This window comes from Microseira wollei NIES-4236 (assembly GCF_020521235.1).
Taxonomy (GTDB): domain Bacteria; phylum Cyanobacteriota; class Cyanobacteriia; order Cyanobacteriales; family Aerosakkonemataceae; genus Microseira; species Microseira wollei.
The window spans coordinates 1-45,204 of record NZ_BLAY01000077.1 but is presented as its reverse complement, the minus strand read 5'-3'; the positions used below and the strand labels follow the sequence as shown (position 1 = coordinate 45,204).

At 45.3% G+C, this 45,204-nt stretch carries 42 protein-coding genes and 2 pseudogenes; 22 read left to right on the top strand and 22 right to left on the bottom strand.

Translation table 11 applies throughout. The features are described 5' to 3' along the window. The first annotated feature begins 405 nt into the window (after nt 1-405). The 5 genes from MiSe_RS24055 (at nt 406) to MiSe_RS24035 (ending at nt 6,373) form a co-directional block, all read left to right on the top strand. Nucleotides 406-795, top strand: coding sequence for a Pepco domain-containing protein (locus MiSe_RS24055; protein WP_226585615.1), 390 nt, complete (start codon nt 406-408; stop codon nt 793-795). A gap of 1 nt (nt 796) precedes the next feature. Further along, entirely contained in the window at nt 797-2,101 is a 1,305-nt protein-coding gene (locus MiSe_RS24050) for a GUN4 domain-containing protein (RefSeq protein ID WP_226585613.1), read from the top strand. 140 nt (nt 2,102-2,241) lie between these two features. Then, nucleotides 2,242-4,764: an SPFH domain-containing protein gene (locus MiSe_RS24045; RefSeq protein WP_226585611.1), complete on the top strand. Its 2,523-nt coding sequence runs from the start codon at nt 2,242-2,244 to the stop codon at nt 4,762-4,764. Nucleotides 4,765-5,255: 491 nt separating this feature from the next. Next, on the top strand, nt 5,256-5,816 hold the full coding sequence (locus MiSe_RS24040; RefSeq protein ID WP_226585609.1) for a Uma2 family endonuclease: 561 nt from the start codon (nt 5,256-5,258) through the stop codon (nt 5,814-5,816). A gap of 239 nt (nt 5,817-6,055) precedes the next feature. Next, entirely contained in the window at nt 6,056-6,373 is a 318-nt protein-coding gene (locus tag MiSe_RS24035) for a hypothetical protein (protein ID WP_226585607.1), read from the top strand. Between the two features lie 174 nt (nt 6,374-6,547). Here MiSe_RS24035 and MiSe_RS24030 read toward each other — a convergent pair. Continuing rightward, nucleotides 6,548-6,712: pseudogene (locus MiSe_RS24030) on the bottom strand (metal ABC transporter permease); the annotation flags it as partial. A 76-nt stretch (nt 6,713-6,788) separates the two neighbouring features. On the opposite strand from MiSe_RS24030, the gene MiSe_RS24025 reads away from it, so the two are divergent. Further along, nucleotides 6,789-7,343 (top strand): WD40 repeat domain-containing protein, encoded by a 555-nt coding sequence (locus MiSe_RS24025; protein WP_226585604.1) that lies wholly within the window; start codon nt 6,789-6,791, stop codon nt 7,341-7,343. Between the two features lie 243 nt (nt 7,344-7,586). Here the strand turns inward: MiSe_RS24025 and MiSe_RS24020 are convergent, their stop codons facing one another. Together MiSe_RS24020 and MiSe_RS24015 are read right to left on the bottom strand one after the other, a co-directional pair. Next, a complete protein-coding gene (locus MiSe_RS24020) occupies nt 7,587-8,072 on the bottom strand; it encodes a helix-turn-helix domain-containing protein (protein ID WP_226585602.1) in 486 nt (161 codons plus the stop codon). Nucleotides 8,073-8,076: 4 nt separating this feature from the next. Then, nucleotides 8,077-8,424, bottom strand: coding sequence for a late competence development ComFB family protein (locus MiSe_RS24015; RefSeq protein WP_226585600.1), 348 nt, complete (start codon nt 8,422-8,424; stop codon nt 8,077-8,079). A gap of 804 nt (nt 8,425-9,228) precedes the next feature. Between MiSe_RS24015 and MiSe_RS24005 the strand changes: the two genes are divergently transcribed. Next, on the top strand, nt 9,229-9,801 hold the full coding sequence (locus MiSe_RS24005) for a serine/threonine protein kinase (protein ID WP_226585599.1): 573 nt from the start codon (nt 9,229-9,231) through the stop codon (nt 9,799-9,801). After that, entirely contained in the window at nt 9,773-10,501 is a 729-nt protein-coding gene (locus MiSe_RS24000) for a LamG domain-containing protein (RefSeq protein ID WP_226585598.1), read from the top strand. Before MiSe_RS24005 ends, MiSe_RS24000 begins: the two co-directional genes overlap by 29 nt. On the opposite strand, the gene MiSe_RS23995 is transcribed toward MiSe_RS24000, so the two are convergent. Beyond that, nucleotides 10,498-12,114 carry an NB-ARC domain-containing protein gene (locus MiSe_RS23995; RefSeq protein WP_226585597.1) on the bottom strand — a complete coding sequence of 539 codons (1,617 nt, stop codon included), beginning with the start codon at nt 12,112-12,114 and terminating at the stop codon, nt 10,498-10,500. The two genes, MiSe_RS24000 and MiSe_RS23995, sit on opposite strands and share 4 nt — an antisense overlap. Before the next feature lie 170 nt (nt 12,115-12,284). After that, the gene (locus MiSe_RS23990) at nt 12,285-12,491 is read right to left on the bottom strand and encodes a hypothetical protein (protein WP_226585596.1); all 207 of its coding nucleotides are present in this window, start codon (nt 12,489-12,491) and stop codon (nt 12,285-12,287) included. Here MiSe_RS23990 and MiSe_RS23985 point away from each other — a divergent pair. Beyond that, nucleotides 12,490-13,776 (top strand): family 10 glycosylhydrolase, encoded by a 1,287-nt coding sequence (locus MiSe_RS23985; protein ID WP_226585595.1) that lies wholly within the window; start codon nt 12,490-12,492, stop codon nt 13,774-13,776. The genes MiSe_RS23990 and MiSe_RS23985 overlap by 2 nt on opposite strands. A 246-nt stretch (nt 13,777-14,022) precedes the next feature. Here the strand turns inward: MiSe_RS23985 and MiSe_RS23980 are convergent, their stop codons facing one another. Then, a complete protein-coding gene (locus tag MiSe_RS23980) occupies nt 14,023-16,332 on the bottom strand; it encodes a tetratricopeptide repeat protein (protein ID WP_226585594.1) in 2,310 nt (769 codons plus the stop codon). Nucleotides 16,333-16,563: 231 nt separating this feature from the next. Here MiSe_RS23980 and MiSe_RS23975 point away from each other — a divergent pair, with 231 nt between their 5' ends. From MiSe_RS23975 to MiSe_RS23930, 10 genes and pseudogenes are all read left to right on the top strand, one after another. Then, the gene (locus MiSe_RS23975; RefSeq protein WP_226585592.1) at nt 16,564-17,886 is read left to right on the top strand and encodes an S-layer homology domain-containing protein; all 1,323 of its coding nucleotides are present in this window, start codon (nt 16,564-16,566) and stop codon (nt 17,884-17,886) included. Between the two features lie 297 nt (nt 17,887-18,183). After that, nucleotides 18,184-18,345 (top strand): annotated as a pseudogene (locus MiSe_RS23970) (carbohydrate porin); the annotation flags it as partial. A 308-nt stretch (nt 18,346-18,653) separates the two neighbouring features. Beyond that, entirely contained in the window at nt 18,654-20,120 is a 1,467-nt protein-coding gene (locus MiSe_RS23965; protein WP_226585587.1) for an ABC transporter substrate-binding protein/permease, read from the top strand. Next, nucleotides 20,086-20,835 carry an amino acid ABC transporter ATP-binding protein gene (locus MiSe_RS23960; protein WP_226585585.1) on the top strand — a complete coding sequence of 250 codons (750 nt, stop codon included), beginning with the start codon at nt 20,086-20,088 and terminating at the stop codon, nt 20,833-20,835. The genes MiSe_RS23965 and MiSe_RS23960 overlap by 35 nt, the downstream gene beginning before the upstream one ends. Before the next feature lie 78 nt (nt 20,836-20,913). Next, nucleotides 20,914-26,094 (top strand): PAS domain S-box protein, encoded by a 5,181-nt coding sequence (locus MiSe_RS23955; RefSeq protein WP_226585583.1) that lies wholly within the window; start codon nt 20,914-20,916, stop codon nt 26,092-26,094. 138 nt (nt 26,095-26,232) lie between these two features. After that, nucleotides 26,233-26,403, top strand: coding sequence for a hypothetical protein (locus MiSe_RS23950; RefSeq protein WP_226585581.1), 171 nt, complete (start codon nt 26,233-26,235; stop codon nt 26,401-26,403). A gap of 114 nt (nt 26,404-26,517) precedes the next feature. Further along, entirely contained in the window at nt 26,518-26,769 is a 252-nt protein-coding gene (locus MiSe_RS23945) for a hypothetical protein (protein ID WP_226585579.1), read from the top strand. Between the two features lie 483 nt (nt 26,770-27,252). Further along, nucleotides 27,253-28,290 carry a response regulator gene (locus tag MiSe_RS23940; RefSeq protein WP_226585577.1) on the top strand — a complete coding sequence of 346 codons (1,038 nt, stop codon included), beginning with the start codon at nt 27,253-27,255 and terminating at the stop codon, nt 28,288-28,290. Between the two features lie 6 nt (nt 28,291-28,296). Continuing rightward, entirely contained in the window at nt 28,297-29,064 is a 768-nt protein-coding gene (locus MiSe_RS23935) for a putative bifunctional diguanylate cyclase/phosphodiesterase (RefSeq protein WP_226585575.1), read from the top strand. A 104-nt stretch (nt 29,065-29,168) separates the two neighbouring features. Next, a complete protein-coding gene (locus MiSe_RS23930) occupies nt 29,169-30,221 on the top strand; it encodes a M42 family metallopeptidase (RefSeq protein WP_226585572.1) in 1,053 nt (350 codons plus the stop codon). A gap of 216 nt (nt 30,222-30,437) precedes the next feature. On the opposite strand, the gene MiSe_RS23925 is transcribed toward MiSe_RS23930, so the two are convergent. The 3 genes from MiSe_RS23925 to MiSe_RS23915 are packed head-to-tail and all read right to left on the bottom strand — an operon-like array spanning nt 30,438 to nt 31,223. Further along, nucleotides 30,438-30,656, bottom strand: a complete 219-nt coding sequence (locus MiSe_RS23925; RefSeq protein ID WP_226585570.1) for a helix-turn-helix domain-containing protein — start codon at nt 30,654-30,656, stop codon at nt 30,438-30,440. A gap of 16 nt (nt 30,657-30,672) precedes the next feature. Then, a complete protein-coding gene (locus tag MiSe_RS23920) occupies nt 30,673-30,948 on the bottom strand; it encodes a helix-turn-helix domain-containing protein (RefSeq protein WP_226585568.1) in 276 nt (91 codons plus the stop codon). Then, entirely contained in the window at nt 30,945-31,223 is a 279-nt protein-coding gene (locus MiSe_RS23915; RefSeq protein WP_226585566.1) for a helix-turn-helix transcriptional regulator, read from the bottom strand. Before MiSe_RS23915 ends, MiSe_RS23920 begins: the two co-directional genes overlap by 4 nt. 178 nt (nt 31,224-31,401) lie before the next feature. On the opposite strand from MiSe_RS23915, the gene MiSe_RS23910 reads away from it, so the two are divergent. Continuing rightward, nucleotides 31,402-31,596, top strand: coding sequence for a hypothetical protein (locus MiSe_RS23910; protein ID WP_226585564.1), 195 nt, complete (start codon nt 31,402-31,404; stop codon nt 31,594-31,596). A 145-nt stretch (nt 31,597-31,741) separates the two neighbouring features. Here MiSe_RS23910 and MiSe_RS23905 read toward each other — a convergent pair whose 3' ends face one another. The 12 genes from MiSe_RS23905 to MiSe_RS23850 form a co-directional block, all read right to left on the bottom strand. Continuing rightward, entirely contained in the window at nt 31,742-31,894 is a 153-nt protein-coding gene (locus tag MiSe_RS23905) for a hypothetical protein (RefSeq protein ID WP_226585562.1), read from the bottom strand. Next, complete coding sequence (locus MiSe_RS23900) at nt 31,857-32,129, bottom strand: helix-turn-helix transcriptional regulator (protein WP_226585560.1); 273 nt, start codon at nt 32,127-32,129, stop codon at nt 31,857-31,859. Before MiSe_RS23900 ends, MiSe_RS23905 begins: the two co-directional genes overlap by 38 nt. 169 nt (nt 32,130-32,298) lie before the next feature. Next, nucleotides 32,299-32,766, bottom strand: a complete 468-nt coding sequence (locus MiSe_RS23895; protein WP_226585558.1) for a hypothetical protein — start codon at nt 32,764-32,766, stop codon at nt 32,299-32,301. After that, nucleotides 32,721-34,064 (bottom strand): alpha-amylase, encoded by a 1,344-nt coding sequence (locus MiSe_RS23890; RefSeq protein WP_264196671.1) that lies wholly within the window; start codon nt 34,062-34,064, stop codon nt 32,721-32,723. Before MiSe_RS23890 ends, MiSe_RS23895 begins: the two co-directional genes overlap by 46 nt. 117 nt (nt 34,065-34,181) lie before the next feature. After that, complete coding sequence (locus MiSe_RS23885; RefSeq protein WP_226585557.1) at nt 34,182-34,934, bottom strand: phospholipase C/P1 nuclease family protein; 753 nt, start codon at nt 34,932-34,934, stop codon at nt 34,182-34,184. Nucleotides 34,935-35,069: 135 nt separating this feature from the next. Further along, a complete protein-coding gene (locus MiSe_RS23880; protein ID WP_226585556.1) occupies nt 35,070-36,449 on the bottom strand; it encodes a M14 family metallopeptidase in 1,380 nt (459 codons plus the stop codon). Nucleotides 36,450-36,585: 136 nt separating this feature from the next. Then, on the bottom strand, nt 36,586-37,743 hold the full coding sequence (locus MiSe_RS23875; protein WP_226585555.1) for a DUF3616 domain-containing protein: 1,158 nt from the start codon (nt 37,741-37,743) through the stop codon (nt 36,586-36,588). Nucleotides 37,744-37,802: 59 nt separating this feature from the next. Continuing rightward, the gene (locus MiSe_RS23870) at nt 37,803-38,363 is read right to left on the bottom strand and encodes a DUF8729 domain-containing protein (protein WP_226585554.1); all 561 of its coding nucleotides are present in this window, start codon (nt 38,361-38,363) and stop codon (nt 37,803-37,805) included. 518 nt (nt 38,364-38,881) lie between these two features. After that, nucleotides 38,882-39,259, bottom strand: a complete 378-nt coding sequence (locus tag MiSe_RS23865; RefSeq protein WP_226585553.1) for a hypothetical protein — start codon at nt 39,257-39,259, stop codon at nt 38,882-38,884. A gap of 132 nt (nt 39,260-39,391) precedes the next feature. Continuing rightward, complete coding sequence (locus MiSe_RS23860; RefSeq protein WP_226585552.1) at nt 39,392-40,270, bottom strand: hypothetical protein; 879 nt, start codon at nt 40,268-40,270, stop codon at nt 39,392-39,394. A 36-nt stretch (nt 40,271-40,306) separates the two neighbouring features. Further along, a complete protein-coding gene (locus MiSe_RS23855; protein WP_373872853.1) occupies nt 40,307-40,594 on the bottom strand; it encodes a hypothetical protein in 288 nt (95 codons plus the stop codon). 263 nt (nt 40,595-40,857) lie between these two features. Beyond that, nucleotides 40,858-41,355 (bottom strand): hypothetical protein, encoded by a 498-nt coding sequence (locus MiSe_RS23850; protein WP_226585550.1) that lies wholly within the window; start codon nt 41,353-41,355, stop codon nt 40,858-40,860. A 364-nt stretch (nt 41,356-41,719) separates the two neighbouring features. Between MiSe_RS23850 and MiSe_RS23845 the strand changes: the two genes are divergently transcribed. Beyond that, entirely contained in the window at nt 41,720-43,636 is a 1,917-nt protein-coding gene (locus MiSe_RS23845) for a CHASE2 domain-containing protein (RefSeq protein WP_226585548.1), read from the top strand. A 237-nt stretch (nt 43,637-43,873) separates the two neighbouring features. Continuing rightward, entirely contained in the window at nt 43,874-44,536 is a 663-nt protein-coding gene (locus MiSe_RS23840) for a LuxR C-terminal-related transcriptional regulator (RefSeq protein ID WP_226585546.1), read from the top strand. Nucleotides 44,537-44,566: 30 nt separating this feature from the next. On the opposite strand, the gene MiSe_RS23835 is transcribed toward MiSe_RS23840, so the two are convergent. Further along, nucleotides 44,567-45,204 (bottom strand): zinc ribbon domain-containing protein (locus MiSe_RS23835; RefSeq protein WP_226585543.1); only part of this gene is annotated, 638 nt, incomplete at its 5' end.

Genomic DNA, 45,204 nt, shown 5'->3' with positions numbered 1-45,204 from the left:
AGCCGCTGGTGAATCTGCTCCCGTTGCTTTAACCGCTCCGGTTATCAATGGTTAAGATCTAGGTTGCTAGAACTTTAACGAAAAGCGCTCTCCTTTAGGGGGGCGCTTTTTGTTTTTGGGGTTTTTTAGCGGCGATCGCTCGTTCTAAGTCCAAGATTTTGGATAGAAACCGGGTTTCTGGCGCGAGATCTAGTTCCTTGGCGCAAGATTTTTCAGAGAAACCGGGTTTCTTGGCGTCAGTCCTGACCGTGTTTTATCCAGATTGCTCAATTTGTCGAAAGAAGGGATTTTTAAATTTAATTGTGCGGCGCGATCGCTTTATTTTACTGCCAGGTGAATAATTTTTACCCGGAAATCACTAATAGCTGTGCGTATCATTAAATGCAGTAACTAAAATTGTAAGTTATGATGGGCGAAGAAGACATTATTTGGATAGTTACTAATGAAACTTCTCCGATAGGGGTGACGGACGGGAGAAAAGACGGTACTCCTCTAGGGGGAAGTTGGAGCGATGAGGTAAAGCCGGGAACTGACACAAAAAAGGTAGGGGATGCGGTTCCAGTCAGGGTGCAAAAATTAGAGCAAGAAATGACTCGCTTTCTGCAAGTAGTAGGAAGGCTGTTTCAACGTGCTGAACAGCAAGCGAAAGTTGACTCCCCTGGAATGCAGCTAGACGAAATTGAACTGGTGGTGGAAATTAACGGCGAAGGTGCGGTTAAGTTACTGGGAACTGGCGGAAAAGTTGGCGGAAAGGGTGGAATAACACTCAGGTTCAAGCGCAAAGAAACACAGTGAAATGGGGAAAAACTGGGCAATTACCATTGGCATTAATCAGTACGAATTCCTGCAACCCTTGAACTATGCCAAGCGGGATGCACAGTTAATTCATGATTTTCTCCGCAATGAAGCAGGTTTTGAACGGGTGTTCTTCTTTTGTGATGACTCACCTGATTTTAATGGTATTTCAACACGTCCCCGCCGTGCTAACCTGCTGAAATTTTTGCGGGAGTTCTTTGAACACCCCCGCATGGAACGAGGGGATAACTTTTGGTTTTTCTTTAGCGGTCACGGGATGCGCCATGCTGACCGTGATTATCTCATGCCTGCCGATGGCGATCCAGGGGATGTAGAAAATACCGCAATTACTATCAACTACATCACAGAACGTTTGCGACGCTGTTGTGCTGATAATGTAGTCCTAATTTTAGATGCTTGTCGTAACCAAGGTATAAAAGCAGGTGAAGGAATTAGAGGACAAACGGCTGAAGAAGCACGTCAGACCGGAGTTATTAGCTTTTTTTCCTGTAGTCCTAATCAATACTCTTATGAAATTGAGGAATTAAAGCAAGGTGCTTTTACTCACGTACTGCTGAACAGTTTACGTAACATAGGACAAGGCGCCACGGTTAAGCAGTTGAATGACCATCTTAGTCGAGTCACTGAACTGGTTCGTCAATACAAGAATGCTCAGCAAACACCTTACGTTATTGCTGAACCTATAAATAAATCCCAGCAGATTTTGATACGGGGAGACGGGACTTCAGAGGATATCACCACTCAGAATGATGCTGACTGCTCCCATCAAAGACTAGGAGGAGGAAAGGGCGCAAAATCTGAATCTCCTCCACTCTATGAATCCAGTGAAGAGCCGCAAGTAGACTACGCCAAACTGCGGAATTTGCTGATAGCAGGCAATTGGAAAGAAGCAGATAATGAAACCTATCAATTGATACTGCGAGTGCTTGGTCGAGAACAGGAGGGTTGGTGCAGACAAGAAGATATATCAAAATTACCTTGCTCCGTTGTTCGCAAAATTGACCAGTTCTGGGTAGAGCATAGCAACGATAAGTTTGGTTTCAGGGTACAGCAGCAAATTTGGCGTAACATTCGCGGTCAAGCAGACAAGTTCGATGTATATAAATTGGCTGAGCGTATTGGCTGGCGACGGAATAATAAGTGGTTAAAATACGATGAATTTACATTTAGCTTAGATGCTAAAGAAGGACACCTGCCGTCATTTGGATACGGTAATCATCTGTGGCACGATTGGAAATCAAGTTTTGACAATTTTTTCCCTCGCGTAAGTGCAGAAAAATTTTAATTTCAGTCAGGGAGCAGCTACTTAGGTAATCTCAAAGAATTAGAAAAAAGATTACCAGCTTGCGGTAATTACTAGGGTGTATCGCTAAAACTAGGTTGGTCAGTCAATCCCCACAAGTAAAATACACCCTGTTTGGAATTATGATTGGATTCGTTAAGATTGCTGAAGATAAAGTTGGCATTGTCGAAAAGAAATGGGGAGGCCCTCGCCCTTCCCGACTGATTGCCCTGAATGGGGAAGTAGGTTTCCAGGCAGATATTCTCCGTCCCGGATTACATCCTTCGTATTTGAATGATACCATTCATCAGGTGCCGGTAACTAAGATTGCCGATGACGAAATTGGGCTAGTAGAAGCCAATGATGGTGAACCCCTAGAACCAGGAAAAATGTTTGGTAAGGTGGTTGATTGCGACAACTTCCAGAATGCCCGTAAATTTCTGGAGAACGGTGGTCAGAGGGGACAGCAGCTGGCAATTTTGACTGCTGGCACTTACTGGATTAACACCAAACTCTTTACTATTCGTAAGCAGTCAGTAATTCATATTTCTGCAAACGAAATTGGGCTAGTAGAAGCCAATGATGGTATTCCCCTACCACCAGGAAAAATGTTTGGTAAGGTAGTTGCTTGCAACAACTTCGAGGATGCCCATGAATTTATAAAAAACGGTGGTGAGAGGGGTCAGCAGCTGGCAATTTTGACTGCTGGCACTTACTGGATTAACACCAATCTGTTTACTATTCGTAAGCAGTCAGTAATTGATATTTATCCGGACGAAATTGGGCTAGTAGAAGCCAATGATGGTATTCCCCTACCACCAGGACGCATGTTTGGTAAGGTAGTTGATTGCAAGAACTTCCAGGATGCGGCGGCATTTCTGAACAACGGTGGCGAGAGCGGTCAGCAACTAACAATCCTGACTGCTGGCAATTACCAGATTAACACCAATCTGTTTACTATTCGTAAGCAGCGAGTAATCAATGTTCCTCAAGGAGAAATTGCGCTTGTCATTGCCAATGATGGTGCTAACCTGCCAGAAGGACAAATCTTGGGTAAAGTTGTTGATTGCAACAATTTTCAGGATGCGGCGGCATTTATAAATGAGGGTGGTCAGAAAGGAAAGCAGCGAGCAATCTTGACTGCTGGCACTTACCAAATTAACACCGATCTGTTCACGGTGATTACTGCTGCCAATGCTGCCCAGCATGGCATGAACCCTAATCATTTACGGGTGTATACAGTGGATGCAGACAAGATTGGTATTGTCACAACTTTTGATGGGGCCGCAATTGCACCAGGTGAAATTGCAGGTCCAATCATCCAGGGACATGACAACTTCCAAAACCCACAGAAATTTATTGAGCGAGGTGGATGTAAAGGTTTGCAACAGGAAGTTGTGCCATCAGGTTCTTGGCATTTGAATCCCTGGTTTGTCAAGGTTGAGCAAGTGCCATTAACTACTATTGAGGTGGGAACTGTTGGAGTTGTCATCTCCCACGTCGGGAACAATCCTGAGAACAATGCTAGTCATGAACCTGTTGAAAATGGATATAGAGGTATTTGCAAGCAGCCACTCTATCCTGGTAAGTATCCCATCAACACAAAAGTGAAGGATGTGGTCATCGTCCCAACTCATCAAATTACCCTCGACTGGTCAAACAAACAAAAGCCGCCAACCAACTATGATGCCAATCTTAATGCTTTGAACCTTCGTTCCAAGGATGGATTTGCCTTTGATATTGAGGTGGCGCAGGTTATTAGTATAGCTGGAGAAAATGCTCCCAGGATGATTTCTTGTGTTGGTTCCCCAGGGAGCGGTGTTTGGGAGCCAACGGTTGGCGATGGCTCTACCTCCATAAACGCCCTCAAATTTACCTCCATCAAAAATCTGGTAACCAGGGTATTAGAACCGATGGTTGGTAATCACTTCCGGAATTCTGCTCAAAATTATGAAGCGATAGACTTTCTGAAAAATCGCAGCGATCGCCAAAGAGAAGCTATAGATCATATTAAATCAGCACTGAGTAGTTATGGTGTTGAAGCTGTTGACACGTTGATTGGTGAAATTGATCTGCCTGATGAACTGGAGAAGATTCTCACCGATCGCAAAATCGCCGAGGAGAAGCTCAAAACTTATCAAGCAGAACAAGTGGCTGAAGAAGAACATCAAAAACTTATGTATGCTAAGCACCAGACAGAAACACAGAAAGATGTGGCTATAGCTGAAGCGAATGTGAAAATTGCCGAAAAGGAGGCTGAGGCATCTGTTCAGAAGGCAAAAGCGGAAGCCCAAGCACTCCGAATTAAGGGAGAAGCCGATGCATTTGTAACTCAAGCAATAGTTAATTTTATTGGTTCTGATAATTACACAAAGTTAGAGATAGCCACGAGAGCAGCCGAGAACCAATTACCAGTTGTACCGGGGGCAAATGCAACTATTTTTGTGGATAGCCAAGGTGGTATTCCAACCTCAGTCAGCGATATGTCAGCATTACAGTTTACTGCTTACATGGATACTGCACTGAAAAATAAAGCAAGGCTGTCCGAGTTACCAAAACCCCAACCTGCTGCACTTCCTCAAAGTCACATTGTCTGTCCTAATTGCCAGACTAAAAATCCATTAGATCACAATTTCTGCTTTAAATGCGGTATTCAACTACACTAATTAATCGAATATAGGGTTTTGTAATTTACCGTGCTTTTCCATAAGTATTGCATCAGCCGGGGCGGGTTTATAGAGTTGGTCTGTTAGCATCAGAAATTGGCAGGTATTACCCGCCCCTACGCAACCTGAAAATATATACAACCGATGTCAGCACAGATGAGATTAAATTGTGCGATCGCTAGTTTATAGCTAAAAGCGCTCCCAATTGGGGGCACTTTTTGTTTTTGGGGGTTTTTTAGCGACGATCTGAGAAACCGGGTTTCTTGCTGCGATCGCTAGGTTGAAGAAACCGGGTTTTTCCAAAAAAACCCGGTTTCTGTGCAGAAGTGCTATACCTACAGCAACGCAAGGGATTTTGTTAGCGATCAGCAACAAGAAACCGGGTTTTGCCAAAAAACCCGGTTTCTGTGCGAAAGTTATAGCTACAATAAAAGCACTCTCCTTGTGGAGAGGCTTTTTACTTGGCAATTTTTAGCAGGGGGCGCAAATTCATGCTCCAAACAAAAAAACAACTCACTCTGGAAGAATTTCTGGCACTACCAGAAGGCGATGTGACTTACGAATTGGTGGATGGTGAGGTAATACCAAAAATGTCACCCAAAAAATTTCATTCTCGGCTTACTAGGGTACTACTTCAGTTGTTGGATGAATGGTGTGCCAGACGAGGTGAGGTTTGTCCAGAATTAGCGATTAAATTAACTAGAAGAGGTCGAGACTGGGTACCAAGCCCCGATCTTCTGTACATTTCTGCCGCTCGGTTTCCGTCAGACTGGGAGGAAGATGGAGCCTGTTCTGTTCCGCCAGAATTAGTTATCGAAATTATTTCACCGGGACAAACTTTTGGGCAATTAGCTGCTAAAGCGAGGGATTATTTGGATGCGGGAGTGTTGCGAGTTTGGGTGGTGGATAGTCAAGCGAGAAGCATTACGGTTTTTTATCCAGATGCGCCGCCGCCGACTTATATGGGAGATACGCTATTAGTTGATTCTCTGTTTGAGGGTTTGGAAATTACGGCACAGCAGGTTTTTCAATTAGCAAGAATACCAGGTTGAAGCAACTGGGTTAGAACTTACGCAAGGGCGTTCCTATCATCTTTGTTTCTTGGTGCGATCGCGTAGCTAGGGGTGTGCATATCGCTTGTTGCAAGTCGAAGATTTTTCCTAGAAACCCAGTTTCTTGGCGTCAGTCCTGGCGAGGATAACTTGGGTTAGAATCGGCTGGCATCATCTCGGTTAGAATAGAAACATTTCTGCGGCTAGTTAGTCATTACATAAAAACGAAGGTGCGAACTATGAACAAAATTAAGTTGCTGTTGCTTGCTTGCTCTTGGATCTTGGGCGCTATGCTGATTTTGGCACATCCTGCCCATGCCGCGATACGCCTGACGGCACGCTGCGCGATCGCACGCCCACTAACAGTCCAACTTTTATCCACGCCAGCTATCCAAACTATCCCAGTATCCTTTGGCAAAAAACATGGGGAAAATTCCCCAGCGATGTTAACCGCCAAAGACGAAATTAATTCTATCCATCAATCTGGTTGCGGTTGTGCTACCTGCCAAAATGGTTTCGAGCAACTGCAAGGTCGCTTTCCCCAACCCAATTTTTAGATTTTGGATTTTAGATTTTAGATTTAATATCATGTGCGATAGCATCGTACTTGCATATTTAATGGTGTTGTAGGGGCGGGTTTTACCAACCATTCAGTGGAACCAAGAAATATTTCGTTAAACCCGCCCCGTCCGTGGGATGCCCTTCTCGTTCCGACTGGAACGAGAATAATTTTATTTAATTTTTAATTTATTCAGCAGTCGCACAATTCTCACAGAATTATGGGCGACTTCGGGTCGCGTCAAAATTCCTTGAGAAGGGCTAAACAGCAGGGTTAAGATAAATAAGACCGAAACAACTAACACAATTGCTGCCCCTGATGGCACGTTTAAGTAGTAGCAATCGGTAGCAAGAGAAGCGCAGGTTAAAGTTATCGCCGTTGCTGGAAATCAAGGAATTAAAATTTGGAATGCTTTGGACTGGGATGAAGATCCGGAAATTTTAGAAGTAGCTGCTGCTAGTTTAGCGATCGCATGGTCAAACGAGGGCAAATACATCGCCTCCGCCAACTTAGATCGCACCCTCACAGTTTGGGAATGGGGTAACCCCAGTCCCTGGTTAATGCGCGGTTTTCCAGGTAAATTACACAATTTATCTTGGTCAAATATCAACGCGCAATTGGGAGTTCCCCTGCTAGCTTCATCCTGTGCGAATAGCGTTGTGGTGTGGGAAAAAGATGCAGATGAAACAATTGGTTGGGATGGTCGTATATTAGATGGACATGTGGGTATTGTATGTGCGATCGCATTCCAACCCGGCAGTTTCCTCCTCGCTTCCGCCGCCGATGATGGTGCAGTTGGTTTGTGGCAAAAAGCCAAACAACTCGCTCAAACTCTCACAGGCGCACCAGACGGTTTTTCCTGCCTCGCTTGGCATCCCCAAGGTCATAAACTCGCCGCCGGAGGACAAAACGGAGAATTAATCGTTTGGTCACAAAGTACAACTGGCAAGGGATTTAGCAGCCGCTAATCGCAATTAAAAAGAAAACATTCTAGCGACTAACGCAAGTTGCTAATTGCTAATTGCTAATTGCTAATTGCTAATAGTTAATTGCTAATATAGGATTTTTACTGACATTAGCCATTAGCTGCTATGTATGAGATAACTAGCAACTTGATTTACTAGCCAGTTATATCATCTCCGTTTGCATCGGAATTACTGCGCGTAGGGGCAATGAGCAATGAGCAATTAGCAATTAGCAAGAAAGGCCGATCATTCCGATGCAACCGGATTTGATCTAACGACAATATTGACATTTACGCAAAGGTTTTCTATGTGAATGGGTTGGCAAATATCTAGTGGTTTAATCTGCCCATATAGCGTTTGAATTTTGTCATGTAAGTTCTGGCTTACTTGTTCGACCAAAGCATCAATATACGAGGTTGGGTTATCTTCATTTTCTGCGATCGCAGATGGTTGGGGTTTTTCTGCGATCGCTTCCCAGTCTAAGTGCAACGCCACGCAAATTTCTTCAAAGTTGAGGCGAGACACGCGATCGCCTCGCAGAAACGCTTGGACTGTCGAGCGAGCAAGTCCTACTTTATCAGCTAAATCTTGCTGACGATGAAATAAACGATCGACAGCCAGCTTAACTGTTTCGATTCGATCTGGAGTAACTCTAATTCCTGGTTTTTTACCCATAGTAGCCACAAGTTGAACTTTTTTACTTCTTGAATTGATGCGCCATAGTCCAGACATGATATCACACCAGAGACGGGAGAGAAGATTCGAGATTTTCTCTTAACATCAAAGGCGTTGAAACTTTCAAAGGATCTCGCTGAACGGCTGCTATCCCTTGACGCACTGCCACAACAATTTGATTTTGAAACCGATTTTTAGCGACTAGCTGTTGTCGCTGCCATCCTTCAATACTTGTTGCGTACATAGCAGGTAAACGATTGAGAGCATATGCCATAATTTGCTCTGATTGCAAATATTTAACTAACTGGGGTGGCAGGTGCTGGAGTTGCCGTTCTAATTCTTCTGCTACTAACGGTTCCAAAGCATTGCGATAGAACTTTGTGCTATTAATTGGCGTTGAGGTATTCATAAAAATCCTGGCAAAAAGTGAAAGATTTTTTGTGGTAATTACTCACATGTGGATGAAACAAAGAGGCTCTCAAATGACGACATTCCTGTTTGAATTCACCATCCATAACGGCTCGCTGTAAGAGCGTAAAGGCATCTAAATCTTCCCAGTCGTACTTGGTTTTTAATAGCCGCCGGAGTTGCTCTTACTCTGCAATGCTTAGAAAACCAGTCGTTAAACTTTGTTGAACTATTTCGCGAATTGAACTCATAAGGCGTGGTAGTCTTCAACTGGTTGGTTATTAGGATGCTTGCCGCCTGCCTCCCATGTCTTACAGAATGCCATAATTATTTTGGGAAACAGGCTCACTGTTTGACTCACCTTTGATTCACTCGTTGATTCACCGTTCGTTTAAAGGCTTTTGGCACTCAATCTTGGCATATACTTGGTGTAGGACAAACAGAGCGCTTTGCTAACCAAGTTGCTTTATTAGTTGTAGGTTGGGTTGAAGTTATGAAACCCAACCAGCCAAAAGACATGCTGGTGTTGGGTATCCCTGTTTCTCAACTCAGATCTTGCACCTATGATTTTCGCCCGCCGTGGACTCAAGTCCAAGGGCTTTTAGCCTAAGTCCACGCTCAGTGGACTGAAATCTGATTAACAGTCCATTTCAATGGACTTTCGCTATTAGCCAGAGAATTGATTCTCTGGCGGTTGCGAACAATGGTGCAAGATCTGAGTCAACCTAACCTACAAACACCTTGAATACTTATCCTGAACAATTGCAGTAAGTTTAACCAGGTCACACTCTACAGGAGAAAACCTATGGCAGCATTGCACGAAACAGGAAATATTATCGCCAAACGGTATCGCATTTTAGATACTTTAGGACGGGGTGGCTGCGGTATCACCTACAAAGCAGAAGATTTACAAAGCGGTCAAAAAGTGGCACTGAAAGCCGTTTCACTGCACCACCTCCAAGACTGGAAGCAGCTAGATTTGTTTGAACGCGAAGCAAAAATACTCAAACACTTAGACCACCCAGCCATTCCCCGCTATCTGGATTACTTTGAAGTAGACACAAGGGAAGACAGGGCATTTTATATTGTTCAACAGCTTGTTGAAGGCAAATCTCTAGCAACAATGGTGCAGGAACAAGGCTGGCGCACGAATGAAAGTGGAGTGCGACTTATTGCGACTCAAGTATTGGAAATACTGGTTTACCTGCAATCGCTGAAACCGCCTGTCTTTCACCGAGATATCAAGCCGCAAAATCTGATTTGGGGTGAAAACGGTAAGATTTTTCTGGTGGATTTTGGGGCCGTTGCCGATACCTATCGCAGCACCTTTCATCCTGATAGGAGCAAGCATGACTTTGATCTTGAACCAACTGCCTAGTGCCTTCGCGTTATTACAGGATAAGGTTTGCCAAAAACAAGACAATCGAACTTTCCCCAGCCTAGTAAAATCTAGCTTGCCATTCCCGGTAGCCTCTTGGGACTTTAACGAGTGCGGCGGTGCTGGTCAATCTTTACTTGCTAGTCAATTAGTTAATACAGCTAACGGAACAACTGTTAGGAATGTTACCTGTGGGAAGGGGAAATTTAGATATGCAGCTTGGTTTAACGGTGTCGATTCTTTAATTGAAATTCCCGACCAATCTAGCTTCAGATTTACCAATCAAATGAGCGTTAGCGCTTGGGTGAATCCCTCACGCCTATCAGGACTGCAAACCATTGTGAATAAGTGGTATGCAATGGACTCGTATATGCTGAGTATTGCCAATGGTAATTATGAGTTTGTAGTGGCGTTTCCTGGCGGCGAGTGGGGGACTCCTATCAAAGTTTCAGCACCCGCTACCGTTGGTGTTTGGACGCACTTAACTGGAGTTTTTGATGGTCATAAAATATTACTTTACATTAACGGTCAATTGGCAGCTTCGACGGTAGCTAGAGGAACGCTTCAAGCTTCTGACCGTCCTATTTCTATTGGCTATCATCCTAGCTGGAATGCGTTCCAAGGTGGTATCGATCAAGTGCAACTTTATAACGTGGCTTTAGATGCACAACAGATACAGCAATTGTCATCTGCACCTTAGCGAATTGGAATATCCTGCCAATCAGAAGTACTTGAATAAATTGCTAAAGCTTGGAAAATTTCTCGCAGATTGCGCCCTGCATATCCTACTGCAAGGGGCGATCGCTTTCTCAACAGCCCTTGTATTTGCAACAGATGGGACTCCAGGTTACTTTCGCTTCTAAACTCCCTTTGGAGGCTCTGCACGAGCCGTGCCAGCACCTGGTAAGCTGAACGGTCATCCGGGTTAGAAGGCGCGTTAGGCTTAACCAGAGAATGGTTTCTGAATACTTGGAAATGCTCGATATTTTGCGTTTCCAATACGGCGTCAATTTCATCGATAACTTGTTCGATTAATTCCTCGGTTACGTATTTCATCACCAAGGGTTGAAGAGCATAAAGCACCCGATCGGCTGGGGTGACTTTTTCCAGTAGCGATCGCCTCTCCAACGAAGCCAACGCTTCCACAACAAAAGAAGCGGCGGGAGGCACGTGCAAGTTGGCTTGTAACCTCGATAGCGAAACGGGTTCGCGCTCAATTGTTAGCCAATATAGTAACTCCTTTTCTAATTCACAGAGGCGATTAACTTGTTGCTGGAGTAGGGTACGCAAGCGATCGCCTAACACCAACGTACTCTGACTGAGGAACTCGGCAACATTGCCGTTGAACACTTCCTGTATCATCGTTGTAATCACTTTTAGCGCTAGGGGATTACCGCCGTAAAGCGCAATTAATTCCGTCAGTCCTGGTTCAGAATCAGAATAACCTTTAGCCTGGAAAATCTCGATTGCTTCCTGGGGTGGCAAACCTCGTAATTGTAGCGATCGCACGGGCAAGTTTTCTCCTTGCAATACGGCAATTTCTTGGGGTTTTTCCCGACTGGTTAGCACGATACAACTTTGGTGGCGATCGCTGCTAACACGTCGCAATAATTCCCCATAGCCCTCATATCCTTCGCGACAGCGTCCAACGCCAGGACGAGACTTACTTTTGTCGCTGGCAAAAATTACCTCGGCTTCATCTAATATTACCAAACACCGTCGCTGTCGCAAATACTCGATTAGTTGGGATATTCCCCGATTAATTTCCCCAGGTGAAACAACAACTTGAGTGGAAGATAAAACAGAAAGCAAGCTGCCCAAAAGCGACTCAATTGATTGGGCAACTTTTAAAGACCGCCAAATTAAAACCTCAAATTGCTCCTGAATTTGGTCGGCTAGCATCACGGCTAAAGTCGTTTTGCCAATGCCGCCCAAGCCCAACAAAGCTATTACTTTACAACGGTCTTGCGAAATCCATTCCACCAGTTGATTCAACTCGGCTGTGCGTCCGTAAAAACTGTCTAATTCGGGCGCTTCTCCCCAATCTGCTAATACCGTTTGTTCTGATTCTGGTACTAATTTAGTATCGGCAATTTCTGACCAATTGCTGATACCAACAGCCGCACAAATAGCGATGAAATTATCGCGCTGAATAGGTTTACCCAGCCAAAAACGACGCAATGTAGCTCTGGAGGTGTGTGCAGTCTGCCACCATGTGGCGGTGCAGGTTTTTGTCCAACCTTGTCTGCGTCTGGCTCGGTCAACAATTTCCATTCCCGTCGCCGATGCTCTAAGAGAATCTGTCGCGAACATGTTTACCAGTCAGGGTGAGTCTTACAAACAATATACGCCCATAACAGACATCCTGTGTGGATAGTAAGTAATATTTACAGCAGATTGCAAATGAGTGAGGTACACCGAAGGTTTGTGTAGCGGCTGCCATTTTTGCTGCCGCTACACAAACAAAGCGATTTCGCTGTACCTCAAGCGGCTGCAATCTGCTGTAATACTAAATGAACTACCCGCCCGTTAGTTCCCAGCGCTCGTGACAGCATTACCTTTGCTGCGGCTTCGGTGCTTGTGGAGATTGGATCGGCTAAAATTTTGTTTCGCTCTGAATGCGGAATTGAGCGATCGCCGAGTGAAGTAACTTGATATGAGATGCTTGGAGCGATCGCTAACATTACCATGCCAAACAAAAAAGAAAACCCTGGCTGTGGATGTGCTAATATTCCAATTTCATTCCTCGTAGTTTTGTTAGGTCTTGGTTATTGGGGCTTTACAAATCTAGATCGACTAAATATCGGCAAACTTCTACCTGAAAGCATCAGTAAATTTCTGCCTATTAATCAACAACAACCTGCGCCAAATTTTACTCCTGCACCGCAGCCTCCCGTAGCAGTTGCCAATCATGCTCCTCCAAAAGTGATGCCAACTGAAACACCAATAACCAAAGCAAAAGCTTCACCTTCACCTGTCACCCCTGCTCCCTCCGCATCACCTCAAACTGAAACACCAACAACCAAACCACAAGCTTCACCTTCACCTGTCACCCCTGCTCCCTCCGCATCGCCTCAAACAACTTGGGAGCAAAAACAAATCAGAGGAATTTACTTAAGTCGCTATCAAGTGACGAATAATGCTAGCGAACAAACAATTCGCGAACGAGTTCGTTACTATCGCCAACAAGGCATAAATACAATTATTCATGGCGTTTGGGGCAATGGCTGCACGATGTATAACAGCGAGGTGATGCAGCAAACATTCGGATTAAAAAGTTGCCCCAACCAATTTCAAGAGCAATGGTTAGATTGGCTGATTGATGAGGCGCACAAGCAAGGAATGCAAGTACACGCCTATTTTGAGAAAGGCATTAAAATTGATAAAAATAGCCCGATTTTTGACATAGCAATTGCTAAAAAATGGGTGGTGCCTGGAGTCGATAGAACCTACCCTGGGATCGAACATTACGTACTAGATGTCGAGATTCCAGAAGTTGCCGATCTATTCAGAAAAATCTCAGTCGAGTTCGTCAAAAAGTATCCCAAGATCGATGCAGTTCAGTGGGATGATTACCTGGGGTATCATGCTGAATTACCTGGAAAAGTCGATCGGACTACTCATTTAACTAATTTTGTGCGACAAATGAGAGCGGACATCAAAAAAGTGAATCCGAGCGTTAGCTTCGATCTTTGCCATCACAATCCTTATTGGGGTAAGCGTTATTTTGCCGCTGATTGGGCAAATTGGGATGTTGACCGAGCTTTCATTCAGATTTATAACGATGCTAATTTTAAGCAAGAGCTAGAGTATGCCGTCAATTATCAGGGGGTTGCCATTTCAGATCAACAGTTAAATCGCTTACCAGAACTGATTGGCAATCCCAAAATTCAGAGTATTTTAGTGTTTCCTTCCGATGGAAAACCAGAACAGACTGCTGCTGCGGTCAAAAAGCTTATTTCCTCAAATAAATAATAACTCAAGTTGCTAGTTATAAACAAGGGCGTTGCTAACTGCTAATTGCTAATTGCTAATATAGGATTTTTACTAGCATTAGCCATTAGCCATTAGCCATTAGCCATTAGCCATTAGCCATTAGCCATTAGCCATTAGCCATTAGCCATTAGCCATTAGCCATTAGCCATTAGCCATTAGCCATTAGCCATTAGCCATTAGCCATTAGCTGCTATGCATGAGATAACTAGCAACTTAAGTTATTATCTATGACCCAGGCGACTCTGGTGTTGTTGTTGATTCAGGCGCAGGGGTTGGTGTTGATTCAGGCGCAGCGGTGGGTTCGGGTTCCGGTGCAGGTCGGGATCTGTAGTACGGAACTGTTTGCACACCGCGCTCTGATTTAGGCTCAGTTTTTGGTTCAGGCTCAGTTTTTGGTTCAGGTTCAGTTTTTGGTTCAGGTTCAGTTTTTGGTTCAGGTTCAGTTTTTGGTTCAGGTTCAGTTTTTGGTTCAGGTTCAGTTTTTGGTTCAGGTTCAGGTCTTGGTTGAGGTTTGTAGTAGGGAACCGTTTTCGGGTCGGGACCTGGTGTAGCCTCAGCAGTTGGTTGTGGTTCTGGTTTAGCCTCAGCAGTTGGTTCTGGCTGGGGTCTGCGTCGTCGCGGAACAGTTTGTATATCCGGTTCTGGTTGAGTAACAGTAATCGGGTTCGGTTGTCGCCTTCTTCGTGGAGGTGAAATTTGCGGTTGGGATTGTGGTTGCGAAACAGTTACAGGTGGGGTTTCTGGTTTAGACTCTGGTTCAGGTTTTTGTATTTTCTCAATTAAAAATTGTGCGTCTTTGTAGCAGCCTTGATTTCCTTGTTCGAGGCAGAGTTTTGCAGTTTTCTGAAAGTCTTCAATTGCCGATTGCTTTTCGCCCAGTGCGCGGTGAGCTAGACCGCGATTGTAATAGGCTAAAGAATTATTCGGTTTAATTTGAATTACTTGGTTGGCATCTTTCAGCGCTTCTTGATACTTTCCGAGTTTGCGATACAAATTGCTCCGGTTAATGTAGGCTCTGGTATCGTTGGGAGCAAGCCCAATGGCGAGGGTGTAATCTTCGATTGCTCCCAGTCTATCTCCCAAGTCTTCGCGAGCTAACCCACGGGTGATATAGGCTAAAGAAAGTTTAGGATTAATCTGAATCGCTTGAGAAGAATCTGCAATCGATTTTTGTTTATCGCCGAGACTATAGTAAGTACTTGCCCGATTGACGTAAGTTAAAGCATTGGCAGGATCGAGCCGAATTGCTTGCGTGCAATCTTCAATTGATGCTTGATAATTTTTTAAATTTCCTTGAGCAGCGCAACGCCTTCTGTAAGCATCGGCATAGTTGGGATTAATCCGAATTGCTTGAGTAGAATCTTCAATTGTTCCCTGATAATCTGCCAGGTGAAAGCGAGCATCGCCTCGTTCGTAGTAGGCTTGGGCGTAATTGGGATTGAGTTGAATTGCTTGATTAAACTGTTCAATAGCTGCTTGCTTGTCGCCGGTTTTAGCCTTTTCCAGCCCTTGGTTGTAGAAGGCAATCGCTCGACTCTGAGGCATCTGACTGTAAACAACTCCCGCCAATCCACCCACCACAATTAAAGCGGCACTTGCTGCTAAAATTCGCCGCCGCTTGTTCTGAGGCTGATTCTGCTCGTTATTCTGGATATTTTGGATAGAAGAAACCCTCGTTGTCGGCACAGATGAATTACCAGAAACTGCACCAATTTTTTCCAAATCAGCTAGCACTTCCGTTGCCGATTGGTAACGCTGAAGATAGCCCGGTCGCACCATTTTATCGATGACATCTGCTAATTCTGCACTCACCTGTCCTCGGTGGCGCCAGACGACTTCACCCGTGTTGGGATTGTTGGGGTCTCGCAATTTGCTTAACTCATTTGTGGCTAATCCCAAAAGTGCTTGGATACCGAGCATACCCAGGGCATAAATATCGCTATTAAATTGAGGCTGACCGTGAAATTGTTCGATTGGCATATAGCCCGGAGTGCCGATTACAACCGTTTGAATGATTTCTCCCCGCGCAATTTGAGTGCCGATTTCTTTCACCGCCCCAAAATCAATCAAAAATATTTTTTCGTCTGATTCGCGGCGCATTAAATTAGCGGGTTTAATGTCCCGGTGGATAACTCCCTCTCCGTGGACAAAGACCAAAATCTGCAACACTTCTGTTAACAATTTGATAACTCGGTCTTCAGTCCAACGTTGACCGGGAAAAATCTCCTGGGTTAAAGGATGACCGGGAATGAATTGTTGAACTAAATAGAATTCTTGGTTTTCTTCTAAGTCAGCTAGTAAGGTAGGAATTTGGTTGTGCTGACCTAACTTTTCTAGAATTTCTGCTTCTGTTTTAAATAAGCGGCGAGCAGTTTGCAACCCTTGAGGGTTGTTGCTGAGGTAGCGCAGTTGCTTCACCACGCAGGAGGGATGACCCGGACGTTTGATATCTTGGGCTAAAAAAGTTTGCCCAAACGCTCCTGCGCCCAAAACTCGAACAATTTGGTAACGTCCATCCACAAGTTGACCAATCACGATCCTGTCCCAACCGTTTTTTGCTCTATTCCACAGGTTGGACTTGTTTTCCGGATATTTTTACAGCGTTTTGCAACAGAATAGAATACACGGGAGTAGGGGCACGGCATCAGCAACATAGAACTGTAAATCAATAGATTGTCAAATGCCGTGCCCCTACACAATATCTCGCCAAGTCGTGTCAGTGCATCCAGACTGCGCTAGGGTAGGGATTGAGATAAACTTTTCACTATGTTACCTGACAAACTCCCTGTCTTATTCTTGAGTGCGGCTTTGCTGCTAACCTCGCTGACTGCTTGCGCCAACAGTCCAAATAGTAAAAATTTGGAGCAATCTTTAGCAGCAGATCCTCAGTTGCAAGAAAACCCGGTTACTCTGGGTCAACCAGTAACCGATACAAATCCTCAGCAGAATCAACCGCAAGTTCAATTACCAGGTGATTTTCCATCAGAAATTCCCCGCTATCCCGATGCGACGTTAAAGGAAGTGACCCAACAGGATGCTTCCCAATTAACGCGCTGGACTAGCGACGCTCCTACCAATATCGTGCAAAGTTTCTATCAAAAGGAATTTCAAAATAACAACTGGGAAATTGTCAGCCAAACCACTGCTGAAGAAAGTCCCTTGGTAGCGCGTCGCAATGACTTACAAGTGACAGTAAATATTCGACCCGCGCCAACTAATGTCGCGACGCCTTCACCCAATCAAACTCCTGCAACAACGGAATTTACTATTACCTATACCCGCAACAGTAGCGTGGCAGCGACTGCAACGCCGACACCTTCCCCATCTCCAGAGGTTGCTAAAGAGCCAACTCCATCACCAGAACCCGTCACTTCTACTAATACCGAATCGCAAGTTTTTGCTGATATTAATAATGCGCCAAAAGAGTTGCGTTCTTACATTACCGATTTGGCAAAATTGGAAGTATTAACTCCTAACCCAGCAGCAAAAACCAATCCCCCCACTACCAGCAACCAATTTGCACCCAATACTATTATCAGCCGCCGCGATTATGCCAGTTGGTTAGTTGCTACAAATAATCGCATGTATGCCAATAATCCGGCGAAACAAATTCGGTTGGCAAATTCATCTTCTCAACCGGCATTTCAAGATGTGCCTCCCACTCACCCCGACTTCGGCGCCATTCAAGGATTAGCTGAAGCGGGTTTAATTCCCAGTCCTTTATCTGGCGATAGTACCGCAGTATTGTTTCGTCCCGGCGCACCTTTGACGCGGGAACAAATGATGCTTTGGAAAGTACCTTTAGACACTCGCCAATCTTTACCCAATGCTTCAGTTGATGCGGTGAAACAAACTTGGGGTTTCCAAGATGCCGGTAAAATTGACCCGAAAGCGTTAAGGGCAATTTTGGCAGATCACCAAAATGCAGATGTATCAAATATCCGCCGAGTTTTTGGTTTTACTACTTTATTTCAACCGAAAAAACCAGTGACTCGCGCCGAAGCAGCAGCGACGCTTTGGTATTTTGGCACCCAAGGGGAAGGAGTATCGGCAAAAGAGGCGTTGCAATTGAAACCGCAGTCTAATTAGCTTAATAAACCCGGGTTTCTGGGATAAAAAGATCGGGACTTATATCAAGTCCGGTGGCATGGATAGCGTCTGCCGGGGCGGGTTTATTTACAGCGGATTGCACCCGCATGAGGTACACCGAGAGTTTGTGTAGCGGCACCCTTAAGGGTGCCGCTACACAAACGAAGCCATTTGGCTTTCCCTAGACGAGCTTGCAATCCGCTGTAACAATAGCGCTGTTAGCAAATATCTCTCGTAAAACCCGCCCCTACTATACACAACCTTTGCTACCAGACTTGATATTACGCAGCAAATTCAAGCGATCGCAACACCGGATTGCACGTTGAAGCCTTCTACAGATTTCGGATCAATGATAACATTTCTATCACCCCCGGCTTCTTTTGGCTCACCGCACCTAACCACTACGAACGCAATCCCGATGTGGTAATCGGTGTCGTTAGAACCAGCTTTGCTTTCTAGTTACAAACATTGCATAAACCCGGCTTTTTGAACAATACCTTTGCCATTTTTGTCAAACACCAGCCGCCCCCAGGCTTTAGCCTGGGGCTACACAAACAAAGCCCGCCTGCGCGGGCTTTTAGAATTTCAGCCCGCGCAGGCGGGCTTAGTTTGTATAGCGATACCCTTGAGGGTATCGGCTTTTTGATCAAGGTATTGTTCAAAAAACCGGGTGTCTCGCTCCAAATCTAAGCCTTAAGGTAGTTGATCGTATACTATAGTTCTATTAGTAATGGTTTATTATCTAATCCACCATGAAAATAATAGCAATGCCAAACCGGAGATGGCTATTCTTCGTTCTATTTTGCATCGCCTTTTTGTTGCTCGCTGCGTTCTTGGGAGATATTAGCGGCGTCATCGCACAACAAGGAAATGCCAGGCAAAAATTAGTCATGGTGACATCGGCGGACTATCCCCCGTATGAATTTAGAGATACCGCCAGCGGCAAAGATGATATTATTGGCTTTGATGTAGATATTGCTAAATATATTACCAACCAACTCGGCTACGATTTGGAAATAAAAGATACAGATTTTAGCGGCATTATTCCCGCCTTGCAGTCGGGACGCGCTGACTTTGCAATGGCGGGGATGACTCCCACAGAAGAACGTCAGAAAAATGTAGATTTCTCCGATATTTATTACGAAGCTAAAAATACAATTGTTACCCGCAAAGGTAGCAATCTCAAAACCCCCAAAGATTTGTCAGGAAAAAAGGTCGGCGTCCAGTTAGGATCGACGCAAGAAAAAACGGCGAAAGAATTTAAAAATGTCCAACTTGTAGCGCTGAATAGAACCGGCGATTTGATCCAAGAAGTTAAAGCAAGGCGAATCGATGCGGCGGTGATTGAAGATACAATTGCTAAAGGATTTATCGCCAATAACCCGGATTTGCAATTTAGTACAATTCCGAGTAAACCTGAAGAAGCTGGTAGTGCGATTGCCTTCCCGAAAAATTCCCGTTTAGTCAATGATTTCAACCGCATTTTAGCAGAAATGAAACAAAGCGGCGAAATCGAAAGGTTAATCAAAAAATGGTTTGAAAATCAAGGCAAAACCGCACCCGCCACCAGTTCCAATGTCTTACCTTTCGCCAAGATAGCGCCCCGCATTCCTTTCATCCTGCAAGGAATATTAGTAACGTTACAATTCACCGCAATTTCGTTATTATTAGGCTTCATCTGGGGAACGATTTTATCTTTGTTTAAAATCTCCTCGAACAAGTTTTTGTTTTGGTTTGGCACCGTTTACACTTCGATATTTCGAGGCACGCCCCTGCTATTGCAAATTGCGTTAGTTTATTACGCAACGCCGCAATTAACGGGTTACAATATTCCCGCCTTATTAGCAGGCGTAATTACATTTACCCTCAACTCCGGGGCCTACGTTTCCGAAACCATCCGCGCCGGTATTCTGGCAATTGATAAAGGACAGCGGGAAGCTGCTTTATCTTTGGGCATTCCCTATCGACCGATGATGGCGGATATTATTTTACCCCAGGCGTTTAAAAATATTCTGCCGGCGCTGGTCAACGAAACAATTGCATTGCTTAAAGATTCATCTTTGGTTTCAGTGATTGGGGTGACTGACTTGTTACGTCGCGCCCAAATTGTAGGGGCAGAACAATACATCTACTTTGAACCCTTATTATTTGCCGGGGCAATTTACTATTTAATGGTCATGGTTTTAACATGGAGTGGTTATGTACTCGAACGCAGATTACAACGCAGCAGTTAAAGTGGAAAACCTGCATAAAGACTTTGGAAACCTCAAAGTTTTGTCAGGAATATCCACCAATATTGAACGCGGGGAAGTTGTGGCAATTATCGGGCCTTCGGGGTCGGGTAAGTCAACTTTCTTGCGGTGCATGAATTTGCTAGAAATACCAACGGCAGGGAAAATTTATATTCAAGGTGCAGATATTACCGCACCAAAAACCGATATAATGAAAGTCCGTCAAAATATCGGCATGGTGTTTCAGCATTTCCATTTGTTCCCGCACATGACGGTGCTGAAAAACGTGATGTATGCGCCAGTTAAAGTGAAGAAAGTAACAAAAGAAATAGCGCAAAGAGAAGGAATGGAATTGCTAGAAAAAGTAGGAGTATCCCAAAAAGCAAATGCTTATCCTTCCCAATTATCGGGGGGACAAAAACAACGGGTGGCGATCGCGCGCAGTCTGGCGATGAAACCGGATATTATGTTATTCGATGAACCCACTTCGGCACTCGACCCGGAAATGGTCAACGAAGTGCTAGAAGTAATGAAAGACTTGACCAAAACTGGCATTACAATGGCTATCGTCACCCACGAAATGGGGTTTGCCCGCGAAGTCGCCCACCGGATTTTATTCTTAGATCGAGGACAACTGGCGGAAGATTCCCCCCCACGGGAATTCTTTAGCAATCCGAAATGCGATCGCGCGCAGCAATTCCTAGAAAAAATGTTGTAAAGATGGTTACATGGTTATACTTTTTCTATTGTGATTTGGGGAGAAGCTCGCTATACCGCTTGCGGTTAGTGTGGGAGGATGTCACAATCAGATGCAGCAGCTAAGTATCTCCAGAGCAGTTTAATCATGGCAGATATCGCGATCGCCGCGATCTCCAGTTTTCGAGTTTGGGAAAACCGGGATTGGGAGTATGAATACTGGTCTACGGGTTGTGAAGAACTATTTGGTTACACCGTTCAAGAATTGATGGCAGACAAAACCCTGTGGTTGTCGCAGGTTTTCCCAGAGGATCGGGAAACTATCGTCATGCCGCTGTTTGAAGCGTTGTTTGCCAAACGCAATACCACCGCCGAGTATCGCTTCTATCGCAAAGATGGTTCTGTCTGTTGGATTTCCAGCACCTGTGTCTGCCAAAAGATTGAAGACAGCTGTTGGACAATCGCAGCCGTGCATCACGATATAAGCGATACTGCTACCGCAACGCTGCGCGAACGCAAGCAAGCAGAAGCAGAATCGCGCCAAACTGAAGCAGAATTCCGTGCTATGTTCAACCTGACCGGCGTAGGCATGGCACAGGCGGATATCAAAACTCGTCGCTTCCTGCGCGCGAACGCAGCCTTTTGCGCGATTACCGGATACACCGAAGCCGAATTGCTCGCCCTCACCGTTGACGATATTAACCATTCTGACGATCGCGATCTGCCACATGGGGATAGCTACCAGTCAGAAAAACGCTATCTGCGGAAAGACGGCAGCGCAATCGATGTGGAAGTGACGGTATCTGCTTTTGCGGAGGCAGGCAAGCAGTCCTATCTGGTACTGATTAAAGACATCACTGAAGTCAAGCAACTGGAAGCCTCGCGCCAGCAAGCCGAAGCGGCTGTACAGGAGTCGCATCAGCAGATGCTCGCCATTTGGGAAAGCATCACCGATGCTTATACGATGCTGGATCTGGAGTGGCGAATTGTCTACGCCAATTCCACTTCAATGCGCCAGTTGTGCCAATTGGCAAATCTGGAACCCGAAGAAATCCTCGGCAAAAGCCATTGGGAAGTGTTTCCCTGGACGGTTGGGCAGTCCATTGAGCGGGAATATCGGAGAGCGATGGCTCAACAGGTGCCGGTGCATTTAGAAGTTCTATACGAACCAACTGGGAATTGGTTTGAAATTCATGCCTATCCCTCACCTGTGGGGTTAGGACTCTACTTTAGGGATATTAGCGATCGCAAGCAATTAGAAATCGCGCTCCAAAGCAGTGCAGAAAAGTTGTGCCTCGCCCTCGATCTAAACACCATCGGCATCTGGGAGTGGCATATTGCGACGGGAGATGTGTTCTGGAACGCCAGTCACTACATTGTGTTGGGCTATCAGCCAGGGGAAATTGAACCCAGCTATCAACGCTGGCGCGATCGCGTTCATCCCGACGATATAGAGTTCGCCGAACAAAAGATTATCCAAGCTTTAGAAACTCACGCGGACTACGAAGCAGAGTTGCGCTTGGTTCTAGATGATGGCAGCATTCGCTGGCTACATAGCAAAGGGCGAGCGGTTTACGACGAGGCAGGACAACCCGTGCGGATGGTTGGGGTTGAGTACGATATCACCGATCGCAAGCTCGCCGAAGCAGCCCTGCGTCAATCGGAAGCAAAATATCGCACATTATTTAATTCCATCGACGAAGGATATTTTCTCGCCGATGTAATTTTTGACGAAAACGACCAGCCCGTTGACATCTTTTATCTGGAGGCGAATCCAGCAGCGATCGCAATGCTGGGGCAGGATTTCACCGGACGGCGGCTGCGGGAAATCAACCCGAATTACGAGTCATACTGGTATGAAATTTTCGGTTGTGTCGCCCGCACAGGTCAAGGCCAGCGTTTGGAACGATACTCTGGGCCAGATCAAACATGGTATGACTTTTACGTGTTCAAAGTCGGCGACTCAGACAGCCGCCGGATTGCCATCATTTTCCAAAACATCAGCGATCGCAAACGCCGCGAAGCAAATGCTGCCTTCTTAGCCGAAATCGCCGACGATTTCTCCCGTCTGTCATCCGCCGAAGAGATTATCCAAGCGGTAGGCGCGAAACTCGGCGCGTATCTCAACGTCACCACCTGCAACTTTTGCCAAGTGGACGAAGTTCAAGATGAGGTGGTGTATCTCGGTCGCTGGAATCCAGAAGGTGCGTTTCGCCTCCCAGACAGGATTTGCCTTTCAGAACAGGTGAGCGAGGATTTCCGCCGCCGCGTTCGTGCCGGAGAAACCATCGTCAGCGAAAACACGCAAACCAACTCCGTCACAAACCCAAAAGCCAATGCTGCAATTGGGGCGCTGTCGTTCATCACCGTGCCGTTCCACAAGGATGGCGAGTGGAAATATTTGTTCTCGATTAACGATATGCTTCCGCGCACTTGGCGCGAGGACGAAATAGAGTTGGTGCGCGAAGTAGCAAATCGCACTTTCCCGCGCCTCGATCGCGCCTGCGCCGAAGCCGCCCTGCGCGAAAACGAAGAAATGCGGCGGTTGGCACTAGCGGGCGCTCGGGCAGGCTCCTGGAACTGGGATCTGCTCACAGGCAAACTCACCTGGTCATCTGAGACGTACCATCTGCACGGACTCAATCCAGACGAGGGTTTACCTGAGTACGAAGACTGGTATAACACCCTGTTGCATCCAGACGATCGCCAATGGGTTAACGCCTACGTATTGCAAGCAATCGAGCAACGCCTGCCCGAGATCGAACTTGAATTTCGCATTATTCACCCCCAACAGGGCATTCGCTGGCTGCTCAGTCGGGGTCGCCCGACCTTGAACGATCGGGGCGAGCTAATTCGGCTCAGCGGCATCAATCTGGATATTAGCGATCGCAAGCAAGCGGAACAGGAACGGGAGCGGTTTCTTGCCGTTGGTTCGGATTTGCAAGTAATAACGGGCAGCAACGGATATTTTCTTTGGGTTAGCCCAACTTTTGAGACCACACTCGGCTGGACAGCCGAGGAAATGACATCCCGTCCCTGGACTGAGTTTGTTCACCCCGACGACATCAACCCATCTGTCACAGAAACCACAAGTCTGTTCTCTGGTAAGGAAACCATTGCGTTTGAAAACCGCTATCGGCACAAAGACGGCTCTTACCGCTGGCTGCTCTGTAAAGTACAGTCTTACCCAGAAGAACTGGTACTTTATGGGGCTGCTGTTGACATCACCGATCGCAAACAAGCGGAATTAGCGCTACAGCAGCAAATCGAACGGGAACAAGCGATCGCCGACATTTCCCAAGATATCCGGCGATCGCTAGATCTAAACGAGGTATTATCCCGCACCGTGGAACGAGTCAGACAGTTGCTCAACACAGATCGGGTAATTATCTTTCGTTTTCGCCCCGATTGGCAGGGGGAAGTCATCATGGAATCGGTGGGGGCAGAGTGGAAACCGATCCTTTCGATTACCATCTTCGATCCTTGTTTTGAGGATCGCTACATCGAACCCTATCGTCAGGGGCGCATTGCCACCATCACCGATATCGACACAGAAGACCTCAAACCATGCTACGTTGAGTTGCTCAAACAGTTTCAGGTTAAAGCCAACCTAGTCATTCCCCTGTTACAAGGCGAACAGTTATGGGGTCTGTTAATTGCCCATCAATGTTCGGCTCCCCGACAATGGGAAAATACAGAAATCGAGTTACTTCAACAACTGGCAAACCAAGTTAGCATTGCCATCCAACAATCAGAACTGTATCAAAAAATCCGCGAACAAGCAGCTTTAATTGATATCGCTACCGACGCGATTTTTGTCCGAGATTTAGACAACCGCATCTTATTTTGGAATCAAGGAGCCGAACGCTTATATGGCTGGACAGCAGCAGCAGCCCTGGGGAAAACCGCCGATGAATTGTTTGACAAAAAATCTGCATCTCAACTAGCTGAAAATCTAAATATTGCTATAGAGAAAGGCTTCTGGCAAGGCGAACTCGAACAAGTCACCAAATCCGGTAAAGAAGTAAAGGTAGCGAGTCGGTGGACGCTAGTGCGGGATGAATCCGAACAGCCCAAATCCATTCTCGTAGTCAACAGCGACATCACCGAGAAGAAACAACTGGAGAAACAGTTCTACCGCGCCCAACGCTTAGAGAGCATCGGCACTTTGGCTAGCGGCATTGCCCACGATCTCAACAATATCCTGACTCCCATTCTCGCCATTTCTCACTTGCTTCCCCTCAAATTCCGCAATCTCGACGAACAGACGCGACAAATGTTAGAGCTGCTCGAAGTCAGTGCTAACCGCGGAACGAGTTTAGTGAAACAAGTTCTCTCCTTTAGTCGGGGACAAGAAGGCCAGCGCGTAATTCTGCAAGTAGGACACCTGCTCTCGGAAGTCGTTAGCATTGCCAACAAGACATTTCCCAAATCCATCCAAATATCTACCAACATTCCGACGATGGAACTGTGGACTATCTCGGCTGATACTACCCAAATCCATCAAGTATTGATGAATCTCATCATCAACGCCCGCGATGCGATGCCCAATGGCGGCAGTTTAAAGATCTCGGCAGAAAATCGCTATCTGGATCAAAATTATGCCGGAATCAATGTGGAGGCTCAGGTAGGTTTCTATGTTATTGTTAGCATTTCCGATACAGGAATTGGCATCCCACCCGAACTGTTAGAGCGAATTTTCGATCCCTTTTTCACCACCAAGGAAATCGGTCAAGGAACGGGACTGGGACTAGCAACGGTACAGGGGATTGTGAAAAACCACGGCGGTTTTGTCAAGGTTTATAGTGAGATAGGAAATGGCACGCAATTCCAGGTTTTCTTGCCAGCCTGCGAGGGACAACTTAGCCAGCCGATCCCAGATGAGGAACTGCCCATTGGTAATGGCGAGTTGATTCTGATTGTGGATGATGAGGCCACCATTAGACAGATTGCTAAGACTTCCCTAGAAAACTACAACTACAGAACTCTCTTCGCTAGCGATGGCATTGAAGCGCTTTCCCTCTATGCCCAACACCAACAAGAAATCAGCGTAGTTTTAATGGATTTGATGATGCCAAATCTGGATGGATTGACCGCTATCCGCGCTCTGCAAAAAATTAACCCGCAGGTCAAAGCGATCGCCACTAGCGGACTTTCTGCTAATAGTGAATTGGCTTTGGCGGTTAATGTCAAGACATTTTTGTTAAAGCCTTACATGCTCAAGGATCTATTAAATGCTTTACATGAGGTGATTTCAACCACCAATTCACAGACCGATTGACTCAATTCGTTATCAAAGATGAAATTTGCGGGCGCAGCTAAATACTGTATCTCTGTCTTTTTGTCAAGGTGTAATTTCTAACTTTTATGAGGCGATTCCTTTCAGCTATATTGATAAAAACCAATACCCATTTAAGTTATGAACCCAATTCATACCTGGACTCAAGGGCGGGTGACGATTGACTTGCATCAAGAAATTTATGAAAAATTACTCAGTCGCTATGGGAATGTAACCGAATTTATAGACAAGCTACAATTTTTCAATTCCAATCTGGCTAAAGACTTAGATTTATACAATATTAGTGCTTAGACCTCCCACATCAATAAAGGCATTCACATTTTAGGCAAAAATGAGGATTTTGGCCGATTTCCTCACCCAAACTTAGCGCTAAAATGCTCTCAAGGAAAACCAGGCGCCGAGGATTTGAGAAAACAATTTTACCGCAGCATCCAATTATCTCAAGAATTTGAGCCGCTGAATTCATCAGAAAAAAACTTACTACAAATTTGCCCAGTTTATTTACATTTTCAAACCCGCAAACCCAATGGTTTTTTTAAACAAGTTCTTTTTAGGCAACGAGTCAAAAGCGGGTTAGCCTTGGGAGATACAGAAGCCGGATTCAGCGAAGAATTTTGCCGAGTTTTTGCCATGACAACCCTTGAGGAAATTAGGTGAAAATCTGCCTGGGCTTTTCATTTATATTTAGATGATAATAAACATCTTCAACTGTTAAAAATACAAAAGTTATTGATTTAATAGATTATTCAAAAAAGACAGAAAAATTTGGATCGTTAATCATAAAAATATCTGGGTTGCTGGCAACGAGGAAATAGGCAATACTAAATATATTATTATCGATCAAAGCGAAGATTTTTGGCCGACCATCGCGCCAGAAACATCTACAAACCCTGTTTCTTCAAGAAACCGGGTTCTTACTTGTCCTTGTAAGCACAGGGAAATGGGGAGACAAGAAAAGACTTGCACCAGACGAGGGAGGAGGGGAAAACTTTCGCTGATGAACAGATGCTTTACTTTTCCCTATTTCCCTTTCCCTTTTTTAGTGAAAAAATTATGTATCATTCCAATCAGGATGCATTAGAGAAAGTTGCCTTGCGATCGCATCAATAATCTTTCGAATTTCATCACAGGGAGATATTCATGATGACCTTGCTAGCTCACAACACACCAACTACCCCGATCAAGGTTTTGATTGTCGAAGACGAACCAATCGTAGCAGAAAACGTCGCCAGGAATTTAAAGCAGCAAGGGTATGAGGTAGCAGGGTTAGCCAAAACTGGGGAAGATGCGATTCTAGCAGCTGGCGCTACTCATCCCGACATTGTGTTAATGGATATTATGCTCAAGGGAGAAATCGACGGGGTGGAAGCAGCAAGGCAAATTCGTCACCAGTGGGGAATTCCTATAATTTACATGACCGCTTATGCGGATAAAACCACTTTAGCACGGGCGAAACAGACAGAACCCTACGGCTACCTAGTCAAGCCGTTTAAACCTCAGGACATGTGGACAACAATCGAGATCGCAATTAAAAGACATCAAGTTGACAAAGCAATGATAGCGCGTCACGCCGCGCAACTCCAATTTATCCAAGAGTATATGGAGCAGTTGGTGGGATACGCCAGCTTCACCCAGCTTCCCCACCGCCTGTCATTGCAAAACGAGTTCGAGCGGATAGTTAATTCCATCCCGCCCCTGAAAAATATTAATGGCAAAACTCGAAATATTCCATCTCTATTTGCCCCCGTTTTTTGTTTGCGCTTAGATCGGTTACAGCGACTGAGTAATAGTTTAGGATGTGAAAAAAGCGATTTGTTACTCAAACTCGTAGCGCAGCGACTGACTTCTCATCTTGGTAGGTGTGGTGTTCTCGCTCGTTTAAACGCCGATGATGAATTTGCCATTCTTCTAGATCCAGGGGCGTGCAAAACTGAAGTTAGTAATGCCGCCCAGCAACTTTTAGAGGTTTTTTCCCAACCTTTCCTACTTTACCAACAGGAAATTTTTCTCACAGCTAGTATTGGCATTGCCATTTATTCCCGCGATGGTTTTCATCTCGAACAATTACTAACTAAAAGCAAAAAAGCCATGAATTACGCCCAGCAAAAAGGAGGAAATCGCTACGAGTTTTATACGGCGCTTCTCAACAAAATTTTTTCGGAAGATCTGGCCTTATAAACTGACATGCGCTATGCTTTAGAACGGGAAGAACTCCAGCTTTACTATCAACCTAAAGTCAATCTTGAAACGGGTAAAATTATCGGTGCTGAAGCTCTCTTGCGCTGGCATCATCCAGAACGCGGTTTCGTTTCTCCCGGTCAATTTATTCCTTTATCTGAGGAAACAGGTTTAATTGAAACGATCGGAGAATGGGTTTTAGAAACTGCTTTTGGGCATACTCAGGCGCTCCATCAAGCTGGATTAGGGTGGCTCCGAGTGGCAGTAAATTTATCCGGTTGTCAATTTAGAAAATCGGATTTGCGCCAGCAATTAGTCCAAATTAGCTTTAAGGCGGGACTCGACCCAAAATCTATCGATTTGGAGTTGACCGAAACTATTCTGATCGAAGATATTGCCATGGCTATTCACAAATTAAAAGCCTTAAAGGCACTGGGAATAAAAATCGTTGATGATTTTGGGACTGGCTATTCTTCTTTAAATTATTTGCGCAACTTCCCGGTTGATATTCTCAAAATAGACCAGTGTTTTATCCGGAATATCGACAAAAATAGCAAAAATCAAGCGATTACTAAAGCCCTGATTTATATGGCTCATCAACTCAAACTAAAAGTCATTGCTGAAGGGGTAGAAACAGAAAGAGAGCTGGCTTTTTTACAGGAAAATCAATGTAATGAAATTCAAGGTTATTTATTTAGTCGCCCCTTACCGCTAGAAGAATTTAAACAGTTAGTGCTAAGTGGCAAAACCTTGACAAAAAAGTATGAAGGATGAAAAATGGCTAATTGCTAATGGCTAATTGCTAATGGCTAATTGCTAATGGCTAATGGCTAATGGCTAATTGCTAATTGCTAAGTCTGATTTATCCTATGCCCCCTATGTCTTCCCTAAACTACGACGACCTTTTTAATACAATCGAAGAATTAGTGCTGCACCATTCTCCCAGCGGTGACGAGACCAAAATCGATCGATGGTTGATGCATCGATTTGAGTCAAAGCGAGTAAAAGCTTGGTTAGATCGGGCGGGAAATGCGATCGCACACCTGCCAGGTAAAGATTCTACCAGAGCGATCGCTATCACCGCCCACAAAGACGAAATTGGCGCAATTGTCAAGACCATCGGCGACCGAGGAAGGGTAGAAGTCCGCAAGCTAGGCGGCTCATTTCCCTGGGTTTACGGCGAGGGCGTCGTAGACTTATTGGGAGATAACGAAACCATCAGCGGCATTCTTTCTTTTGGTTCTCGCCACGTCTCCCACGAATCTCCCCAAAAAGCGCAACAGGAAGATAAACCCCTCACCTGGGAAGATGCTTGGGTAGAAACTAAATGCACCCAAGAAGAACTGGAAACCGCTGGAATTCGACCCGGAACCCGCATGGTAATCGGAAAACATCGCAAGCGACCTTTGCGATTAAAAGATTACATTGCCAGTTATACGCTTGATAATAAAGCCTCGGTGGCGATTTTATTAGCCGTCGCCGAACAGGTAAAACAGCCTGCGGTGGATATCTATTTGGTAGCATCGGCAAAAGAAGAAGTCGGCGCCATTGGGGCGCTTTACTTTACCAACAATCAGCGCTTAGATGCCTTAATTGCCCTCGAAATTTGTCCCCTCTCAAAAGAATATCCCATAGAAGATGGGGAAGCGCCCGTACTTCTATCCCAGGATGGATACGGAATTTACGATGAAATGCTAAACAAACAACTGCGGCGAGTAGCAAAAGAAAAAAACATCCCCGTACAACTAGCAACTATTAGCGGTTTTGGTAGCGACGCTTCGATTGCGATGAAATTCGGGCACGTATCCCGCGCCGCCTGTCTGAGTTTTCCTACCCAGAATACTCATGGATATGAGATAGCTCATTTGGGAGCGATCGCTAATTGTATCGATATCCTCTGTGCTTATTGCGAAAGTGATTTTAGTCATTAGTTAATCCAAGTTGCTAATGGCTAATGGCTAATGGCTAATGGCTAATATATGATTTTTACTGACATTAGCCATTAGCTACTATGTATGAGATAACTAGCAACTTGAGTTAGTTATCAGGGGGTTGCGATATCTCTTCTGGGGTATCATCTGATAAACCTTCTACCTCCAGTCTGAGCGATTTTGCTAGGTCTTTCAGGGAAACCCCTAACTCTCGTGCTAGTGCGATTGGGCGAAGCGGATATGCCTCCCTTCGCTTGCGCGAACGCCCTTTGGGCGAATCCCATTGTCAAAACGCGGCATTTTTCGTCCTCCCTCCCATTCTGCGATCGTCCGGTAACTAAGATTTATGCGTCGCCCTAAATCTTCCTGAGACAGGTTCAAGCTTTCTCTAAGTTCTTTTAACGTCGGTTCTCGTTGATTTTGGCTTTCTAACATGCTTTTGAGTCATTAGTCATGGGTTAGCTTCATCATCAGATTGCGATCGCTCTTCTGGGGTATCGTTGACTAAATCCGCTACATCTATTCCCATAGACTTTGCCAGGACTTTGAGGGACACTCCCAACTCGCGGGCTAATGCGACGGCGCGATCAAACCGAGGAATCGACTCTCCTCTCTGCCAATCACCGATAATCCGAATTCCTACATTGATTCGGCGACTTAACTCAGGCTGCGTTAGATTTGCTCTTTCTCGCAGTGATTTCAAAGTGGGTTGTTCTTGCGACTTCATGGGTCATCTTTGGTTTGCGATCGCTCTTTTGGCGCGTCGTCGAGTAAACCTTCTACCCCCAGTCCGATGGATTTTGCTAGGACTTTCAGGGAAACCCCTAACTCTCGTGCTAGTGCGATCGCATTGTCGAAACGCGGCACTTTTCGCCCTCCCTCCCATTCGGCGATCGTCCGGTAACTAAGATTTATGCGTCGCCCTAAATCTTCCTGAGACAGGTTCAAGCTTTCTCTAAGTTCTTTTAACGTCGGTTCTCGTTGATTTTGGCTTTCTGACATACGACACTGAAGTTTCCACACCATAGTGTTGACAAATTTGGCTTTCAACACTAAAGTGTTGATTTAGAGGCAAAAAAGAACAGCAAACAGTATTGGGTTGCCAATTCAGGCAGCAATACACGTTTGCCATTTCCTCAGTTTCTCATTGGTACAGATTTATATAACAGAGGTTTGTCTGATGAACCATACTTGCAACGGCGCTACCCTTGCGTCTCGTTTCCCGTGGGCAATTGTCCGCCAATTGCCTAACTTGCAGCGCATTACCGTCGCCCGACTTCGCAACCGTAGCGATGCAGAAGGGCATCTGATGGCGTTGCGGCGATTGATTCCCCACGCTGAGTTTACGATTTTGTTCGACCTAACTGGGGAATAATAATGGCGCGATCGCATACATAGGCGCGTGCGATCGCTTCGCTCAGACGGGCAAGATGACCATCCCACAAAGCCCAAAAAATTCTTGTGGGGTGGGCATCCTGCCTGCCTTTGAGGTTGTTTTGTGGAGAGGTCTATAACGCACCCTACAAGAGCCGCGATCGCTCTGTTGTACTATCGTCAGGTACGCCTTCTACATCCAACCGTATGGCGATCGCGCACGCGCCGACTGGATAAAGTGCGATCGCCCCAAGGAGATTTTCAATCTTTTTCTGTGTCGCCTTGCATTGGCGCATCATCCGGAATACCCTCAATGTCCAGTCGCATCGCTAGTGCAAGGGTTTTCAAAGACACCCCCAACTCACGCGCCAATGCGAGTGCGTTATCAAATCGCGGTACTTTCTTCCCTCCTTCCCATTCACCAATAGTCCGAAAACTCAGATTCAGTCTTCGTGCCAACTCCTCTTGAGAGATGTCTAGATTGTTCCGGAGGTTTTTCAAAGTTAACTCTTTTTCTGTCGGATCTGCGCTCATTTAACACTAAAGTATTCACACTATAGGTGACATAACCAGCGTCTTACACTAAAGTGTGAGTAGATAGACACAATCAAGGGCAGACAGTCCGGATCGCCTTTGGGGACGCAACCAGTCGCGCCTGCCCGATCTTGTGAAGGGCGATCGCATGGGAGTGCGATCGCCCCAACTAAACACAACTAACTACAAGGATAGAACGATGAACGACATTCACAACAGCGCCTTGCATAGCGCGGCTTTTCCCGTGGGCAATTATCCGCCAATTCCCTAACTTGCAGCGCATTACCGTCGCCCGACTTCGCAATCGCAGCGATGCCCAAGGGCATCTGATTGCCTTGCGGCGATTGATTCCCCACGCTGAGTTTACGATCGCGTTCGACTTAACCGGGGAATAATGTAGGTGCGATCGCATACATAGGGGCGTGCGATCGCGTTGATTAGACCTGTTGCCCAAATAACTCAGACGGGCAAGATGCCCATCCCACAAAGGCCAAAAAATTCTTGTGGGGTGGGCATCCTGCCTGCCCTTGAGGTTGTTTTCTGGAGAGATCTGGTAGTTATCAGGGGGTTGCGATCGCGATCGCGATCGCCCTAAACCTGCGGTGCATAGACCACATACCCGCGAGGTGGTGCCCAAAATTGAGCGCGACCATCAGCATAGGCACGTTGGTTATTAGGCGTATCCATTTGTTGACGGCTCCACCAAGCCACAGGCTTAAATTCTACATTATGCCATTGGGTTGATACCCATGCTCCATTCCAGCGATCGCCTCTATTATTGAGAACGAAAACTAAGCCAGGTTTGCCATCCCGGCCAGTCCGTTGCATGATATATAAATTGTCATCTACCCACAGAATATTTGTAGAACCTGCGGCAAGAGTTTCGTGAACCTTTACCAGTGCAGTAATTCCATTGGGTGTTCCTTCTTTGGCTAAACCCAAATTGTAGTAGTCTTGCCAATAAACACAGGGATAGCCTTCATGGGTGAGAATGAAGCTGTAAGCCAAAAGTTTATCATTGATAATTGGAGGAGTATCTCCACCTCTAAAATCATGGTTATCAACAAAAGTGACCGCGCTAAAGGGCTGGCCTTTAACTACAGTTCCATCGGTCGCTAATTGTCTCAGGCTAAATCCAAATTTATCGCAGAGATCTTTTAATTTATATCTCAGAGGAAAGTCGAAGGCATCAACTGGATTGTCGTTCCATTCATTGACGTCTTTGAGCCAGTCGTTGATTTCGCGATCGCTTGACCAGTTTTCGGCAACGCCATAGGGCTTAAACGGCTGACCGTTTTTGGTATATCTTCCCTCTTGGATTGCCTTAGTAACCCAAGTACCGTAACCTTTAACAAAATCATACCGAAACCCATCAAAGCCAATTTCTTCAAGTAGCCATTTGGCTAAATTAAAGATCTCTATATAGACGTATGGATTACGATGGCAGAGGTCTGGCATATCTCCAAAGGTTGCACCATCCCAGGTTTCATAAGAACTGGGGTGAAAACATTTCCAATCGCGCAGAAATTTGCCACTTTTTACCTTTTTAAACTCTGTCCATCGAGACTTTCCGTCTATTGGATTAACTTTTTGCTCATCAGCACCGTTATTGTGATTGATGACCATATCAGCGATCGCAGTTAGATTATGTGAGTGAGCCAAATTAATCAGATCGAGTAATGCTTGCTTTGACCCAAACCATGTTTCGACGCGACCTTTTTGATCGTACTCACCAAGATCGTAATAATCGTAAGGATCGTAGCCCATAGATGCGCCATCAATATTTGCTGGTTTGTGTGCCGGAGGCAGCCATAAGGATGAAAAGCCTGCTGCAGCGAGGGCAGGAATTTTTTCCTGAATGTAGTTCCACCAAGTAAATTCTTTATTATCTACTTTGGGACAATCCCAGTAGAAAGCTTGCATCATTACACCCATGTTTATCTCCTCTTAAAATGCGTTCAATCAAGGCTTATTACTGCGACTCTTTAGTTTTTCAAGAATTGATAGTGCCGTACACCGCTCTCTACGCACCCTACAAGAGGTGCGATCGCATTAGCTAAACGATTTAACCGCAGAGTTTAGTGCCCACATCGTTAAGTAACATGTACGTCCCTGACGGTTGCTTAACAATCTGCGCTCAGATCTACTAGCTGTCAACCAAAACTTGGAAAAAGAGTCACGGTCATTATAGTTTGGAGCATCAGCATGAGTCCAGTTTTGGCTGAAGGCATAATATTGCCACGGCTGTGAATAGCCTGGATCTTGTCGATTAATATCATCGAATTTAGGTTTCCAATTGGAAAGAGCCAGAAATTCAAAATTGTCAAATTCCGTCAGGTTTCCCTGATGATAAACCTTGTTCGCGTGAGCTGGAACTCCCATGTCTTGAATCATGTGGAGCATTACACCTAAAAGAAAGTATGCTTGCTCCTTTTTACCTTGACGATAAGCCGTCAAACTGTCCTGCCACCAACCCTGGATGTCATTGCAGCCTTCATTGGTTCCCTGGTGTTGTAATCGCTTAGCCTCAAAATCTATTCCGTACTTTGTCCCTGAAACTGGCAGTTCATGCAGTTCTGCATTTGCTCCTTCAATAATCACGTTCCGAAATTGCTGCAATTCTGGATACTGAACTTGGAGTTGCTCGATAGCCCATTCTGTCAGGTAACTATGAGTTGGATGGGTGGGATTGCCAGCAGCACTGTCCCAAGCCAAAGCACTAGAAGAAATCAACATCATGTTGGTAACTATAAAGATAGAAGAAAAAAGTGCGACAAAACGTTGGCATTTTAACTGCAAGATCATAATATAACCTACCGATTATTACAAATTTACCTCATAGCATCCCAATAGCCCAATCAAGACCCTGGTTAAAAGCGATCGCGATCGCATCTCTTCTCAAGTCAATTTCCTCAATGCGATCGCAATCCTACCCTTCGTCTATGTTCTTTCCAAAACAACCTCCGGTGTAGCTTCCACAACGGTTATGGAAGCGAGACAGAATTCAATTAACCCAGCGGAAATTTCGGCTATGATATTCAACGCTTCGGAATAGGGAGGTTGAAATTCTTTTCCCGTTTCGATCACCCCAGCTAGAACTTTGTGCTTGCTAGCATCAATAAAGTGACGGCTGTAAGCGTAATCATCCGAAGTGGCTGTGGTGGGATAGAGTCCCACACTTGGTTGAATCTTGTAGACTCTACCTCTGACAGTTTTGATCGCATCTCTGACTCGATTGCAGGTTGTTGTAAACCAATTCAAGTCTGCTAGAGGAATGTATTCTTTATAGTTGGCATCTCCAACCTTTCCACGTAAGCCATCGTAGACAGAGTTGTAAAAGTTCATGATTGGATTGTTTGTCTGGTTCTCGTCGTCTCCCCAGGGATACATTACCAACTCCGAATAGGAATGGATATCTAGCATCGTGGTGATATTTTTATACGTATCCAGCAAATAGCGAACATTGCGGATTTCTGGTTCTGAGAACGCTGCATTGCCCTTGAAAATATCGTCACGAGGATTGGAGCTAGTCCCAATTCCACTTGACCAGAGAAAATCGAAGTTGCGATTGAGGTCAACTCCTAGCCGGGACTGACCTGGGTTAGGGTTGCGGTTCTTGCGCCACATTGGATCTCCCGTGGGAGACTGCACAAACGCTCGTCCGTCCGGGTTGACCAGCGGAAAGATAAACAGATCCAATTTGTTGACAATCTCTTGAATAGTAGAGGCATCGTAGGATTTTTTGCCAAACTGTAGTCCTGTCCCCGCTTTGTATGCCTGACACAACTTCAAGGCAAAGGATAATAGCAAGTCGGGGTTGACTAACTCGCGAGCATGAACACCTCCTATCAGCAAAATACCCGGACGATTGCCATCCGATCCGTTGGCAATTTTAATTGCTCTGCTCGTCCTTTTTTCCCAGGTTTGCTCTGGTAGCTGGATCGCTTGGCAGATTGAGGGATAGGAAGAGGACAGGTATTGCAGACTGGACTCTATCCCTGCTACCGTTAAATATCCCGCCGGTGGTGCGGCGCTTTCTTCCTCGCCGCGCTCTTCTCCCATTGCCTGCATCCACTCTGGAAATCCAGTCACCTCTTGAGTGGCGCGTGCGCGTTTGGAAGATTCTGCCTCAACCAGCACTCGGTAACCGCCCTCAACCAACCGCTCAATTTCTGCTAAAGTGAGCAACCCCTCAATGGTAAATTCATCATTTTCTGAAGCTTTTGCCGTTGCCTGGAACAAATCTAAGTGGTAATCACCAAGGTTAAGAAGGGCGCGTCGGTTGGCAGCGAACACGGTGACAAAAAATTTACGCATCATAATCATAATCCTCCTCTTGCTTTTCCAAGTTTATTATCAAAATTGATCGCACTTTATGCGTCGATTATTCATGGCATCGATTTCTCAGTTTCGGATTTTAAATCAGTCCATGAAGCAGTTACATCACGAGAAATTTTCACGCTCGCTTTTTTCTGGCTCGCAGTAGGGGAAAAACATCAGCATAAACCCCAACAACAGTATCCCCCTCGCCCGCAATCAGACGTTCCTCTGCTGGGCTATCATAGACAACGAGAATGGAGTTTGCTCCTCCATAGAGAGTCAATCCTTCAGCGCGATCGCGCTTTTTACTGTGAGGAATATCTCCGAGATATTCTAATTGCTCATTCTTTTGACTAGAAAGGCTGTTATCTTTCAAAGTCAAGGGCTGTTTTAACCGGAATAAGGAATGGGCACCATCATGATCCATTGTTGGCCCTGCGAGAATGAGCAAGTCGCCACTATCTCCCTCAAAACATAGCTCTCGAATTCCTAATCCATCCAGCTCGAGGAAATGTCGCTTGTATTCTCTGCCATTGTCGCTAATTGCTTTGAGGTTTAGCTGATTAGACGATCCTGCTTCGACTTCAATTTCTAGCAAGATGGCGATGCCGCGCAGCACTGGCCCTCGTAAGCCAATGAAAACTTTGTTGCCACGAACTGCTAATCCTTCAATATCAAGACCATTCTCTTTGCTGGGAAGATAGAAATAAAATTCTTTTCCCGGTAAAGAATTATTATCCTCACCTGCAATAATCTGTGGAAGATCTAGATATTCATCTTTTGCTAGTGCTTTGGTTAGCGAATTATTACTGCCATGACGCTTTAACCAGGCTCTTTTTGGAGATTTAGCTTCTAGATCGCCAGCTTCATTAACAGGAATCCGAGCTAATAGATATCGGTTTTCTTGGCGTTCTATCTGTTTAAGCTCTTTTCTTTCGACTTGAAATTTATCTCGAGCGATTTTGACTTTTTTGCGCTTACTACTGTGAGAGCCTATAATCCAAAGAAAACCATCACAATAGTCTATTCCTTCTACATCCACTTCTCCTTTATCTTCATCAAAATCATCAATGAATTTTTTAAATTCAAAGCGAGCGTGTTTTCCAAATCCTCCATCTTCTAGTAGAGTGAATCTCTCTATGGCTGTCAATTCATCAGTACCTAACCATAGATACTTGCCTTGATGGGATACAACCACCCCCGATAAATTGTTGACTATCTGGTCTCTAACTTCAGATTTCAGCTCGGGAGCGCAGAGGATTTTTACTCGCTCTAATTTGGCCAATTCTGCCATTTTCCTCATCCCTCCTAATCAATAAAATAGATAGCTCAGAACCACGCCCAAAGTACTCACTACATGGTGCTTACTTCGTCGATGGCTGCTAAGTCTTCCAGAGCCTGTGGGCGAACTGTTAGTCTAATTTTGTTGCTAGAAACTTGCAGATCTTCCGGATCTAATCTAGATGCCTGGGCTATCCTCGTGCCTACAGCTTCAGCATCAGCCCCATTGTGAAGCACAACATCGATATCAACAGGTTGTTGTGCCATCGATGTTTCGATGGGACCTAGTTCTAGAAGGTTAGCTGTAGCAACGGGTGACGAGGAGCGTAATCGCAGAGCTACTTTAACCTCTTGTGGGTAGACACCTGCAAACTCCACATAGGGAAGAGCCTGAACAGCAGCCAAGGAAGCAGGAGGAAATCTGCATACGTAGGCATTCTCAGGATGATACTCCAGAATCTCCAGTCCCAAACTACTAAGTTCGCTCTCTTGGGTAGGAGAAAGGGGAGCAGTAAACTGAACGAGCGCATAGTTTGACGCAGAACTATCAGGACTATCTAACCCAGCACTTCTGACCGCCGTAGATTGGGTAGTGGGATCGAAATAAATATTGTTAATCGTGATTCTAGACATTGTTTTACCTCAAGTAACAATCAAGGAAATAAAACGATCGCTCCCTCGGTCTGAGTTCTCCCCCCACCCCATCTGCGGAAATCGTCCTAATTGCGCGCCCAAGCAGATTTAAAAACTTGGGGATTAGCCAACAAACTTAATACTTTTTAACATCTACCTCAAATATAGGTTATGTTAGTAATAGCCTAACTCATCCAATTAATGATAGGGCTATATTTGATGGTGCGTTAACAAAGTGTAACGCCCCTACAAAATCGGCGATCGCAGTTGAATTTCTACGGCTGGGTTCATAGAGCTTGCCCCTAGAGGAAACTTCGCTCACAGCCCAGTCTGCTGAATTTTGCCATGTGATATCATGTCCGTTGAATTGCCCATAATAAAAAAACCTCACAGAGTCGTTGCGTAGGGAAAATTATTAACGTTATCTGTTTGTCCGAGATATCTATGATGTTCCCTACTCCTAATTTTGGGTAATCGACCGGACATGATATGACAGTTCAAGGTGCGTCAGAGCGGCTCTAACTTCGAGTCCAGTATTGCGTTGCTGGAGGAGTTCTTACCCCACATCCATTCCAACCATTTTGCCAATATTTGACCCTATTGTTGCTCAAAATTTGGATATAGCCCCTAACTGTAGTGCTACATCTTTGTGGATCGATTCGTTCAGTAGTAATATTGATTCTATTTGAACCAGCGTATGTACCGCGAATAATATGGTTGAAGGCACCATTATCGCAACTACCTTCGACGTAACTTCCGTTATCACGATAAAATTCAATTGGACAGTCTCCACTGCCTTGCCAGCTGCCAATCATACTGAAAGATTGTCCTAGCATTGCTGATGGTATCGTAACAGTAGCAGTAATAGTAATTAGAGAAAGGACAAATCGCTTCATAATTATCTCTCCTTGCATGAATCTAGACTCAGAAAATCAGAATTGATCCTAGGGGTGGTGCGTTACACCGCTGATAATGCACCCTACAAGATTGGCGATCGCACTACTGGCTACTATTGCTGGTGGTTTGTATTACTGTTTCGTAAATGAAAACACACCCGTTTGCGGGCCAGCAGTAGATCTCATTGTCCCAGACATTCCATAATCGTAGCAGTGTCCGCTCCAAACCTGATTCCATCTGTCTCTTCGCATAGTAAAATCCGAGTCAGTTACTGTTCCATAAACAGGTTCTCCATCTCCGAAAATCCCATTCCAAGTGTTACCTTGTACGCTGTTCACTACCATCCTGTATTTCCAAATTGTCTGCGGTGCATCAGACCAAGTATGAGTATTTGAGAATACAAAACCTGGACGGACAAATGTCGTGCATGACGTTACTACACCACCTGTGGGAAGCGGGAGTGAAGAAGAATTATTTCTAGAGGACATATCAGAAGGATTGATCGATATAGGGCTAGAGACGACACGAGCAAAACGAACTGGTCGAAAGCCAGCAATACAGGATTTTCCGTCGTTAGTTGCTGCGTTTTCCAGAGCTTCACGATAACCATATGCAAAGGCAGCACCCGTACTAACACACAAATGCTCCTGTGATTCACCCCAAAGAGCATAACGATAATTGGAATGAGTGGGAGGTGGAGACTGAGGGGGAAATACTCGGTTGGTGCCTTGAGCATAGACTCTGATGCCACCCCATCCGGGAAAGCGTTCGAAGGGTATGTTTCTGCATTCTCCTGCCTTAACCAAATACCAACCTTTAACTATTCCAATACTGCCTGCACCATCCCAATCAGCTCTGTCACGCCCAAATTGATGTAAAGCCACATCAAGGTTTTCTCCAGAGTTATTACAAATAGTAATAGTACTAGCCTGAACTGGTTGAGCATCCAATAACCAAACAGAAACTCCTACAGCCAATAATGAACCAAGAAAAAGATGATAAGTTTTCATAATTCTAAATCCTCGTTTACTTACAAGAGCCGCCAATCATTGAAAACCTTGAGTATAGGTTCCAATTGTTCCTCCCATATCTGCCTGGAAAAACCTTTTATCTTGGCAGTGAGAGTTAGCGGGTTCAGGTGAGGGAGGACATACTGTAAATCTGTAGTCATCGCCCCAAACATTTCCGGCTTCATCGTAAGCATGAAAATAGATATATCGATTCGCAATTCTGTCTTGTGCATCAAGAATTAATGCTGTTTCCCCAGGAGCTAATTGCCAATATCCATTTGTTAGCCAACAATCGGAACAATCTGGACCAGTTATATTTCCCACTACAGGTTCTCTTTTATAATGGGCTGCAACCCAGATAGTTCTTCCTGTCCTATTAGCTATATAGACTGTGAAGTAAAAAGGAGTAAAAGGTCTTCCATTTGGCGTACAGTTTGTTTCCTAAGGAAAACAGAAGAGATCTGCTTTTTCTGGCAAGGCATAGTTAAGCGTACAGACAAGGCTACCCAGCACTGCAAGAGAATTGAGGATTATTTTGTGTGACGTCTTCATATGTTTTTTTACTCGCTCATTTTTAGGCAACTAATTTATGGATTAAAGCTATAATAAAACCTCCCATAGTGTGAACCCATATCAACTTCTTTTTCAGGCCATAAACTACTACCATCTACAGCTCTTGCCGACAAATAAATATTACGTCCAACAGCATCGTTGATGAGCAAGGCACTTTCGCCTGGGCTAAAATCCCAACTATAAGTTACCCAATTAGTTATGTCATCACAATTTGCTCCTCCTCCATCAACTGTAGAACAAGATTGTCCTCTTCTACTTTCAAAATAATTCATGTATCTGGCTGTTACAATAATTCGTTGTTGAGTATTGTTTTTGACATATACACTGAATCTCGATGCAAGCATACTGCCATTATCACGAGGATTCGTCGGATCTAACGTGCAACCTAGTCTGTCTAGCCAACCACTACCACATGGTCTAGCATCCACCTTAGATATAAATGCCAAATTTGTAGTTATTGCTATAGCGGACAAAGAAGTTAAAAATAATATTGATATGTGATGGGTTTTCATAGTATCTCTTCCTGGCAAGCATTACAGTTTTTACTCTTTGTGAACTTATTGTGATATTAACTTGAATATCTTGTTCGATGGTATAACGATATAGGAAGACAAAATTGCGTTAAAGCGCAAACCAGAAATCGCTTATTCGTATCAACATATTCAAAAGTTGAGATATAATATCGAATATAGCTGGTCAAATTTTATTGTTAAAATAAATAAAGATTTATGATTTTGTATTAGTAAAAACCTATTAACTTAATAACACCGTTCTTAACATAAAGAATAATCGCGAATTACCTGCGCTCTCTATTAATACCAAGCAGATCGCACACCTAACACTACCCTTCCCTAACTTCATCCCAATGTAAGCAAAATGGTACTCCGCAAAACATGGCAACGCAGCGCTCTCTGGCTGGGAATAGGCTGGAGCCTTTTGTGGAGCGTGCTTCTAGCCGATCTTCCCTTGGTTCAACACCTCGATCTCTCTCAACGCGATCGCCTAATCCGCCTCAACCATCCCCGCACCCCACCCCCAGAAATTGTTCTAGTCACTATTTCCCAAGCAGACTTAAAAACCTGGGGATTAGCCAACGAACCGACTATTTATAGCAATCTCGTCAATCGCCTCCTCGACGCAGATGCAGCGGTGGTGGTGCTGAATTTACTGCCCAATTGGGTGCAAACCTCAGATCATCCGAATAACCCGATCAAAACCCTGGTTAAAAGCCATAGCGATCGCATTGTCCTAGTCCTCCCCACCTCCAGGGCCACCGGGCCTCACCCCACTGAATGGCGCAGTTACGAATATTTCCTACCTTTAACCGACAAAGGCGAACCCCTGTTTACACCCCAGTCGATTCTAGGCTTTGCTGAATACGAGCCAGAAGCCAAACATCCTCAGAGTGTCCGCAGTACCGCTCGTCAAGCGAGTTTATCTGGGCAATTTACCCTCACCCACAATTTAGACCGCATCCAAGCCCTCGATTCAGCAGCTTTACTCACCCTGAAGAAATTTAAACCCCAGAAGCAACCCTTCCGCACCCCTCAGACTCCGATTCAAATTCATTTTTGGGGAGCAAGGGGAACCTTCCCCACCCTTAAAGTTCAATCGGTTTTGAGCAACAACTCATCCCTACCACAAGTCCGCAACAAAATCGTCGTGGTGGGATTTTCAGATATTAATAACCCTGATGCCTTTGCCATTCGCTCTCCTTTTGGCGAACTGATGCCCGCAGTCGAATTACAAGCCAACCTGCTGGCGAGTTTGCTCGCGGGATCTTTTGATCAAATAGTTCCAAATTGGCTACAAAAAGCCCTGATTGTATTGGGCGGTATCTTGATTAGCCAATGGATAGTTTTTGGTAAGCTTGACCGTCGTGCTAGAAAGCGATACTGGTATTGGCTCTATCCCGTTTTAGGATTAAGTGGGTTTAGTCTTGTCAGCGTGGTGCTGTTTGGGCAGGGCTGGATTTTACCTATTACACTGCCTCTAGTCACCTGGACTGCAACGGGCGTATCTGTATTTATCTCATTACTGTTGGGTGTCCAAAAAGACCTGATCCACCAGCAACAGTGTGAAATCGATCGCCTGCATTCGATCGAGCAAGCAGCGGCAATATCCCAGACGAAAAAAATGCTACATCGGATTGCTGCTAATATCCACGCAGGTCCCCTCCAAGAACTAAAGCTGGTCATGGATCGACTGGAAATGCTTCAGATTAATGGAGAAGCGTTAAATCTCGACCCAGTTTTAGATCAATTGGAAAGCTTAGGGCATCACCTGCGCCAACAGCTTAATCAAGCTCGCGCCATTACCCTAGAAATCACACCGGAATTAAAAGCGGGATTAGACGCTGGCATTCGGGCAAAGCTACAACAACTGGTCAATTCTGGAGAACTCAACCTCCGAATTATTCAACAGTTGCAACCCCTAGAAGAACCCGAATCCAACAGCCTCTGGCTTGAAGCTCGCGAGGATATTTACCATTTCTTTTGTGAAGCCATTCATAACGTCATTCGCCATGCCCAATCCCCTCACGGAACAGCCACGCAGGTGCAGGTGAGCTTGTGCCAGCAAGATCGGCACTGTACCCTAACGATTGAGAACGATGGCGCAAAACTAGACCCCTCAATTTTCGAGTCTTCGACGATGCCCAGAACGCGGGGCGGGTACGGCATGAAATTGATGAAAATGATTGCTGCGGAACTTCCCAATGGAACTTTGGAGTGCGTTGCTTTGCCAGAGGGTGGAGTGCGAGTACAACTCTCTTGGCATCAAGCGTTTAATTAGTTGAATCAGTTCAACCGTTTTTAGCCTCAATTTTCCAAGCGAGACAAGGAAACTTATCATCTCCAGGACTGAGGCAAACAAACTAAGGTGATACGAAAAATCCTTGGGAAAGGCAACCAGAGAGCAAGGTCGAAACCGGGTTTCTGGCAACGCGCTTGCGTAAGTCCCGATCTCCAGACAGCAGAAAAGTTTTAGGACTAGGATCGATAAAACCAGTTCCAGTTATGCTTGGAGGCTATGGAATCTAAACCTCCTCTGTTTCTGATCCTCGAAGATCACCCAGAAGTCGCGCAGAACAACTATCTGTTTCTGCAAAAGCTAGAGCCAGAAGCGATTTGTCAGATCGCTCAGACTCATACTGAAGTATTAGAACGCCTCCAGTTGGAAATCCCCGATATCGTCATCATCGATCTGCTATTTGGCACCGCGACAGGCGAACAATCCGCGCAAGCGAGCCTAGCTTTGTTGCAACAGATTTTTCACGACTATCCGATGCTGAATATCCTGATTTATACCAGCGAGTATGGATATTTAAAGCCACTGACCAAATCGATCAGCCGCCACCAGGGAGGTTTTGTCGTCGTCAGTAAATTGGAACGACGGAAAGCGTTTTTAGAGGGAGTCAAACACGCCTTGGATGGCAAACTAGAGATTCCCAGAGAACTGCGTTACGACATCGATTTAGACGAACGAGAGATGCAAGTGCTGATCTTGTTGTGTCGGGAATCTCTGACCGATAAAGCGATCGCAATGCGCCTCAACTTATCCTTGAAAACCATCCAGAATTGCGTACAACGCCTCAAGGCAAAACTGAGCATCGACTATCTCGATGAAAACGATACCAGCACCCGCGTTGCCCTCTGCATGGAAGCCGTTCGGCGCAAACTAATAGTGCTTTGACACTCCCCGCGCCTGTTGGTACGGGGATTCTTAAGACATTGCGGTCTTAATATCCTTGGTTTCAAGGTTCCCAGGCTCACCGCCTTTGTCCAAAGGACGCGGTGATACGCCAGTTGCTCCACTTGGGGAAACCCCTTGACCGCACTGGCTCTTCTCCTTACGATATTTCGGGCGTTTAGCGGTATTACCCGCAGGTTCCGTCGAGTCCCGGCGTACCATTTCCAATACTCTATCTCTGATAGTTTTCGCAGCAAAAATATCAGCATGGGCGAAAAATCCGCAAGCCGAACAGATGAACTTTTCACCGTCGCGATTTGAACGGTCAATATGCCCACAATTTCTGCATTCTGTGCTGGAATGCCTTGGATTAATCTTGATAGCAATCTTTCCTTGCTTCGCAGCGAGATAGTCGATCTTTAAGATCAATTCATTCCAAGCAGCATCAGAGATAGCGCGATTTAAACCAACTTTTCTAGATTGCCCATTTGGTAAAAACCTTCCACTTTCCTCATCTTTCTTCACCCGACAGCGACGCAACATACCGGAGACGTTTAAATCCTCCAAGGCAATAGCATCCACCTGTCGGCTGGTAATAGTTTTTGCTATCCACCATTGAGCGAGCTTGTCGCTTATCCGCAATCTTTTTATGCAGGCGTCCAACTTTTTGG

What these genes read in the sequence shown, in the direction of transcription:
- MiSe_RS24055 (WP_226585615.1), top strand. Translation starts at nt 406, where the DNA reads ATGATGGGCGAAGAAGACATTATTTGGATAGTTACTAATGAAACTTCT.
- MiSe_RS24050 (WP_226585613.1), top strand. Translation starts at nt 797, where the DNA reads ATGGGGAAAAACTGGGCAATTACCATTGGCATTAATCAGTACGAATTC.
- MiSe_RS24045 (WP_226585611.1), top strand. Translation starts at nt 2,242, where the DNA reads ATGATTGGATTCGTTAAGATTGCTGAAGATAAAGTTGGCATTGTCGAA.
- MiSe_RS24040 (WP_226585609.1), top strand. Translation starts at nt 5,256, where the DNA reads ATGCTCCAAACAAAAAAACAACTCACTCTGGAAGAATTTCTGGCACTA.
- MiSe_RS24035 (WP_226585607.1), top strand. Translation starts at nt 6,056, where the DNA reads ATGAACAAAATTAAGTTGCTGTTGCTTGCTTGCTCTTGGATCTTGGGC.
- MiSe_RS24020 (WP_226585602.1), bottom strand. Translation starts at nt 8,072, where the DNA reads ATGTCTGGACTATGGCGCATCAATTCAAGAAGTAAAAAAGTTCAACTT.
- MiSe_RS24015 (WP_226585600.1), bottom strand. Translation starts at nt 8,424, where the DNA reads ATGAATACCTCAACGCCAATTAATAGCACAAAGTTCTATCGCAATGCT.
- MiSe_RS24005 (WP_226585599.1), top strand. Translation starts at nt 9,229, where the DNA reads ATGGCAGCATTGCACGAAACAGGAAATATTATCGCCAAACGGTATCGC.
- MiSe_RS24000 (WP_226585598.1), top strand. Translation starts at nt 9,773, where the DNA reads ATGACTTTGATCTTGAACCAACTGCCTAGTGCCTTCGCGTTATTACAG.
- MiSe_RS23995 (WP_226585597.1), bottom strand. Translation starts at nt 12,114, where the DNA reads ATGTTCGCGACAGATTCTCTTAGAGCATCGGCGACGGGAATGGAAATT.
- MiSe_RS23985 (WP_226585595.1), top strand. Translation starts at nt 12,490, where the DNA reads ATGCCAAACAAAAAAGAAAACCCTGGCTGTGGATGTGCTAATATTCCA.
- MiSe_RS23990 (WP_226585596.1), bottom strand. Translation starts at nt 12,491, where the DNA reads ATGGTAATGTTAGCGATCGCTCCAAGCATCTCATATCAAGTTACTTCA.
- MiSe_RS23975 (WP_226585592.1), top strand. Translation starts at nt 16,564, where the DNA reads ATGTTACCTGACAAACTCCCTGTCTTATTCTTGAGTGCGGCTTTGCTG.
- MiSe_RS23965 (WP_226585587.1), top strand. Translation starts at nt 18,654, where the DNA reads ATGCCAAACCGGAGATGGCTATTCTTCGTTCTATTTTGCATCGCCTTT.
- MiSe_RS23960 (WP_226585585.1), top strand. Translation starts at nt 20,086, where the DNA reads ATGTACTCGAACGCAGATTACAACGCAGCAGTTAAAGTGGAAAACCTG.
- MiSe_RS23955 (WP_226585583.1), top strand. Translation starts at nt 20,914, where the DNA reads ATGTCACAATCAGATGCAGCAGCTAAGTATCTCCAGAGCAGTTTAATC.
- MiSe_RS23950 (WP_226585581.1), top strand. Translation starts at nt 26,233, where the DNA reads ATGAACCCAATTCATACCTGGACTCAAGGGCGGGTGACGATTGACTTG.
- MiSe_RS23940 (WP_226585577.1), top strand. Translation starts at nt 27,253, where the DNA reads ATGATGACCTTGCTAGCTCACAACACACCAACTACCCCGATCAAGGTT.
- MiSe_RS23935 (WP_226585575.1), top strand. Translation starts at nt 28,297, where the DNA reads ATGCGCTATGCTTTAGAACGGGAAGAACTCCAGCTTTACTATCAACCT.
- MiSe_RS23930 (WP_226585572.1), top strand. Translation starts at nt 29,169, where the DNA reads ATGTCTTCCCTAAACTACGACGACCTTTTTAATACAATCGAAGAATTA.
- MiSe_RS23925 (WP_226585570.1), bottom strand. Translation starts at nt 30,656, where the DNA reads ATGTTAGAAAGCCAAAATCAACGAGAACCGACGTTAAAAGAACTTAGA.
- MiSe_RS23920 (WP_226585568.1), bottom strand. Translation starts at nt 30,948, where the DNA reads ATGAAGTCGCAAGAACAACCCACTTTGAAATCACTGCGAGAAAGAGCA.
- MiSe_RS23915 (WP_226585566.1), bottom strand. Translation starts at nt 31,223, where the DNA reads ATGTCAGAAAGCCAAAATCAACGAGAACCGACGTTAAAAGAACTTAGA.
- MiSe_RS23910 (WP_226585564.1), top strand. Translation starts at nt 31,402, where the DNA reads ATGAACCATACTTGCAACGGCGCTACCCTTGCGTCTCGTTTCCCGTGG.
- MiSe_RS23905 (WP_226585562.1), bottom strand. Translation starts at nt 31,894, where the DNA reads ATGATGCGCCAATGCAAGGCGACACAGAAAAAGATTGAAAATCTCCTT.
- MiSe_RS23900 (WP_226585560.1), bottom strand. Translation starts at nt 32,129, where the DNA reads ATGAGCGCAGATCCGACAGAAAAAGAGTTAACTTTGAAAAACCTCCGG.
- MiSe_RS23890 (WP_264196671.1), bottom strand. Translation starts at nt 34,064, where the DNA reads ATGGGTGTAATGATGCAAGCTTTCTACTGGGATTGTCCCAAAGTAGAT.
- MiSe_RS23885 (WP_226585557.1), bottom strand. Translation starts at nt 34,934, where the DNA reads ATGATCTTGCAGTTAAAATGCCAACGTTTTGTCGCACTTTTTTCTTCT.
- MiSe_RS23880 (WP_226585556.1), bottom strand. Translation starts at nt 36,449, where the DNA reads ATGATGCGTAAATTTTTTGTCACCGTGTTCGCTGCCAACCGACGCGCC.
- MiSe_RS23875 (WP_226585555.1), bottom strand. Translation starts at nt 37,743, where the DNA reads ATGGCAGAATTGGCCAAATTAGAGCGAGTAAAAATCCTCTGCGCTCCC.
- MiSe_RS23870 (WP_226585554.1), bottom strand. Translation starts at nt 38,363, where the DNA reads ATGTCTAGAATCACGATTAACAATATTTATTTCGATCCCACTACCCAA.
- MiSe_RS23865 (WP_226585553.1), bottom strand. Translation starts at nt 39,259, where the DNA reads ATGAAGCGATTTGTCCTTTCTCTAATTACTATTACTGCTACTGTTACG.
- MiSe_RS23860 (WP_226585552.1), bottom strand. Translation starts at nt 40,270, where the DNA reads ATGAAAACTTATCATCTTTTTCTTGGTTCATTATTGGCTGTAGGAGTT.
- MiSe_RS23850 (WP_226585550.1), bottom strand. Translation starts at nt 41,355, where the DNA reads ATGAAAACCCATCACATATCAATATTATTTTTAACTTCTTTGTCCGCT.
- MiSe_RS23845 (WP_226585548.1), top strand. Translation starts at nt 41,720, where the DNA reads ATGGTACTCCGCAAAACATGGCAACGCAGCGCTCTCTGGCTGGGAATA.
- MiSe_RS23840 (WP_226585546.1), top strand. Translation starts at nt 43,874, where the DNA reads ATGGAATCTAAACCTCCTCTGTTTCTGATCCTCGAAGATCACCCAGAA.